General features: G+C 53.1%; 52 protein-coding genes and 2 pseudogenes (1 of these 54 only partly in view). 18 read left to right on the top strand and 36 right to left on the bottom strand.

The window, feature by feature from the left end; translation table 11 throughout:
- Window positions 1-224 precede the first annotated feature (224 nt).
- From MK323_02415 to MK323_02385, 7 genes are all read right to left on the bottom strand, one after another.
- A complete protein-coding gene (locus MK323_02415; protein MCH2481012.1) occupies window positions 225-611 on the bottom strand; it encodes a pilin in 387 nt (128 codons plus the stop codon).
- 231 nt (window positions 612-842) lie between these two features.
- Window positions 843-1,880, bottom strand: a complete 1,038-nt coding sequence (moaA, locus tag MK323_02410; GenBank protein ID MCH2481011.1) for a GTP 3',8-cyclase MoaA — start codon at window positions 1,878-1,880, stop codon at window positions 843-845.
- A 15-nt stretch (window positions 1,881-1,895) separates the two neighbouring features.
- Window positions 1,896-2,198, bottom strand: coding sequence for a hypothetical protein (locus tag MK323_02405; protein MCH2481010.1), 303 nt, complete (start codon window positions 2,196-2,198; stop codon window positions 1,896-1,898).
- Between the two features lie 10 nt (window positions 2,199-2,208).
- Complete coding sequence (locus MK323_02400) at window positions 2,209-2,460, bottom strand: MoaD/ThiS family protein (protein ID MCH2481009.1); 252 nt, start codon at window positions 2,458-2,460, stop codon at window positions 2,209-2,211.
- A 30-nt stretch (window positions 2,461-2,490) separates the two neighbouring features.
- A complete protein-coding gene (locus tag MK323_02395; GenBank protein ID MCH2481008.1) occupies window positions 2,491-3,765 on the bottom strand; it encodes an FAD-dependent oxidoreductase in 1,275 nt (424 codons plus the stop codon).
- 69 nt (window positions 3,766-3,834) lie between these two features.
- Window positions 3,835-5,691 (bottom strand): aldehyde ferredoxin oxidoreductase family protein, encoded by a 1,857-nt coding sequence (locus tag MK323_02390; protein ID MCH2481007.1) that lies wholly within the window; start codon window positions 5,689-5,691, stop codon window positions 3,835-3,837.
- 20 nt (window positions 5,692-5,711) lie between these two features.
- The gene (locus MK323_02385; GenBank protein ID MCH2481006.1) at window positions 5,712-6,191 is read right to left on the bottom strand and encodes a 4Fe-4S dicluster domain-containing protein; all 480 of its coding nucleotides are present in this window, start codon (window positions 6,189-6,191) and stop codon (window positions 5,712-5,714) included.
- A gap of 255 nt (window positions 6,192-6,446) precedes the next feature.
- Here MK323_02385 and MK323_02380 point away from each other — a divergent pair, with 255 nt between their 5' ends.
- Window positions 6,447-7,655, top strand: a complete 1,209-nt coding sequence (locus MK323_02380; protein MCH2481005.1) for a flippase-like domain-containing protein — start codon at window positions 6,447-6,449, stop codon at window positions 7,653-7,655.
- Window positions 7,652-8,230 (top strand): GNAT family N-acetyltransferase, encoded by a 579-nt coding sequence (locus MK323_02375; GenBank protein MCH2481004.1) that lies wholly within the window; start codon window positions 7,652-7,654, stop codon window positions 8,228-8,230. Before MK323_02380 ends, MK323_02375 begins: the two co-directional genes overlap by 4 nt.
- A 77-nt stretch (window positions 8,231-8,307) precedes the next feature.
- On the opposite strand, the gene parE is transcribed toward MK323_02375, so the two are convergent.
- Both parE and MK323_02365 read right to left on the bottom strand, forming a co-directional pair.
- On the bottom strand, window positions 8,308-10,200 hold the full coding sequence (gene parE / locus MK323_02370) for a DNA topoisomerase IV subunit B (protein ID MCH2481003.1): 1,893 nt from the start codon (window positions 10,198-10,200) through the stop codon (window positions 8,308-8,310).
- Window positions 10,201-10,361: 161 nt separating this feature from the next.
- Window positions 10,362-10,780: pseudogene (locus MK323_02365) on the bottom strand (rubrerythrin family protein).
- Between the two features lie 113 nt (window positions 10,781-10,893).
- On the opposite strand from MK323_02365, the gene MK323_02360 reads away from it, so the two are divergent.
- From MK323_02360 to MK323_02340, 5 genes are all read left to right on the top strand, one after another.
- Window positions 10,894-11,136, top strand: a complete 243-nt coding sequence (locus tag MK323_02360; protein MCH2481002.1) for an exodeoxyribonuclease VII small subunit — start codon at window positions 10,894-10,896, stop codon at window positions 11,134-11,136.
- A complete protein-coding gene (locus MK323_02355) occupies window positions 11,136-12,035 on the top strand; it encodes a polyprenyl synthetase family protein (GenBank protein MCH2481001.1) in 900 nt (299 codons plus the stop codon). Before MK323_02360 ends, MK323_02355 begins: the two co-directional genes overlap by 1 nt.
- Window positions 12,036-12,086: 51 nt before the next feature.
- Window positions 12,087-13,973 (top strand): 1-deoxy-D-xylulose-5-phosphate synthase, encoded by a 1,887-nt coding sequence (gene dxs / locus MK323_02350; protein ID MCH2481000.1) that lies wholly within the window; start codon window positions 12,087-12,089, stop codon window positions 13,971-13,973.
- A gap of 45 nt (window positions 13,974-14,018) precedes the next feature.
- On the top strand, window positions 14,019-14,834 hold the full coding sequence (gene folE2, locus MK323_02345) for a GTP cyclohydrolase FolE2 (GenBank protein ID MCH2480999.1): 816 nt from the start codon (window positions 14,019-14,021) through the stop codon (window positions 14,832-14,834).
- A 111-nt stretch (window positions 14,835-14,945) separates the two neighbouring features.
- The gene (locus MK323_02340; GenBank protein MCH2480998.1) at window positions 14,946-15,827 is read left to right on the top strand and encodes an ROK family protein; all 882 of its coding nucleotides are present in this window, start codon (window positions 14,946-14,948) and stop codon (window positions 15,825-15,827) included.
- Between the two features lie 22 nt (window positions 15,828-15,849).
- On the opposite strand, the gene MK323_02335 is transcribed toward MK323_02340, so the two are convergent.
- From MK323_02335 to MK323_02325, 3 genes are read right to left on the bottom strand one after another with little or no spacing between them, the layout of a single operon-like run.
- Window positions 15,850-16,242, bottom strand: coding sequence for an MGMT family protein (locus MK323_02335; protein ID MCH2480997.1), 393 nt, complete (start codon window positions 16,240-16,242; stop codon window positions 15,850-15,852).
- A gap of 29 nt (window positions 16,243-16,271) precedes the next feature.
- Complete coding sequence (gene xpt / locus MK323_02330) at window positions 16,272-16,877, bottom strand: xanthine phosphoribosyltransferase (protein MCH2480996.1); 606 nt, start codon at window positions 16,875-16,877, stop codon at window positions 16,272-16,274.
- 19 nt (window positions 16,878-16,896) lie between these two features.
- Window positions 16,897-17,679 (bottom strand): alpha/beta hydrolase, encoded by a 783-nt coding sequence (locus MK323_02325; protein ID MCH2480995.1) that lies wholly within the window; start codon window positions 17,677-17,679, stop codon window positions 16,897-16,899.
- A 217-nt stretch (window positions 17,680-17,896) separates the two neighbouring features.
- Here MK323_02325 and MK323_02320 point away from each other — a divergent pair, with 217 nt between their 5' ends.
- Genes MK323_02320 through MK323_02300 form a run of 5 tightly spaced genes read left to right on the top strand, consistent with a single transcriptional unit; the run spans window position 17,897 to window position 24,702 of the window.
- Window positions 17,897-19,063: an isovaleryl-CoA dehydrogenase gene (locus MK323_02320; GenBank protein ID MCH2480994.1), complete on the top strand. Its 1,167-nt coding sequence runs from the start codon at window positions 17,897-17,899 to the stop codon at window positions 19,061-19,063.
- Window positions 19,064-19,080: 17 nt separating this feature from the next.
- Window positions 19,081-20,268 carry an acetyl-CoA C-acyltransferase gene (locus tag MK323_02315; protein ID MCH2480993.1) on the top strand — a complete coding sequence of 396 codons (1,188 nt, stop codon included), beginning with the start codon at window positions 19,081-19,083 and terminating at the stop codon, window positions 20,266-20,268.
- Window positions 20,269-20,294: 26 nt separating this feature from the next.
- Window positions 20,295-21,902: a methylcrotonoyl-CoA carboxylase gene (locus MK323_02310; GenBank protein MCH2480992.1), complete on the top strand. Its 1,608-nt coding sequence runs from the start codon at window positions 20,295-20,297 to the stop codon at window positions 21,900-21,902.
- 5 nt (window positions 21,903-21,907) lie between these two features.
- Entirely contained in the window at window positions 21,908-22,696 is a 789-nt protein-coding gene (locus tag MK323_02305; protein MCH2480991.1) for an enoyl-CoA hydratase-related protein, read from the top strand.
- The gene (locus MK323_02300; protein MCH2480990.1) at window positions 22,696-24,702 is read left to right on the top strand and encodes a 3-methylcrotonyl-CoA carboxylase; all 2,007 of its coding nucleotides are present in this window, start codon (window positions 22,696-22,698) and stop codon (window positions 24,700-24,702) included. Before MK323_02305 ends, MK323_02300 begins: the two co-directional genes overlap by 1 nt.
- Window positions 24,703-24,715: 13 nt before the next feature.
- On the opposite strand, the gene MK323_02295 is transcribed toward MK323_02300, so the two are convergent.
- Both MK323_02295 and MK323_02290 read right to left on the bottom strand, forming a co-directional pair.
- Window positions 24,716-26,257, bottom strand: coding sequence for an acetolactate synthase large subunit (locus MK323_02295; protein ID MCH2480989.1), 1,542 nt, complete (start codon window positions 26,255-26,257; stop codon window positions 24,716-24,718).
- A gap of 163 nt (window positions 26,258-26,420) precedes the next feature.
- Window positions 26,421-27,476 carry a class I SAM-dependent methyltransferase gene (locus MK323_02290; GenBank protein ID MCH2480988.1) on the bottom strand — a complete coding sequence of 352 codons (1,056 nt, stop codon included), beginning with the start codon at window positions 27,474-27,476 and terminating at the stop codon, window positions 26,421-26,423.
- A gap of 206 nt (window positions 27,477-27,682) precedes the next feature.
- On the opposite strand from MK323_02290, the gene ispG reads away from it, so the two are divergent.
- Window positions 27,683-28,912 (top strand): flavodoxin-dependent (E)-4-hydroxy-3-methylbut-2-enyl-diphosphate synthase, encoded by a 1,230-nt coding sequence (ispG, locus tag MK323_02285; GenBank protein ID MCH2480987.1) that lies wholly within the window; start codon window positions 27,683-27,685, stop codon window positions 28,910-28,912.
- A 33-nt stretch (window positions 28,913-28,945) separates the two neighbouring features.
- Here the strand turns inward: ispG and fabB are convergent, their stop codons facing one another.
- The 5 genes from fabB to MK323_02260 all read right to left on the bottom strand — a co-directional run bounded on the left by fabB (window position 28,946) and on the right by MK323_02260 (window position 33,676).
- Window positions 28,946-30,172 (bottom strand): beta-ketoacyl-ACP synthase I, encoded by a 1,227-nt coding sequence (gene fabB, locus MK323_02280; protein ID MCH2480986.1) that lies wholly within the window; start codon window positions 30,170-30,172, stop codon window positions 28,946-28,948.
- Complete coding sequence (fabA, locus tag MK323_02275) at window positions 30,169-30,699, bottom strand: 3-hydroxyacyl-[acyl-carrier-protein] dehydratase FabA (protein ID MCH2480985.1); 531 nt, start codon at window positions 30,697-30,699, stop codon at window positions 30,169-30,171. The genes fabB and fabA overlap by 4 nt, the downstream gene beginning before the upstream one ends.
- A gap of 114 nt (window positions 30,700-30,813) precedes the next feature.
- Complete coding sequence (locus tag MK323_02270; GenBank protein MCH2480984.1) at window positions 30,814-31,470, bottom strand: LUD domain-containing protein; 657 nt, start codon at window positions 31,468-31,470, stop codon at window positions 30,814-30,816.
- A complete protein-coding gene (locus MK323_02265; GenBank protein ID MCH2480983.1) occupies window positions 31,467-32,900 on the bottom strand; it encodes a LutB/LldF family L-lactate oxidation iron-sulfur protein in 1,434 nt (477 codons plus the stop codon). Before MK323_02265 ends, MK323_02270 begins: the two co-directional genes overlap by 4 nt.
- Window positions 32,897-33,676, bottom strand: coding sequence for a (Fe-S)-binding protein (locus tag MK323_02260; GenBank protein ID MCH2480982.1), 780 nt, complete (start codon window positions 33,674-33,676; stop codon window positions 32,897-32,899). Before MK323_02260 ends, MK323_02265 begins: the two co-directional genes overlap by 4 nt.
- Before the next feature lie 154 nt (window positions 33,677-33,830).
- On the opposite strand from MK323_02260, the gene MK323_02255 reads away from it, so the two are divergent.
- On the top strand, window positions 33,831-35,048 hold the full coding sequence (locus tag MK323_02255) for an MFS transporter (protein ID MCH2480981.1): 1,218 nt from the start codon (window positions 33,831-33,833) through the stop codon (window positions 35,046-35,048).
- A 43-nt stretch (window positions 35,049-35,091) separates the two neighbouring features.
- On the opposite strand, the gene MK323_02250 is transcribed toward MK323_02255, so the two are convergent.
- The 12 genes and pseudogenes from MK323_02250 to MK323_02195 all read right to left on the bottom strand — a co-directional run bounded on the left by MK323_02250 (window position 35,092) and on the right by MK323_02195 (window position 45,735).
- Window positions 35,092-35,913 (bottom strand): DUF2797 domain-containing protein, encoded by an 822-nt coding sequence (locus tag MK323_02250; GenBank protein ID MCH2480980.1) that lies wholly within the window; start codon window positions 35,911-35,913, stop codon window positions 35,092-35,094.
- A gap of 37 nt (window positions 35,914-35,950) precedes the next feature.
- The gene (locus MK323_02245) at window positions 35,951-36,607 is read right to left on the bottom strand and encodes a Crp/Fnr family transcriptional regulator (GenBank protein MCH2480979.1); all 657 of its coding nucleotides are present in this window, start codon (window positions 36,605-36,607) and stop codon (window positions 35,951-35,953) included.
- An 84-nt stretch (window positions 36,608-36,691) separates the two neighbouring features.
- A complete protein-coding gene (locus MK323_02240; GenBank protein MCH2480978.1) occupies window positions 36,692-38,698 on the bottom strand; it encodes an ASKHA domain-containing protein in 2,007 nt (668 codons plus the stop codon).
- Window positions 38,699-38,702: 4 nt separating this feature from the next.
- Entirely contained in the window at window positions 38,703-39,113 is a 411-nt protein-coding gene (locus MK323_02235) for a GFA family protein (protein MCH2480977.1), read from the bottom strand.
- Window positions 39,110-40,021 carry a methyltetrahydrofolate cobalamin methyltransferase gene (locus tag MK323_02230; protein ID MCH2480976.1) on the bottom strand — a complete coding sequence of 304 codons (912 nt, stop codon included), beginning with the start codon at window positions 40,019-40,021 and terminating at the stop codon, window positions 39,110-39,112. Before MK323_02230 ends, MK323_02235 begins: the two co-directional genes overlap by 4 nt.
- Window positions 40,018-40,248 (bottom strand): annotated as a pseudogene (locus tag MK323_02225) (methylenetetrahydrofolate reductase). Before MK323_02225 ends, MK323_02230 begins: the two are co-directional and overlap by 4 nt.
- Before the next feature lie 118 nt (window positions 40,249-40,366).
- The gene (locus MK323_02220; GenBank protein MCH2480975.1) at window positions 40,367-40,672 is read right to left on the bottom strand and encodes a virulence factor; all 306 of its coding nucleotides are present in this window, start codon (window positions 40,670-40,672) and stop codon (window positions 40,367-40,369) included.
- Window positions 40,665-41,294 (bottom strand): DUF1638 domain-containing protein, encoded by a 630-nt coding sequence (locus MK323_02215; GenBank protein ID MCH2480974.1) that lies wholly within the window; start codon window positions 41,292-41,294, stop codon window positions 40,665-40,667. The genes MK323_02220 and MK323_02215 overlap by 8 nt, the downstream gene beginning before the upstream one ends.
- A gap of 106 nt (window positions 41,295-41,400) precedes the next feature.
- Entirely contained in the window at window positions 41,401-42,135 is a 735-nt protein-coding gene (locus tag MK323_02210; GenBank protein MCH2480973.1) for a B12-binding domain-containing protein, read from the bottom strand.
- Between the two features lie 249 nt (window positions 42,136-42,384).
- Window positions 42,385-43,620: a DUF1015 family protein gene (locus tag MK323_02205; GenBank protein ID MCH2480972.1), complete on the bottom strand. Its 1,236-nt coding sequence runs from the start codon at window positions 43,618-43,620 to the stop codon at window positions 42,385-42,387.
- Window positions 43,621-43,648: 28 nt separating this feature from the next.
- Window positions 43,649-44,737 (bottom strand): 3-phosphoserine/phosphohydroxythreonine transaminase, encoded by a 1,089-nt coding sequence (gene serC, locus MK323_02200; protein MCH2480971.1) that lies wholly within the window; start codon window positions 44,735-44,737, stop codon window positions 43,649-43,651.
- A gap of 26 nt (window positions 44,738-44,763) precedes the next feature.
- Window positions 44,764-45,735: an NAD(P)-binding domain-containing protein gene (locus MK323_02195; protein ID MCH2480970.1), complete on the bottom strand. Its 972-nt coding sequence runs from the start codon at window positions 45,733-45,735 to the stop codon at window positions 44,764-44,766.
- Between the two features lie 223 nt (window positions 45,736-45,958).
- Here MK323_02195 and MK323_02190 point away from each other — a divergent pair, with 223 nt between their 5' ends.
- Both MK323_02190 and MK323_02185 read left to right on the top strand, forming a co-directional pair.
- Complete coding sequence (locus MK323_02190; protein ID MCH2480969.1) at window positions 45,959-46,804, top strand: DMT family transporter; 846 nt, start codon at window positions 45,959-45,961, stop codon at window positions 46,802-46,804.
- Window positions 46,805-46,868: 64 nt separating this feature from the next.
- Window positions 46,869-47,975 carry an isocitrate/isopropylmalate family dehydrogenase gene (locus MK323_02185; GenBank protein MCH2480968.1) on the top strand — a complete coding sequence of 369 codons (1,107 nt, stop codon included), beginning with the start codon at window positions 46,869-46,871 and terminating at the stop codon, window positions 47,973-47,975.
- Window positions 47,976-48,047: 72 nt separating this feature from the next.
- Here the strand turns inward: MK323_02185 and MK323_02180 are convergent, their stop codons facing one another.
- Together MK323_02180 and MK323_02175 are read right to left on the bottom strand one after the other, a co-directional pair.
- Window positions 48,048-48,740, bottom strand: a complete 693-nt coding sequence (locus MK323_02180) for an FKBP-type peptidyl-prolyl cis-trans isomerase (GenBank protein MCH2480967.1) — start codon at window positions 48,738-48,740, stop codon at window positions 48,048-48,050.
- 39 nt (window positions 48,741-48,779) lie between these two features.
- Window positions 48,780-49,904, bottom strand: a complete 1,125-nt coding sequence (locus MK323_02175) for a cation diffusion facilitator family transporter (protein MCH2480966.1) — start codon at window positions 49,902-49,904, stop codon at window positions 48,780-48,782.
- 128 nt (window positions 49,905-50,032) lie between these two features.
- Here MK323_02175 and MK323_02170 point away from each other — a divergent pair, with 128 nt between their 5' ends.
- Window positions 50,033-50,299, top strand: coding sequence for a Trm112 family protein (locus tag MK323_02170; GenBank protein ID MCH2480965.1), 267 nt, complete (start codon window positions 50,033-50,035; stop codon window positions 50,297-50,299).
- A gap of 38 nt (window positions 50,300-50,337) precedes the next feature.
- Here MK323_02170 and sat read toward each other — a convergent pair whose 3' ends face one another.
- The 3 genes from sat to fusA form a co-directional block, all read right to left on the bottom strand.
- The gene (gene sat, locus MK323_02165) at window positions 50,338-51,531 is read right to left on the bottom strand and encodes a sulfate adenylyltransferase (GenBank protein ID MCH2480964.1); all 1,194 of its coding nucleotides are present in this window, start codon (window positions 51,529-51,531) and stop codon (window positions 50,338-50,340) included.
- Window positions 51,532-51,732: 201 nt separating this feature from the next.
- Window positions 51,733-52,833, bottom strand: coding sequence for a 3-deoxy-7-phosphoheptulonate synthase (locus MK323_02160; GenBank protein ID MCH2480963.1), 1,101 nt, complete (start codon window positions 52,831-52,833; stop codon window positions 51,733-51,735).
- 180 nt (window positions 52,834-53,013) lie between these two features.
- Window positions 53,014-55,053: an elongation factor G gene (fusA, locus tag MK323_02155; protein ID MCH2480962.1), complete on the bottom strand. Its 2,040-nt coding sequence runs from the start codon at window positions 55,051-55,053 to the stop codon at window positions 53,014-53,016.
- A gap of 347 nt (window positions 55,054-55,400) precedes the next feature.
- Here fusA and MK323_02150 point away from each other — a divergent pair, with 347 nt between their 5' ends.
- Window positions 55,401-56,180, top strand: the 5' end (the start) of a protein-coding gene (locus tag MK323_02150; GenBank protein MCH2480961.1) for a glutamine--tRNA ligase/YqeY domain fusion protein. The gene runs 915 nt beyond the window's last position; 780 of the gene's 1,695 nt are visible here — the first part of the coding sequence; its start codon is at window positions 55,401-55,403; its stop codon lies off the right edge, out of view.

Raw genomic sequence — 56,180 nt, 5'->3', positions numbered from 1 at the left:
AAAGACTTCTCGGTCAACGCTATACCAGAATGTAGCCGGATCATGGGCACCACCCGAAGTACCAATTAGATCAAGGGGCAATTCAATATCCCAAAGTAATGTACTGCCACAGGTTGCACAGAATTGAAAATCCATCTCTTTACCACTTTCATTTATCAACTTATATGATTTCAGAGTTCCTTGTGTGATTTTGACGTTTTCCTTCTGGAAATATACCGAGACTCCTAGAGCGCTACATGTGCCCACACTAAGAAAAGTGTCGAAGCAAGTTCGGTATGTGCGTCTGACTTGAATACCACTACGATTGCTGAGTCTAATGGACTTGCGGCACTCATCCACTCTACACCGGAAACATATGAGCCCTCAAGATCTACAGCTTCTAAACCTGTTATATCTTCGATGTTGGATCCTTCTGGAGGCATTTCGCCATTCGTACTGTAATACTCGGCAACACCGAGCTTAGCGGGAGCAATTAATGCTAGCGCTTCCGCCACTTGCGCCCGTGCGACATAGTTCTGATATTGCGGTATCCCTATAGCCGCCAGTATTCCAATGATCGCCACTACGATCATCAGCTCTATAAGGGTGAAGCCGAAATTAATACGTTTCATCCCGCTTTCTTAAACCCAAACCGCAGTGTTGTAATAATTTGTGGCATATATGTGGCCAATAGAAGACTGAGATGGAAAAGTGGTGCTACATCAGCATCTTACAGGGAGACGGCATTGCCATGGAATGGCAGACCATTACGCTGCCAAGGAATGAAAAGTGTCCCGCCTGTCAGGATCGACCCGCTTACTGACAAGGTACTGGGCTGTCAGAAAATCGGCTTTGCGGACCAATCAGCCGCCAATATGGGACATCTCGACCTTGGGCTGTGAAAAAACGTTGACTGGAATCTGTCCCCGGAGCTCAGAGTAACGATCCTCCCGCTTGCCCCACAGCCTGCGTACGATTTCAAGCAGATCCTGATCGCTGACACCCACGCGAAGCGGATCACGAATGTCGTATCCTTCGGTGGCAAACAGACAGGTGTAGATCTGTCCTAGCGCCGACAACCGTACCCTAGAGCAGTCCCCACAGAAAGACTCGGTGACGGAGGTAATAAATCCGACTTCCCCACCCCCGTCCGCGTAGCGCCAACGCTTTGCGACTTCACCCCGGTAGTTAGGAAACAGCGGTTCGATCGGCATCTCTTGATTAATCGTGGCAACCAGTTCACTGGCTGACACAACCTCATCAAGCTTCCAATTGTTGGTCGAACCCACATCCATATACTCGATAAACCGCAAGATTGAACCAGTACCATGAAAATAGCGAGCCAGCGGCAGAACACTGTGTTCATTAAGCCCACGCTTGATCACAGCATTGACCTTAATATTTTCAAAACCTGCCTGCTGGGCATTGTGGATCCCCTCAAGGACTCGCGAAACCGGGAAGTCAACATCACATACCGTTCTGAAGGTTTCCTCATCAAGCGCGTCCAGACTTACAGTAACACGCTTCAAACCTGCCTCTTTTAACGCGACAGCGCGGCCTTTGGTCATCAGTGACGCGTTGGTGGTCATGCTGATGTCATCGATGCCTTCGATCGATGCAATCATTTCGATCAGATGTTCCAGATTCCGGCGAATCATCGGCTCGCCGCCTGTGATCCGAACCTTCTTCACACCACACGCTGCAAATACCTTTGCAATCCGTGCAATCTCCTCCAATCGCAACAGCTTATCCCTGGGCACAAATTCATAACCCGGACCGAAAACTTCCTTGGGCATGCAGTACACACAACGAAAATTACAGCGGTCCGTAACCGAGATGCGTAGATCGCGGATGGTACGACCCAGTGCATCCTTAGCCGAATAGGGTGCAATTTCCGTCATTGTCCTAATCTCGGATTAACCGCCCCCGCGGCGAAATACCAGATCAAATCTGTATATAAAACGTTCTTGCTGCTCATGATTTAGATTATGAAACTCGAAGATGACTTGGGTTTTAGGCAAAACAATCGATGCAATTTTTCGCTGTCCTTCTGAGCCAAGGCGAATTAACACTCTACCTCCATCATACGTCACGTCAACACCCAGCGTAGAGATATTACACAACCACTGCTTTGCCAGTGGCTCAAAAAACTTGAAAAAATCCTTGTGTGTGTAGCCCATCTCGCGAGACAGCCGTACCACCTCTACCGTCGAACTCACGTCTGGCGACTTAACCACCGGCTACCGGCGGCCATATAGCCAAAGCATCTCCATCCTGTAAGCAGACCTCATCCCGAACAGCAGAATCCTGGTATACCCCATTTACCAGAACCAAGTGAACCAATTCGGGCGGTAGACGGTGCTGCTTTATCAACGCGCTCACAGAAGTCCCTTCTGGTACCTGAAGTATCACAACATTTTTAACCGCGTCTGGTGGTAGAAACTCAGCAAGACCTGCGAATAGTTTGAAAGTGACCCGCAAACCTAAACACCTTAAATCTACGTTCGTTGACTACCCTGAAGCTTTGGCCGTCAGACCAACGCCTTGTGTCGCCGCAACGTACGCCTGTACTAGATTGAGCGGATTACTCATCAAACGCTCTTTCCATACACCCAGGTGTAGGCTACTGCAGATCATTCCTCGGAGGACACCCACTTGAGCGGTTAATCCAAGCGAGTGAGCACCTACCAGAACGTCGTCTTCGAATTGGAGATTCAGGTAACGATATCCGTTGGGCTCAGACAACTCAGCCGAATCACCACCGTCAACACCTTCCCACGCTCCAAAGGATGCCGAGATGAGTCCCATGGTTGACAGCACATTAAGATTCAGACTGCCTTGATGCTTCGATTCGTGTCCATCTGACATATTAATGGCAGCAATTCTGGCATGCTCGACCGCGGTTGGCTGAATCGCTTGAACACTGAATTCACCCGTCGAAAAATCACGACCCTGGGCAACATCACCGGCAGAAAATATGCCTTCAATGCTGGTCTGCAACTGATCGTTTACCAATATGCCGTGATCGACTTCAATACTGGTGCCTTTGACAAACGATGCGTTCGGTGCCACACCCGTTGCAGAAATGACTAAGTCGGACTGTAACGTTTCACCAGTAGAGAGACTGACATCAAGAGAATGAGAACCATTGGAAGTGCTGATTCCTTCCACTCGGGTCGACGTCAGAACCTGCACACCTTTGCTCTCACACCAGCGTTTAATCAATCCCCCAGATGCCTCGTTCATCATGCGCGGCACCATACGGTTCTCTAACTCCACCACGGTGAGGTTGACCTCACGCGCTGCCAACGCTTCCAGGATTATGCAACCGATAAATCCTGCGCCCATGAGCATAACGTTTGACCCCGGCGTTGCACGATCTGCGATGTGTCGGGCGTCTTCTAACGTCCAGCACGAGTGCACACCTGGCAGTTCTATACCCTCAATAGGTGGTGACGTCGGATGGGAACCGGTCGCGATCAGCAGACGGTCATAAGCCTGACTGCCACCTGATGCCAACGTTAGACTCTGCTTGTCCGAGTCGAGGTCAGTAACCTGATCCTGAATGACTTCGACATTAAGTTTATCGTAATGACCTTCAGACTTTCGCAGGTAGGTTCCCTCCTCTTTGATCATGTCGATCAAACAGTAGGGAATCGCCATTCGCGAGTAAGGTGGCTCTGGCTCATCGCCAATCAGGAGGATTTCTGATTGAGAATCTAGGCCACGAAGAGTTTCGGCCGCGACTACGCCCGCAGGACCCGCACCGATAATAACGTGACGCATTGTGACTCCTTGCGAAGAACACCAGGGCGGCTATAACCGCCCTGGTGGTTTACCAATAAATTTTAAGGCTTAGCCGGGCAGAGCGAGACGGGAGCGGGTCTCGTCCGTCACCTGGCCGTCTTTTGTCCAACCACGCATCTCATAGTATTCTGGTAGCATTTCGTCGAGCCCACATACCTTGCCTTCTGCCGGACCGGTCTTAGCAGCCTCCTCCAGTAACCTCTTAGGCAATGTATCGTCCGCTGACGTCAGACCGGCTCTATTGTTGAACTCACGCTCGAGATTCCAAATTCGCTCGCCGGTTTCCATCAGTCGATCCGCCGTCCACTCACCTTCACATGCAGCATCCAATTGTGGTGCGACATTCTCTAGTGACCAGGCAAAACTAGTAAACAGGCAAAGGCCAGTTGAATCCCAAGCCGCCGTAACATCCTGAAATGCTTTGACCAATCCCGCCTTTCCTTCCGTGACCAAGGGATCAGTTTTCTCAGGTATGCCCAAGATCTCTGATGACACTGTATAGCTTCGCAAGTGACACGCGCCCCGATTTGATGTTGCATAGGTCAGACCCATACCCTGAATAGCTCTGGGATCGTATGCGGGGAACTCTTGACCTTTCACAGTCATCGACAGGTCAGGATGGCCATATTTCTCGCACAGTCGTTTCGAACCTAGGCCCAGATCAGCACCAAATCCTTCACCCGTCGCTACCTTTTCAGCACTCCAGGCCAGCGCTTCGGCAGATCCAAATTTGAGTTCCATGCCGCCAGTGTCTTCTTTGGTGATTGCGCCAATATCGTAGAGTTCCATGGCAGCAGCCAACGTCGCGCCAAACGAGATCGGATCAAAACCATCCTCATTGCACACGAAGTTGGCATAGGTCAACGCATCCAGATCGTCTACACCAGTATCGGCTCCCAATGCCCAGGCTGCCTCATATTCCAAGCCACCGGAGTTACCCCAGTATTGGGGCTTGTTTTCAACTGTAAAATGGCCCTGATCAATGGTCGAAATTCGGCCACAGGCAATTGTGCACGCAAAACACGCAGCGTTAGTGGTCAAATTTGGTTTTCCATCTCTCTCACGAGGCTCCAGCATCTGTTCTCCTGAAATATTATTAGCGCCTTCAAACTGGACTTCGCGCATGTTGCGTGTGGGCAATGCGCCCGTCTCGTTGATGACATTCATCAGGACCTGGGTACCCAGTGTAGGCAGGCCTGTGCCTGTTACGGGATGATCAACCAATACCTTCTTTTGCTCTGCGGTAGTCTGCATGAACCGCGCGGGATCTTTAATATTGCCGACACCCTGGGTGCCAATGACAGCGATTGCTTTCAGATTCTTTGAGGCCATCACGGTACCGACACCGGAACGACCGGCCGCTCGATGCAAGTCATTCACGATCCCAGCGTAGAGACAACCTGCCTCAGCAGAACGGCCGCAGGCCGCAATTCGAAGGCGGGTGTCCTGGTGTGTCTTATGTAAGATCTCGTCTGTCTCCCACACAGACTTGCCCCAGATCTCACTGGCCGAAAGTAATTCAGCCGACTCGTTCACAATATACAGATAGACTGGCTCAGCCGATTTACCTTCGAAGATCACCATGTCCCAACCAGCCAACTTGAGTTCTGCACCTAGATAACCGCCTGAATTAGAACAAGCAATTGCACCGGTCAATGGTCCTTTTGTAATCACAGAGTATCGGCCACCCGTTGAAGCCATCGTTCCGGTCAGTGGGCCAGTTGCAAAAATCAGCTTGTTGTCTGAACCTAGCGGATCACAGGTTGGATCGACTTCTTCTACCATGTAGCGCGTCGCGAGACCTCGCTGGCCGATATACTCTTTCGCCCACTCCATATTGAGTGGTTCACTTGAGCAGGTACCTTCATTCAGGTTGACCCGTAATACTTTGTTAGCCCATGCCATGTCTTTTCTCCTGAGTAGACTTACGCAGTTGCCTGTGGCGCATTGTCTGTTTTCGCCGCCCAGGCTCTCATTCTTTCGAGACCTGTCTGATCGGCGTTAATATAGGTAATCGCTTCTGTCGGGCAGGCTTTGGCACATGCGGGATCACCCCCGCAAAGATCACATTTAATGACCTTACCACTGTCCTGATCGTAGTTTATGGTTCCAAAAGGACAAGCTACCGTGCAAACCTTGCACCCGACGCAGCGATCGGCCAGAACATCCTTTGAACCCGTAACCGCATTATTCACAATGGCATCTACAGGACAGGCCTGCATACACCACGCTTCGGCACACTGGGTACAGGTATAGGGTACAAACCGGCCCTCGTGGTGAAAAGTAAAGACTTTAATTCGAGACTTTGCCGGGTTGAACACACCTTCATTCTCAAATGAACAGGCCATCTCACATTGCAGGCAACCGGTACATTTGCCCGGGTCAATATGGAGCGATTTCAGCATCTCACCTTCTCCTCTAGCTGGCTTCAATTCTACAGATTACGCGCCAAAACTGACGCTTACCATCACCACAATTTGACACGTTCATATCACAATTTCAACCCGTGTGACTAATGCCCGAACCGGCCTCCGCACGGAAACCGCTCAACCGTTAGAATTCATCCCGCAATCGTGTGAGCATAGAAGAACCACGTACTCTATACCCTTATCTAGAACTTGCTGCGACCACCTGTAGCAAGTCTATTAAGATTTAGCCCCATGAATAAACGCCTTATCATCTCGTTGAAATTTCTAGTGGTTGCCGTTTTGCTGGGGGTTATCTATGTCGCGATAGACTGGCATGACAGCTACACGATCGTCACCAGTGAAGGCGGCCATGAAGAGACCGTCTTCGGCGAGATTATCGGCCCGTGGGATACCGATCCTGTTCTTTTTCGCGCGGATGGTGAATCTGCTCCGAAACCCCTTCAACTGACCGGTACCGATGGTCAGCCCGCCGTCAACCTCAGTCCGGGTATCCTGACCTATTTCTCTAATCTCAATGTTCCATTGTTTCTGCTTGGTGCTGCTGCATTTTTCAGCTTTGTCGTGATCGTCAATTCACGCTGGTGGTGGCTGATGCGCGCCAATGGACTGGGGGTGGGATTTTTTGAAACCCAGCGATTCGCCTGGATCGGGCTTTTCTGCAGTAACGTGCTGCCCGGCGCGACCGGCGGTGATATTGTCAAAGCCGTCTTCATCGTTCGCCGCTGCAGCGGCGATAAGGTCCGCGCCGTGGTATCGGTGGTGGTCGATCGCATTGTTGGGCTCTTATCTTTGCTCACGGTCTGCAGCCTCTCCGTGCCGTTGGTGTTCAATCGTTTTCCACTTTTTGCTGGAGTCATCTGGCTCTGTGCACTGGGTGTAGTTGCAGTGGCGGCGCTGCTACTGAGCCCAAGACTGCGACGTCTGCTGCGTTTTGAGGCCCTGGTCCAGCGGCTGCCTTTACGAATTGCAACTGTCGCGACTGACATCGACCACGCGCTGCTGCAGTACCGTGCTCACCTAAGCGGTATTGGTGTGTGGATCCTGGTCAGCCCCCTGACCTACAGCTTATTCTGCCTGAGCGTGTTCCTAATGGACCGCGCGCTGGGTGTTGGTCTGTCACTGGCAGACTATTTCGTCATCGTACCGGTCGCTGCTGTGGCACAGGCAATTCCGATTGCACCGGCCGGTTGGGGAATCGGCGAGGCTGCTTACGGCGCGCTGATCGGAAAATTCGGTGCTGCTGCTTTACCCGGAGTTGCCGACGCCGAGCAGATGATGCGTACCCGGGGGGTCGCACTGTCGGTGCTGCACCGCACCCACACTATGATTTGGTCGTTGGCAGGGGGTGTTCTACTGCTCGTGGACCGTCAACGACACCCGGCCGAGCGCCACCTCTCTCTTGATTCAGATGATGCCGGTCAACCTGCAAACAAGCCATGATTCGATCGTCTGCGCTGCCACCGGCGCCACCTTGCCGCTCTGACAAAACACTTAAGGTAACTGTCACTTACCTGAATCTCAGCACACTGGTTCAACCCGCACCGGCGATCCCGTCGCAGATTTCAAACCTCACGCTGCTGCGCGCCAAAAACCCGACGGTTTCTTTTTATCGTTATCTCTACTGCCAGATCGGCGAACCCTGGTTGTGGTATGAACGGCGCGGGATCTCTGACACAGATCTCCATGCCATCATTTCAAACGATGCGGTTGCAATCCACGTGCTCTACGTCGAAGGCACGCCAGCTGGATATGTCGAACTGGACAGCCGTGTCCCCGGCGAGGTCGAAATCGCGTATTTCGGACTACTGCCGGAATATATCGGCTGCAAGCTCGGCCCCTGGTTCCTGTATTGGGCCGTAGGTGAAGCCCAATCACAAAGTCCAGACAGGATCTGGGTCAACACGTGTACGCTGGATCACCCCGCTGCGCTGGCGGTTTATCAGCGTACCGGTTTTGTGATCTATGAGCGGCACACCCTCACTATCCGGGATCCCAGGACGCAGCCGTACTGGTGATCACGACTAGTCCGGTGCGGGCCACAGACCAAACCCGAACAGCGGCGCAGCCGGGACTGTACAATTTTCTTGGTCAGCTAGTCGATGTCCGCCTGGTCGCCCTTTTGACCCAGCCAGATCTTGCGGTCACCTGAGCGCTTGCGCGCGAGCAGTAGATCCAGTGTCTCTTCCGCCTTGGTGTGGCGATCAAATTTCAGTTGAATAAGCCGGCGTGTTGCAGGATTCATTGTCGTTTCGCGCAGTTGTGCCGGATTCATCTCTCCTAATCCCTTAAATCGTTGCACATTCACTGTACCGCGAAGCTTCTCTTTTTCAATGTGACTAAGAATATTGCGCCGTTCTTTTTCATCCAACGCGTAGAAAACGTGCTTGCCGACATCCACTCGAAACAGAGGCGGCATTGCGACGCAGACTCGACCGGCTTCAACCAACGCCCTGAAGTGACGCACAAATAGGGCGCAGAGCAATGTTGCGATGTGCGCACCATCGGAATCGGCATCAGCAAGAATACAGACCTTGCCATACCGCAGACCTGAAAAGTCTGAAGAACCCGGATCAACCCCCAGCGCAATCGCGATATCGTGCACCTCCTGCGACCCCAGCACCTCCGCCGAATCGACCTCCCAGGTGTTCAATATCTTGCCGCGCAGCGGCATGATAGCCTGAAAATCCTTGTCCCTGGCTTGCTTTGCCGATCCTCCAGCTGAATCTCCTTCCACCAGAAACAGTTCGGTCTGTTCAAGGTCCTGACTGGCGCAGTCTGCCAGTTTTCCGGGCAGCGCCGGTCCGGTTGCGACTTTCTTTCGTGCTACCTGACGACCGGCCTTGAGCCGATGCTGCGCGTTTTCAATGGCCAGACTCGCGATCTGCTCCGCCTCTGTAGTATGCTGGTTCAGCCACAAGCTGAAAGCATCGCGAGACATGGCGCTGACGAAGATTCCGGCATCGCGCGAGGACAACCGTTCTTTGGTCTGGCCGCTGAACTGCGGATCCTTCATTCTCACAGATAACACAAAACAACAGCTGTTCCAGACATCTTCCGGCGCCAGTTTGATGCCTCGTGGCAACAGTTCCCTGAATTCACAGAATTCTCTGACCGCATCGGTCAACCCACCGCGAAATCCGCTCACGTGCGAGCCGCCCTGGGCCGTCGGGATAAGATTGACATAGCTTTCTGCGACCGGGTCGCCCCCATTAGCCAGCCAGGACACCACCCAGTCAACTTCCTGTTCTCCGGTCTTGACATGTCCCACAAACGGGGCCGCCGGAACAATCTCAAAATCCCCGATTTCACTCAACAGATAATCTTCCAGCCCATCCTCGTATTCCCAGCTTTCGCTGTTCTTTGAATTACTCTCGTCCCTGAACTCTATACGCAGTCCAGGACTCAGGACTGCCTTTGCTCTCAACAGCCTTTTAAGTCGACTGACCGAGAAGCCAGGGCTGTCAAAATATTCAGGGTCTGGCCAGAACCGAAGCCGCGTACCTGTATTCCGGGCACCGACCTTGCCAGTCGACTTGAGTCGACCCAGTGCCACACCATCACGAAACGCCATGTGGTATTCCTTACCGCTGCGCTTGACCCAGACCTCCAGTCTGGATGACAGCGCATTCACAACGGACACGCCAACACCATGCAGACCACCGGCATAACTGTAGCTTTTGTCGGAGAACTTACCCCCTGCGTGAAGCCGGGTGAGAATCACCTCAACACCGCTGATTTTCTCGCCCTTGTGCTTATCTACGGGCATACCGCGACCGTCGTCTGTTACCGTCATTGACTGATCTTTGTGTAACGTAACCTCAATACGGCGAGCGTAACCAGCAATTGCCTCGTCGACACTGTTGTCGATCACTTCCTGCGCCAGATGATCTGGTCGCTCGGTCTCCGTATACATCCCCGGTCGCTTTCTGACCGGTTGCAGACCTGTCAGAACTTCAATTGCACTTGCGTCGTAGCTGGCGGTCATCGAGTCTATATTTGAAGTTGCTGGTGGGGGCGGCGCGAATAATACACGACTCCCGCAGACCCTGATTCTGTACGGGTGTTTGGCCCCTTCTTGTGCCGGATTTAGAAAAAAGGACCAGTTACAACCGGCCTTGTATGCGAATAATTCTGACCGATCTGTAGTCAGCCATCAAGATTATCGAGAGCCTTCTGGAACCGGTTGGCGTGCGACCGTTCGGCTTTGGCCAAAGTTTCAAACCAGTCTGCAATCTCATCAAAACCTACTTCTCTTGCGGTTTTCGACATCCCTGGATACATGTCTGTATATTCATGGGTTTCACCCGCTATGGCTGCCTGCAGGTTCTGGCTGGTCGCACCAATAGGGTACCCGTAGCAGGGTCACCCGTTTGCTCCAGATACTCCAGATGACCGTGGGCGTGGCCAGTTTCCCCTTCCGCAGTTGACCTGAACACAGCCGCAACATCGTTATACCCCTCGACGTCGGCCTTCGCTGCGACATACAGATAACGCCGGTTTGCCTGCGAGTCTCCCGCGAACGCACCTTTGAGATGCTGTTCTGTTTGACTCCCCTTGAATGCCATGTTAGCGCCTCTATAACCGAATTGTTGAAGAAATTCAGCCTGCGATAAAATAGTCTGTACGTGACCCTGAGTCAAAATCGGGGCTTCAATCAAGGTCAACGAGGCAACTTACTATGGCCAGACAAGCCAAGTCGAGAATTGGGGATTTCGAGAAATCCCTAAAGGAACTTGAAACCATTGTTGTGAGGATGGAGGAAGGTGATCAGTCGCTGGAGGCTTCCCTGAAAGATTTTGAGCGAGGTATGGCATTGGCTCAGATCTGCAGATCCAGCCTGGATGCTGCGGAACAGAAGGTACAGACGCTGATTGAGAAAAACGGCGAGCTACAAACCGAACCCTTCGAGCCACAAGACTAGTGGCCGGCAAAGACTTTCTTGATCCCCTCTGGACGGTATGGCGAGAACGTGTCGTTGATCATCTGGATCGAATACTGCCCGCAACAGCAAATCAGCCAGGTCTGCTGCACAGTGCCATGCGCTACAGTACGCTGGCTGTAGGCAAACGTTTCCGGGCGGCATTGGTTTATGCCGCTGGCAGATGTACCGGTGCGGCGGACAGCGCTCTGGATGTTCCAGCGTGTGCGGTCGAACTGGTGCACGCTTTCTCACTGATTCACGATGATCTACCTGCAATGGACGATGACGATCTACGGCGCGGACAACCCACGTGCCACAAAGCCTTTGATGAGGCAACAGCAATTCTGGCAGGTGATGCCTTACAGACATTGGCTTTTGAGCTGCTCACATCCGACAGCGCCCTAACCGTTGACGCAGCGCGGCGCCTTGAGATGTGTCAGATACTTGCCAGCGCAGTGGGGGCACGAGGCCTCGCCGGCGGCCAGGCAATGGATCTGGCAGAATCATGCGGTGACATCAGAATGGAATCATTGGCGACAATGCACGCGCTTAAAACCGGCAGTCTGATACGGGCATCGGTTGCTCTAGGTGCGCTGACCGGTTCAGCCGATAAAATGACATTAGATCAATTGGATAAATTTGCCGATGCAATTGGCCTGGCCTACCAGATCATTGATGATGTACTCGACGGTACCGTCAGTACAGACATTCTCGGCAAAGACAGCGGTTCCGACCGCAACTCTGATAAATCCACGTACCTCAGTGAACTCGGGGAACAGAACGCGCGCGAGTTTGCACGGGACCTGCACGAACGTGCGATCAGGTCACTGGATTGCTTATCGATAAACACCGGTTTGCTCAGGGAACTCGCTGCATTTACTATCTACAGAACGCACTGACACCGCTAACCCGAACCCAGACCCAATGTCAGCGATAATTCGGTTTCCCATATGAGTAAAGCATCACAAAAGAACCTTCTGGGCCGCATAGATTCTCCATCTGATCTGCGGCAACTCGAGCAAGCACAGCTGCCCCAACTGGCCCAGGAGATCCGCGACTACCTGATCAACACAATCTCGGCCACCGGCGGGCACCTGGCGCCCGGTCTGGGTGCAGTTGAACTCACCCTGGCGCTGCATTATGTGTTTGACACACCCCATGATCGCCTGGTCTGGGATATCGGCCATCAGGCGTATCCACACAAAATATTGACGGGCCGGAAAGATCGGCTCCATACAATCCGCCAGCGCTCTGGACTTTCAGGATTTCTGAGCCGCACTGAAAGCGAATATGACGTTTTTGGCGCTGGCCATTCCAGCACGTCGATCAGCGCTGCACTTGGCATGGCTGTGGCATCAAGGCTCGAAAACCAGCAGCGAGAAGTCGTTGCCATCATTGGAGACGGTGGACTGACCGCCGGCCTTGCGATGGAAGCCCTGAACAATGCCGGTGCCAATGACAATGACATTCTTGTCGTCCTGAATGACAACGAAATGTCGATCTCACGTAACGTGGGCGCCATATCCAACTATCTTGCCAGAATCCTATCAGGGAAAGCCTATACCACGGTCAGGGAAGGCAGTAAAACTGTCCTGGGCACCATACCGCCCATACAGGCACTGGCAAAGCGCTGGGAAGAGCACATGAAAGGCATGGTCATGCCGAGTACGCTTTTCGAAGAACTTGGGTTCTACTATATCGGCCCGATCAACGGGCACGACACACACACCCTGATCTCCACTCTGAAGAACCTCAAGTCCATGCGCGGCCCGCGTTTTCTGCATGTAGTGACCCAGAAAGGGCGTGGTTACGAACCGGCTGAAGGAGATCCCAGCGTCTTTCATGGTGTCGGCCCGTTCGATCCGTCCACGGGCAAAGTCGAAAAGAAAAGCGGCAGTCGAACCTACAGTCACGTTTTTGGTGATTGGCTGTGTGACATGGCCGAAAAAGATGAAAAACTCATCGGAATTACACCTGCCATGCGTGAAGGTTCGGGGCTAGTGAGATTTTCTGAGAAATTTCCCGAACGCTACTTTGATGTCGGCATTGCAGAACAGCACGCAATGACATTTGCGGCAGGTGCCGCCTGCGGAGGTCTGAAACCAGTCGTCGCCATCTATTCAACCTTCTTACAGCGAGCGTACGATCAGTTGATACATGATGTCAGCGTTCAGGGATTGGATGTCACGTTGGCCATAGACCGTGCCGGCATTGTCGGTGCAGATGGGCCAACCCATCAGGGCGCTTTCGACCTCACTTTTCTTCGCTGTCTACCCAATATGGTTGTAATGGCGCCGGCCGACGAAGCTGAGTGCCGAGACATGCTGTATACCGCCTACCGCCATCAGGGTCCTGCAGCCGTGCGCTATCCCCGCGGCGCTGGTCCGGGCAAGCCCGAAAACAAGATCATGAATCAACTGCCGCTTGGCTGTGCACAAACCATAAGGACCGGAAAGAGAATCGCAATACTTGCCTTCGGCACTATGGTCTTACCCGCACTGGAGGCGGCAGATTCTCTCGATGCAACCGTAGTTAATATGCGTTTTGTGAAACCGTTAGATGAATCTCTTATTCTGGACGTAGCCAGGAGCCACGACATGTTGATCACCATTGAAGAGAATACTGTGCTTGGCGGTGCGGGCTCAGGCGTCGCGGAAATCTTACGCAGCAAGCAATTCACCATACCGATGCTGAGTCTGGGCCTGCCTGATCACCATGTCGAACACGGTTCGCCAAACGATATGCTCGCCGACTGTGGCCTTGATTCTGCCGGGATACTCCGGGCAATCAAGCAAGCAGTGCAATCCCAGCTTGCCCCTATTCTTGAATCTGCTTAGACTTACGCGTACGTTGTGCGCTCTAACTCACGAAGTGCTTTTCTTATGAACAAACCCCTACCCGAACCCATCGTCGACTCAACGATTGCGGATGTTCAAGGGAGCCCGGATAACCGGAATCTGACCATTGACAAAGTCGGGGTGAAAGATGTCCGTCATCCAATTATCGTCAAAGATCGCAGTGGCTGGGAACAACACACCGTTGCCAACTTCAACATGTTTGTTGAGCTGCCCCATAATTTCAAGGGCACGCACATGTCCCGTTTCATCGAGATCCTAAACGAGCATGAGCGGGAAACCACTGTTCGGTCTTTCCGGGCCATGCTGCACGAGATGACCGAGCACTTGGATGCCCACACCGGGCATATCGAGATGAGTTTTCCGTTTTTTCTGCAAAAGAAAGCTCCGGTAACGCGGGTTGAGAGTTTGCTCGATTACCAGGTGACACTGACCGGTGAGATCAATCAGGCTAAGGTCATCACGGAAATTCGTGTTGTCGTACCCGTGACCAGCCTGTGCCCCTGCTCCAAGGAGATTTCTAACTATGGAGCCCACAACCAGCGTTCTCACGTCACCGTGAGCGTCCGCTCTAGTGCGTTTATCTGGATCGAGGAGTTGATCGAAACCGTTGAAGCACAGGCGAGTTGTGAATTGTATGGTCTACTCAAACGACCTGACGAAAAATATGTCACCGAAAAAGCGTACGACAATCCAAAGTTCGTTGAAGACCTTGTTCGCGATATCGCCGGTCAGCTTAATCAGGACAAAAGAATCAGCGGCTATACAGTTGAAGCCGAAAATTTCGAATCGATCCACAATCATTCCGCTTACGCGCAGATCCACTGCGAACATTCGGACTGAACAACACCTGGCGGAATTTTTGGTCAAATTCCCGATGGGCTGGCTGAGTGATGTTTCTCCGGCGTAAGGTAACCCCCGCAAATAACCCCAGCTGATCGGGTCAGTCTACGTGTGCGTATAGGGATTGATCTGGGCGGAACCAAGACCGAGGGTGTCATACTCGGCCCGGGCGGTGAAGAAATCATCCGTCGTCGCTACCCTACCCCCCAGACCGAAGGCTACGAGGCCATCCTAAACACCATCGGATCGATGGTTGCAGAACTTGAGCATATGGCCGGGCGTCAATGCACAGTTGGTGTCTGCACACCCGGCGCAGTGTCACAACTAAACGGGTGCCTGAAGAATTCCAATACAGTCTGTATGAATGGTCGACCAGTCGCTCGCGATCTGGAAACCCTTCTCGACAGGCCGGTTCGCCTGGAAAATGATGCCAACTGTTTTGCCCTTGCTGAAGCCATCGATGGTGCCGGCAAGAATGCTGGCAGTGTTTTCGGAATCATTCTAGGCACCGGGGTGGGTGCGGGTATTGTCATCAACAGAACTCTGATCAAAGGTCTGCATCACATTGCCGGTGAGTGGGGCCACAATGTACTTGAAGTCGATGGTCCGCAATGTTATTGCGGCAATCACGGCTGTGTGGAAACGTTTCTCTCTGGGCCGGGCCTGGTGGCTGAGTATGTCAGACAGGGCGGCGACACCGGCGTGGACGCCGCCACGGTAGCCGCACGATCCGTACACGACCGTACAGCCAGGGAAGCACTGGATGTGTTCTTAGATCGATTTGGTCGGGCCCTGGCAACGGTGATCAATATTCTGGACCCCGATCTGGTCGTTCTTGGGGGCGGCCTTTCCAATATCGAACACCTGTACATCGAGGGGCGCCAGCGCACCGCACCTTATGTATTCAACGAAGACTTCCGTACACCGATCGTGTCGAATAGCCATGGAGACAGCGGCGGTGTCCGCGGTGCCGCCCTACTCTGGCCTGCGTAATCTGGCTGAACCTCTGGTGGAATCAGCCCCGCGCCACAGAGTCACGCCATGGGGGTGGCTGCAGACCCCTCTCGTAGAGCCAGTCCCAATCCGGACCGTTCCATCCAAACCTCTTAAGATTCACTGTCCCTTTACGGTCAAACACAATACCCTCACGGATTAATGCCTGGCGCTGACGCGGATCCGGTGCACCATCGCTGCGGACACTGATCTTTCCTTGGCTGTTGATTACCCGCTGCCAGGGCACATCCAACCCAGCCGGCAGCGACGCCAGAGCATAGCCGACAAGTCTTGGGCTACACCCCACGATGGCAGCAACCTGACCATAGGTCGCAACAACACCCGCTGGGATCGTCTTCACAACCTCGTAAATCACCCGATGGCGTGCTGATGGAGATTCTGTAGCGCTGCGCATGCTGGTCAAGCCCGCGTTTAACCGCCCTGTCAGTACACCTTCATGTGGTCACCCACAAACTCGATGGTCGCCAACGTCAGGATGGGTGCATCGACATCCGACAACACTTCTCGGCCACCTTCAGCGGGTTTTTCGATCACACAACCGATACCGGCAAGATCGGCCTGGCTTTCACACACGAGACGAACGAGTGCACTGAGCGTCGATCCTGTAGCCAGAAAATCATCAATAATCAGCACACAGTCATCCGGCCCTAGAAAACGGCGATCTACCATGAGGTCTGTGTGGGTGCCTTGGGTTCGGCTGATTGCCTCGGCGACATAATAAGTGCCTGTCATCAGAGCAGAACGACTTTTCCGGGCATAAATCAAATCCGCACCAAATGTTGATGCCACACCCAGCGCGACAGGAATACCACTGACTTCCGCCGTGACGACTTTAGTCACCAGACCCACGCCACACGACTGGAACCGTGAGCAGAGTTCTACTGCCATACGCAAAGTGAGTCCAGGCTCGACCTGGTGGTTTAGAAAACTATCCAGCTTGACAATCCCGCCACCCACGTGAACACCTTCGTTGATAACCTTGTCGATCAGTTCCTGCATATCCTTAACTCCACCGACTCTGTACGGCATCGTGGGAGATCGTAACACGTCACTGGCGTATTCCCAGGTCTGCACACTGATTCAGGTTCTCGAGTACATCTTCTAGCGTGCTGCCCAGCAGCTGAAGCTGGACATCGTCTGATAGACGATGATCACCGTTCTTCACCAGGCATACACGAACATTGGACGTAATCAGTGCTTGACTCAATCGAATAGCAGTTTCCCAGGGTACCTCCGTGTCCAGCATCCCCTGGATCAGACGCACGGGACAGTTGATGTCTATGGAATTTTCCAGCACCAAGTTTCTTTCTCCGTCTTCGATAAACGCTTTGGTTACCGGATAGCCGTCAGGGTCATACTCTGAATCAAGCAGGACGACACCGTCACGGTTCAGTGTATCTCGCTGCTCGGCAGTAAAGTCCCGCCACATCAGGTCGCGGGTGAAATCAGGGGCGGCGGCAATGCCGATCATGCCACTGACCTGCGGCCCCAGCGCGAGGGCGACATGCAGCATGATCCAGCCACCCATGCTGGAACCGATCAGGATCAGTGGCCCATCGACGGCGGCCTTGATCACTGTCAGGGTGTCGTGGGTCCATGCGCTGATACTGCCGTTTTCAAATTGGCCACTGGAGAGCCCGTGCCCAGAATAATCAAATCGCAGCATCGCATATCCCTGCGCCCGGCAAAGATCAGCAAGATACTGTGCTTTGGTGCCGGACATATCTGAGCGGTAACCGCTCAGGAATACGACACAGGGTGCCCGCCCGGGCTCAAACACATAAGCGAGCTTCTCCGCGGCTGCATTCAGTATAAATTCGGTTTTAGCCATCACATGGAGTCAGCACAGAACCTGTCACCTGCCGCTGTGCAGTAGGTTTGATCGTACAAACCCGCAGTTTCACACCTTCTGTAACCACCTGACAAGCAACGGCCGATCGAGGCGGGGCAGCTCAAAATGATTGACGTTTACGTAAACGTCAATCTACAATCCGCCTTGTACGACAACAGCGCCGTACAACACCGGTTTTGGCCACTGGAAACAACCCATGGAATCCGCATCTGTACTCAATTTTGCTCTCGGGGAAACGACCGATATGCTGCGTGATTCAATCCGTGAATTTGCCCGTGCCGAGATCGCGCCCCAGGCATCGGAAATTGACAGCAATAACCACTTCCCCCGGGAATTATGGGAAAAAATGGGCGCCTTGGGTCTGCTCGGCATCACTGTAGAGGAAGCCTTTGGCGGTGCCGGGATGGGCTACCTGCAGCACACCGTGGCCATGGAGGAAATCAGCCGTGCGTCAGCGGCTGTCGCTTTGTCCTATGGAGCTCACTCGAATCTTTGTGTTAACCAGATCCGCCGTAACGGGACTGACAAGCAGAAACAAACATACCTCCCAAAGCTGATCAGTGGCGAGCACATCGGTGCATTGGCTATGAGTGAATCCGGCAGTGGTTCAGACGTTGTCAGCATGCAGCTTCACGCTGACCGAGTTGACGACGGTTATCTGCTCAACGGCAACAAAATGTGGATTACCAACGGGCCCGATGCCGATGTGCTAGTCATCTATGCCAAAACAGAGCCCAAAGCCGGCTCTAGAGGAATCAGCGCATTTCTGATAGAAAAAACGTTCACCGGATTTTCCACCGGGAAAAAACTCGACAAACTCGGCATGCGCGGTTCCAACACCAGTGAGCTGACATTTAAAGACTGTGCAGTGCCGGAAGAAAACCTGCTGGGTGAACTGAATGCCGGCGTTCAGGTGCTGATGAGCGGCCTTGACTACGAGCGCGTTGTGCTTTCGGGCGGTCCCCTAGGAATCATGCAGGCCTGTATGGACGTGGTACTCCCCTACGTGCACGAACGGACACAGTTTGGTCAACCCATCGGCCAGTTTCAGCTGATGCAAGGCAAGCTGGCAGACATGTATACGACCCTGAATGCCTCACGAGCTTATGTTTATACAGTCGCTGCAGCGTGCGACAGAGGAGAAACGACAAGAAAGGATGCAGCTGGCGCCATTCTCTATGCTGCAGAAAAAGCCACTTGGATGGCGCTGGAATCCATCCAGGCACTCGGTGGCAACGGTTACATCAACGACTATCCCACAGGCCGACTGCTCCGAGACGCAAAACTTTACGAAATCGGTGCCGGCACCAGCGAAATCCGACGTCTGCTGATCGGTAGAGAACTTTTTGACGACACACAATGACATAAAACGGAGAGCTTATGAGTGAAGACCCGATCGTAATTACTGGCGCAGCACGGACTCCGCTCGGAGGGTTTCAGGGTGAACTGGCCCCGGTTACGGCTCCGGAACTTGGCGCCATAGCCATAGACGCCGCTGTAGAACGATCCCGTATCGGTCCCGCAACCGTCGACGAAGTGCTGATGGGGTGTGTATTGCCCGCAGGCCAGGGCCAGGCACCGGCACGGCAGGCTGCTCTAGGTGCTGGCCTGCCGCTGGACGTCGGCTGTACCACGGTCAACAAAATGTGTGGTTCCGGTATGAAGGCAGTGATGCTTGCAAACGACCTGATCGCATCGGGGAGTGCGGATACAGTTATCGGCGGTGGTCAGGAAAGCATGAGCAATGCGCCATTTCTCCTACCAAAAGCCAGAGCCGGATACCGGTTGGGTCACGGAGATGTGGTTGATCACATGTTTCTGGACGGTCTCGAGGACGCCTATGAACCCGGTCGACTGATGGGTACGTTTGCCGAAGACTGTGCTGATCGATATGCGTTTTCGAGAGAAGATCAGGACGATTTCGCGATCGAATCCCTGACCCGGGCGAAAGAAGCCATCGAAAGTGGCGCTTTCCAGAATGAAGTTGTTCCCGTTACCGTTTCTGATCGCGCAGGCGACCACCTGATCGATACTGACGAGCAACCGCTTAAAGGAAACGTCGAAAAAATACCGCACCTCAAACCGGCATTTCGCAAAGGGGGTACTGTGACTCCCGCAAATTCAAGCTCAATTTCAGACGGTGCCGCCGCGCTGGTTCTGATGCGTCTATCCGCCGCCGAAAAAGGTGGTCACGTCCCACTGGCCAAGATTGTCGGGCATGCCAGTCACGCTCAAGAACCCAGCCTTTTTACAACTGCTCCCGTGTTTGCGATCAGAAAACTGCTTGAAAAGCTCAACTGGAAAGCAGCAGACGTTGATCTCTATGAGATCAATGAGGCGTTTGCAGTGGTCACAATGGCGGCGATGCGTGATCTTGAACTGGATCACCAACGAGTCAACCGGCACGGTGGCGCCTGCGCTCTGGGTCACCCTATCGGTGCATCAGGCGCAAGAATAATCGTGACCCTACTCTCGGCGCTTCAGAGATACGACATGCACAAAGGCATTGCAGCGCTGTGCATCGGTGGAGGTGAAGCAACTGCCATGGCCTTTGAGCGACTGAACTGATCGACAGTCAGCCAGTACACGCAGCCATGGCCATCTTTAACAGTGCAGTCGAGATCAATGGCAGTGATTTTCAGCACAACCGCAGCGCCATGCGGGATAAGGTTGAAGATCTTCGCCAGGCTGTGTCCATCGCCGCGATCGGTGGCTCACAGATCGCCCGGCAAAAACATCTTGATCGAGGCAAATTGCCGGTACGCGAACGGGTCAGCAGACTTGTTGATCCGGCAACACCGTTTCTTGAACTTTCCCAGCTTGCCGCGTGGGACATGTACGGTGGCAAAGTACCGGCCGCCGGCATCATCACCGGAATTGGCAGGATCAGTGGCCGGGAATGCGTTGTTGTTGCCAATGACGCAACCGTCAAGGGTGGCACGTATTTCCCACTTACCGTCAAAAAACACCTGCGCGCCCAGGCCATTGCGTTAGAGAACAGGCTGCCTTGTATCTACCTGGTTGATTCGGGCGGAGCTTTTTTGCCCAAACAGGACGAAGTGTTTCCGGATCGGGAACATTTCGGTCGAATATTTTTCAATCAGGCAAATATGTCTGCGGCCGGTATTCCGCAGATCGCTGTTGTGATGGGGTCATGCACTGCTGGCGGCGCCTATGTCCCTGCCATGTCGGACCAGACGATCATCGTACGTGATCAGGGTACCATTTTCCTCGGCGGGCCACCGCTTGTAAAAGCCGCAATCGGCGAGGAAGTCACTGCCGAAGACCTTGGTGGTGCCGACGTACACACCCGTATATCCGGTGTCGCCGACTATCTGGCTGACAACGATCACCATGCACTTGAACTCACTCGTACTCTGGTTGCGAACTTGAACTCACCTTCAAATACACCAGTTGAGCGTATTGAACCCAGGGAACCCGTCTACGACCCGCAAGAACTCTATGGCGTGATTCCATCTGATGCCAGAAAAGCCTACGATGTTCGCGAGGTTATCTGTCGAATCGTTGACGCCAGTGAATTTACGGAATTCAAGGCCCGGTACGGAACCACGCTGGTCTGCGCATTTGCCCACATTCACGGATACCCCGTTGGGATTGTCGCGAATAACGGTGTTCTTTTTTCAGAATCTGCTCTCAAAGGCACACATTTTATTGAGTTGTGCAGCCAGAGAAATATCCCGTTGTTGTTTCTTCAGAATATTACCGGTTTCATGGTAGGTAGACGTTACGAAAACCAGGGAATTGCCCGGGATGGTGCGAAGATGGTTACAGCAGTTGCGTGTAGCCGCGTACCCCGATTTACGGTGATCATCGGCGGCAGCTTTGGTGCAGGTAATTATGGAATGTGTGGTCGTGCCTACGACCCAAGATTTCTGTGGATGTGGCCTAACGGCAGGATTTCAGTAATGGGCGGTGAACAAGCCGCATCCGTGCTGACGGAAGTGCGCCGGGACAATGCCCAGCATCAGGGTAAGTCCTGGACTGATGATGAAGAAACGACCTTCAAAAACAATATACGCGACCAGTACGAAACACAAGGACATCCCTTTTATGCCAGTGCCAGGCTGTGGGACGATGGTGTGATAGACCCGGTTGATACCCGTCAGGTCGTCGCGCTGGGGATTTCCGCTGCGTTCAATGCACCTATCGAACAGACCCGCTACGGCGTCTTCCGTATGTGAGTGCCATGAAGACCTTGACCTCGAAAATTGACGATAGTGGTGTTGTTCACCTGACTTTAAACCGTCCGGCAGTACACAATGCTTTCGACGATGAGTTGATCATGGAGTTAACAAGCACATTGGAACAGGCGGCTGGCGAGGCTGAGATAAGAGTGCTCGTACTGAGGGGAAAAGGAAAGAGTTTTTCCGCGGGGGCCGATCTAAACTGGATGCATCGCGCCGCGGATTACAGCCCTGAAGAAAATCGTGCAGATGCTGACAGACTGGCAGCCATGCTGCATACCCTGGACAGCTTTCCGGCACCGACAGTCGCCGCGGTTAACGGTGCTGCATTCGGCGGAGGCGTCGGACTTGTTGCATCCTGTGATATCGCACTGGCTTCAGACCGAGCCATATTCTCCCTGTCGGAAGTCCGGTTAGGGCTGATACCCGCTGTTATCAGCCCTTTCGTCGTCAACGCCATTGGCCAGCGCGCAGCGCGCCGATATTTCTTGACGGGTGAGCGATTTGACGCAGCAACAGCGGCCCGAATCGGTCTGATCCACGATGTTGTTCCAGATTCAAATCTCGCTGAGTCGACTAACGCCGTTGTTAGGCAACTTCTGGCCGGTGGGCCTGGGTCTCAGATTGCAGCCAAAGCACTGCTGTCACGCCTGCGTGACAAAACCGATGCAGAAGACCCTGCAATCTGGACCGCTAGGCTGATTGCAGATATTCGGACTACCGAAGAAGCCAGAAGCGGGATCAGCGCATTCCTTGAGAAAACTTCCCCACCCTGGCACACCAAACCCTGATGCTACGCACTGTTCTGGTCGCCAATCGGGGCGAAATCGCCTGCCGAATCATCCGAACTGCGAAACGCGTCGGACTTCGGACGGTCGCCGTCTATTCCGAGGCTGACATTTGTGCCCAACACGTGGAGATGGCTGACGAGGCGATCAGCATCGGCCCGGCAGCGGCTGCGGAGAGCTACCTGAACCCTGACCGTATACTCGATGCGGCCAGGTCCTCGGCCAGCGATGCGATTCATCCTGGCTATGGATTTCTTTCAGAAAATGCCGCCTTCGCCCGCGCCTGTAAAACTGCCGGCGTGACCTTCGTCGGCCCCCAGGTTCACACCATTGAAACCATGGGCGACAAGGCCCAAGCCAAACAGGTCGCTGAGCAGGCTGGTGTACCGGTACTCAGTGGCTTCCTCAGTGAAGATCAGTCGGTCACGGGTCTTGTCTCAACTGGGACCACACTGGGTTTTCCGCTGATCATCAAACCAGTATCCGGTGGCGGGGGCAAAGGTATGCATATTGCACGCACACCTACCGAACTCCAAGAGCTTGTCCCGACCAGTCAGCGGGAAGCAAAAGCAGCTTTCGGCGACAACCGTCTCCTGCTTGAACGATATCTAGATCAGCCACGCCATATCGAAGTCCAAATATTCGGTGATCGGCATGGCAACATTGTTCATATGTTCGAGCGCGACTGCTCTCTTCAACGGCGGCACCAGAAAGTCATTGAAGAGGCCCCAGCCCAGAACCTGCGACCACGACTTCGCGCGCAATTAACCGAGGCTGCTGTGGCTATTGCAAAAACGATCAGTTACTGCAGTGCAGGTACTGTGGAATTTCTGGTCAGTGGTGATGAATTTTTCTTCATGGAAATGAACACCCGTCTCCAGGTCGAACATCCGGTAACCGAGATGATCACCGGAATCGATCTCGTCGAATGGCAATTCAAGGTCGCTGCAGGTGACCCTCTGCCCTGCAAACAAAATCAGATTCAGTGCTCGGGGCATTCAGTGGAGGCAAGACTGTATGCCGAAGATACCCAGAACGAGTTTCTGCCCAGTGTTGGTGATTTGTTGTGGCTGCGCTTTCCGCCAAACAACAAGCATGTACGGGTCGATATTGGTGTCAAAACGGGCGATACCATCGGTATTCATTACGATCCCTTGATCGCCAAAATCATTGTTCACGACTGTGAACCCCGGCAAAGTTGGCAAAGGCTGACGCGCGCGCTGAGACACAGCAGTGTTGCAGGCCTGGGGACCAATCTGCCTTTACTGCGTGAGCTTTCCAGCCGCACGGCGGTTCAGTGCGCGGACACCGATACCGGATTTATTGAACGTAATGTCAACGAACTCGTGCATGCCAACCCCACCGATACTGGTGCGGCAACCGCGCTCGCTGCATTTTATCTGTGGCGACATGATCCATACTGCCGAAGACACCACCGGCGTGGCGGCGCCGATTCCCCCTGGTCCAGTGCCAATGGCTGGCGGCTGAATTTGCCGCCAGAGCTGCGATTCAACTTTGAGATGGACGGCGTTGCCTGCGAAGTGATTGCAAAGGCCAGCGGCAATACACTTGAAACCCAGATTGACGGCCGTTGCTGTCGAGTGTTCGAGTCGATGACGCCAGATGAGGACCTGTTTATCGTGCACGATGGGCAGATGTTGCGGGGCACCTTGTTGATGTCCGGCGAGAATCTTTTCGTCGGTGTCAACGGCCTGTTCTTCACTGTGTCTGATTCTCGGAGTGCCCAATCAAGTCAGATTGACCAGAATTCCGGAACTGTTCAGGCAACAATGACCGGCCGAGTCATCCAGATCCTGGTAAAACCGGGAGATCAGGTGACCAAGGGGGATCCTGTAGTCGTTCTGGAAGCCATGAAAATGGAGCACAGCCTGACAGCGCCCGTGACCGGTCAGGTGCGCACCGTGGACACGGACCTGGACCAGCTCGTCGAACAAGGAAACATCCTGGCCACGATCGATACGGCGCATACATCGCTGACCGAAAATTAAATTTCACTCTCCTTCAGACCATGGCCTCGATCAGCATCGGCCCGCTGCTGTGAAGGCCCGCGGCCAATGCTGTGTTGAACTGCTCGGCCGTATCTACCCTCACTGCTTCAACGCCCATACCGCCCGCCATAGCGACCCAGTCCAGATCTGGTCTATCGAGATCGAAGATATCATGCGCGGTCGGTCCAGGCACAGCACCTACATTTCTGAGTTCACCGTGCAGAACAGCATACGATCGATTGTTGAATATGACCGTTGTGACGTTAAGATTTTCTCGCGCCTGCGTCCACAACGCCTGTACCGTGTACATCGCGCTGCCATCACCGGAAAGACACAGCACTGGCCGATCAGGACAGGCCACAGCTGCACCGGTCGCTTCCGGCAAGGCGCGTCCGATCGCTCCACCTGTACCGGCCAACCAGTCGTGTGGCGGACAGCCTCGAGTAAATGAATGAAGCCCACGCCCCGATGTGATCGACTCATCGGAGACGATTGCATCTTCGGGAAGCAAATGGCCAACCGCCGCCCAGAGCGCCTCGAGCGTCAGTTCACCGGAAGACAGATCAGGACGCTTTGCTAATTCTAGATTAGGCGACGTCGACTGTGCCCCGATCGAATCACACAGGCGCTCGAGACCGTCCGCAATATCCTCTTCGGCCGTTGCCAGAACATGGATTTCACAGTTCTGTGGGATGAGCAGACTGGGCTTGTTTGGATAAGCAAAAAATGCGACCGGCGCCTTGGCACCGACCAGAATCAGATGACGGATACCCTCCAGAACCTTTACCGCCTGGTCGACCACATAGGGAATACGTTCAACGGTGACACGGCCCGCCCCCCGCTCGGTTCTGGCTGACATCAATTCAGACCGTATTGCTGCGTTACTGTGCGCGGCAATCCGACCCGCAATCTCGAGTGTTGGTGCGCGCAGTGCTCTCCCACCCAGCAGCAACATGGCGGGTTCACCAGTACACAGGGCCGCAGCACAGTTTTCTACAGCAGCCTCACCGACTGCCCCCGGACCCGCTTGGACAGGAACTTCGGCTACACCGGCCCCGTCGGTCCAGGCAGTGTCGGCCGGTAGAATCAAAGTTGATATAGCTCCAGGGAATGTCCGGGCAGCAGCAATTGCCTCCGCAGCATCAGAAGCAACGGACTTTGAATCGACAGAGGTTCTAACCCAGTCAGAGACAGGGCGTGCGATGCCTTCGACATCGGCTGTCAGCGGTGCGTCGTAGGCTATGTGGTAAGTCGCGTGTTCGCCGACAATATTGACAATCGGCGTTCTGGCTTTTTTGGCGTTGTGGAGGTTCGACAGACCGTTGCCGAGCCCGGGGCCCAGGTGCAGCAACGTCCCTGCGGGTTTATCAGACATTCGGCCATAACCATCCGCCGCACCGGTCACAACACCTTCGAACAAACACAAAATGCAGCGCATCCCGTTAATCTTGTCCAAAGCAGCGCAGAAGTGCATCTCTGACGTACCTGGATTGGTAAAACACACGTCCACGTCACCGGCCAACAGTGTTCGAACCAGACTTTCAGCACCGTTCATCGCGGGTCCTTTCGTTTTTGTTGTGTAACACTACAGTTTAAATCTGAGGCCATACCACTTCAGAACCTATGTCAGGCAACTTACCTTGTAGACTGATTCAAGAACTAAGCGTCCAGACAAAGCCCCCGAACAACCCGCTCCAGATAATAACCTGGAGTCTTTATCAGTGACGAACCGCGTAGAACAACGTCATCTGACTCTTCAGTTCAAGCACTTCAAAACTGTTAAAGCCAGCCTGTTTCACCAGCGACTCCATTCCCGACGGGCCAAGACACGTTCCAAGGCCAGGGCCACCAGCAGCCAGCGACTGCGTCATACAGTGGAACACACTCATGCCGTAGTACAACGCACCAATAGGGTTAATGTTCTCTTCGAGGTTGTCCGCGACCTTCGGTTCAATGATGAACAGTGTCCCGTCAGAACTGAGCAATTCGCATAGCTTCTTCAACACCCCCACAGGCTCTGTCAGATCATGAATACAGTCACAAGTGGTGATCAAATCAAATTGCTGACCGGGCTCGAGATCTGCAAACGTACCCTGAACAAAATTAAGATTACCGGTAAGCCCTGCACCCTGAGCATATTTGCAGGCCTGCTCGATGGACGCTTGGTCGATGTCCAGGCCGATGAACTGCGATTCAGAAAATGCGCCGGCCATCGTGAGTACTGCGTGTCCGGTACCACAGCCAAAGTCAAGCACCCGCCCTCCGGCGGTTAGCTTTTCGTACACCGTCGGCATCGATTTCAGCCAGTAGCTGACAAAACGCTGCTCGTAAAGCCCCCGGTTCATCAGGTCTATAGCCAGTATCCCGTCCTGCCCATAATCTTCGAACGGAACACCGCCGCCATTAATAAAAGCATCCGACACTCTGGGCGCCACGCTCAACATCATTGGCAATGAGTGGAGTAATCCCCCCATATAGTGATCGGTTCCTTCAGAGGCCAGAAGAAAACCGAGCTCATCAGGCAGTTCAAACGTTTCATTATCCACGTCGTATTGGAGATATTCCGCACATACCATCCCTTTCAGCCACTCTTCAACATAGCGCGGCTGCAAACCGCTTTTTTCAACTACGTGCTCCATCGTCATTGGTCCTTGCCCGGAAAGTGTCTGAAACAGACCTGTCTGAGCGCCTACATACGCCAAGCCGGCTGCCATACCGCCGGACAAGTCGCTCATTACCTTGCCTGCGTATTCTTTGATTCTCTCTTTTTCCATCGGCAATCTCCTTGCTACCAGAAACTTCATCGATCAGGTTTACACCCCTGATAGGGTAGATGATACCTGACTGATTCTACGTGGGAGAAGCAAATTCCTGCTGTTTAACCCCTTCGATAAACAGGTTGAATGGTCGGACGTTGTAACACTATTCCGCCAGGCAGCGCGGTACAATATTATTTTGTCCTCCAACTTAAGGCGAAAAAGTGCTGGAAGCCAATCGCATTGTACGCCGAACTACCCGGCAGGTTCGTGTAGATGGTATCCCCATCGGGGGGGACGCACCCATTGTCGTACAGTCGATGACCAATACCGACACCACCGACAGTGCGGCGACCGCTGAGCAGGTCATTGAACTGGCCGAAGCAGGATCGGAGCTCGTCAGAATAACGGTCAACACCGAACAGGCTGCAGCAGCTGTTGAAGATGTTCGTAAACGGCTTGATGCGGCGGGCTGTACAGTACCGCTGGTGGGCGACTTCCACTACAACGGTCACAAGCTTCTGGCCAAATTCCCGCCGTGTGCAGAAATTCTTGCCAAGTACCGCATCAATCCCGGCAACGTGGGCCGGGGTGATCGTCACGACAGCCAGTTCAGACAAATGATCGAAATTGCCTGCCGCTACGAAAAACCGATCCGGATCGGCGTTAATTGGGGATCACTGGACCAGAATCTTCTTGCACAGCAGCTAGACGAAAATGCTGCCCAGCCAACCCCGAAATCGCTCGCGGAAGTCACTCGAGATGCACTGGTGGAATCTGCCGTACAAAGCGCTGAGTTCGCCGTCCACGAGGGACTGACGCACGATGCCATCATCCTCTCATGCAAAGTCAGTCGGGTGCAGGATCTCATTTCAGTGTACCGAGACCTCTCCAAGCGAAGCGACATGCCGTTGCATTTAGGGCTGACTGAAGCAGGTATGGGCGATAAAGGCATCATCTCCTCTTCAGCTGCACTGTCCATCCTGCTCCAAGAAGGTATCGGTGACACCATCCGGATATCACTGACACCAGAACCGGGCGGTGATCGCACACGCGAAGTGCACGTCGCACAAGATCTGCTACAGAGTATGGGTTTTCGTTCCTTTACCCCGCAGGTCACGGCATGTCCAGGATGCGGCAGGACAGGCAGCGACTTCTTTCAGCACCTGGCAGATCAGGTGCAATCTCACCTAAAACAGCAGATGCCCCTGTGGCGCCTACAGTATCCCGGTGTAGAGTCGCTCTCTGTGGCCGTCATGGGCTGTGTGGTCAATGGTCCTGGCGAAAGCCGTCATGCCGATATCGGAATCAGTCTTCCAGGGGGTGGGGAACATCCGGTCGCGCCGGTTTACGAAGACGGGGAGAAAACAGTCACCCTCCGTGGCGACGACATCGCCGCTCAATTCCTGGCGCGAGTGGAAAACTACATTCAAAACCGGTTTGCAAACAACTGAACCTAGCGTGTACGGCTCCTCCGATTCGGATACTTACATGCTATCCCGGTTCATTGCCCGGAATACCAACGTCGAGTTGGTGCCACCAAATCCGAAACTGTTTGACATCACCACACTCAAGCCTGCATTGTCCTGGCAGGTCAGCACAATTGGAAACCCCTCGGCCTCTGGATCGAGCGTGGAAATATTGGCAGACGCTGCTATAAAGTCACCGTCGAGCATCAGCAGCGAATAAACCGCTTCGTTAACACCCGCTGCGCCAAGCGCATGCCCTGTGAGAGACTTTGTCGCACTGATTGGAGGAATCTGGTCGCCGAACACTTCTGCAATAGCATTGAGTTCCCGAATATCGCCAACCGGTGTACTGGTTCCGTGGGTATTCACATAATCAACAGGGTCTTCAAAACCCTCTAGTGCCTGACGCATACAACGAATCGCACCTTCTCCCGAGGGTTGTACCATATCGAAACCATCAGAAGTTGCACCATATCCCACCAACTCGGCATAGATCTTTGCCCCGCGCTTTACTGCATGTTCGAGTTCTTCCATGACCAGTACACCGCCACCACCGGAAATCACGAAGCCGTCCCTGTCGGCATCATAGGTTCGCGAGGCACTCTGTGGGCGGTCGTTGTACTTTGATGAGAGGGCACCCATGGCATCAAAAAGTACCGTAGTTGACCAATGAAGTTCCTCACCACCACCGGCAAATACTATGTCCTGCTTGTCGAGTTGGATCAATTCCGCCGCATTCCCAATACAGTGGGCGCTGGTTGCACAGGCTGAACTGATCGAGTAAGACACACCTTTGATCTTGAACGCCGTTCCTAAACACGCTGCGGTACTGCTGGCCATGGTTCGCGTCACCATATAGGGACCCACACGCTTTACGCCCTTCGCCCGAAGCGAGTCCACGGCATCGACAACATTCTCAGGTGACCCGCCGCCAGAACCCACGACCAATCCTGTTCGTGGATTCGAAACCATCTCCTCGTCCAGACCCGAATCTTCCAGGGCTTCACGCATGGCCAGATAATTGTAGGCCGCGGCATCACCCATAAATCTCTTGACCTTTCGGTCTATTTCTGCTGTCAGGTCAATATCAATACTGCCGCAGACCCTCGACCGGAAACCCAACTCCTCATATTTCTCACTGTAGACAATTCCGGAACTGCCGTGTCGAAGAGCAGCTGCCACTGCCTGGCGACTGGTTCCAATACTCGAAACGATACCTATGCCCGTCACAACCACCCGTCTCATATCTCACCTCCGACTTCGGGGCCGGCGAACAAACCAACACGGAGATCTTTCCCGGTATAGATTACCTTTCCGTCGGCCTCGACCTGGCCATCTGCAATACCCATGACAAGCTTTCTCATCACAACCCTTTTCAGTGACAGCTGGAAACGTACTAATTTGCAGTCCGGTGTCACCTGCCCGGTAAAGCGAATTTCTCCTGACCCCAGTGCGCGCCCGTGTCCCAGACCCCCCTTCCAGCCGAGGAAAAAGCCCATCAGCTGCCAGAGGGCATCGACACCCAGACAACCTGGCATCACAGGGTCACCTTTAAAGTGACACGTGAAGAACCACTGTTGCGGTTCAATGTCTAGTTCCGCGATCACCTCACCCCTGCCATAAGCACCTCCCTTGTCAGAGATATGTGTGATGCGATCAAACATCAACATCGGCGGCAAAGGCAACTGCGCATTGCCATCACCGAACATCTGGCCGCGGCCGCAAGCCAGCAACTCGGCTCGCTCATAGGAATTCTGTCGCTCGCTATTCATTGGTCGACCCGTTGGTTAATCACTCAACCACACTCCGCATATCGAGAAGATTCGGAATCTCCGATAAGTTGATGGAGATTATATCGTGGTCCACTACCACGCTGGCCGCGCAGATTAACCCTCGACCACGATAAGATGAAGCCTGCGGGGCCCGTGAGCACCGTACTGTACCGTCTGTTCGACATCTGCTGTCTTTGACGGCCCGGTGATCAGGTTCACTACGCGGGGCAATCCGTCTGGCAACCCACGCAGTCTCGCCCAAATATCTTCCTGGTGCCTGACAATCAGGGTCGAGTTCAAAACAATGATATGGTCATCAGGCAAGAAATTATGAGAAGTCCAACGCTGCTCTCCGCTGAGGAGCACCAGAGTGCCTGTCTCGGCAATTCCGGCGTAAGCTTCGCTTATCGCCACCGAATCTTCGACTGTTGCAGGGCGTTTCTCTATGGAAATATCATCGGGCCACAATACCAAATCCAGCAGTTCACCCTGCCCGACCAGGAGTTGTTTAGGATTTTCTATGGCCGTCAGGTGACGCAGTACCGCAGCCGGCACTTCGGCCAGGCCCGCTACACGTTCGTAGGTACCGTGGACCGCAGCATGCTTGTCACAAAATCGCTGTATCAGTGGATCTTCTACGTGGGGCTGAATGTGGGCCTCGGACGCCGAGATCCACTTTTCTACCAATTCGACGCGACCAGGAGAATGCTGTTCTCTGGTAGCCAGAGAGGACCGCACAGCCTGAAGAATGTTATTCCTTGAGCCAGTCACGCGTCACTGTCTCTTTTAGCTTGCCATTGAACCTGAAAAGTACGCTTTTCCGGCACTGCCAAATCGCGACCTCCTGTCCATCCACCCGCCCCCGGCAATCTACGTAAGACACCCCGTCCTCTGCCAAAACGATTCATCGCCCAGACAGGTAGTGCGACGACACCCTGGTAGAGCCTCGGTCGACGTGCAAACCAGGCCCACAGCGACAGCAGACGTCTGCCCAGCCACGGGTTGAGATTTCGACGGTACTGCTCAAATCTGTGTCTTCGGAGCATGTCCGACAATGGAATTCGTACCGGACACACATCATTGCAGCGACCATTCAAGGTACAGGCGTTGGGCAGATCGAACGACCGCTCAAACCCCTGCATGAGTGGCGTCAGCACTGACCCCATGGGGCCTGAATAGACCCAGCCGTAAGCATGACCCCCCACTGCTGAATACACCGGACAGTGATTCAAACAAGCGCCGCAACGTATACAACGCAACATTGAACGATAACTGCCGCCCAGCATAGCGGATCGACCATTGTCCAACAGCACAACATGGTATTCCGTTGGGCCTTCGACCTCCCCCTGGCGACGGGGTCCTGCATACAAAGTCGTGTACGCAGACATCTCCTGGCCAGTGGCACTGCGACTCAGGATACGGAGGAATGTCGAAAGATCATCCAGCGAAGGGATGACCTTCTCGATGCCTGCTGTGATGATCTGAACGCGAGGCAAGGTGCTGGCGAGATCCCCATTTCCTTCGTTCGTGACAATGACGTTTGCACCGGTCTCAGCGACCAGAAAATTAGCACCGGTTATACCGACATCGGCGCGGGCAAATACATTACGCAGTACACTGCGTGCTTCATTTACGATGTCTTCCCGGCGAGTGACCCGTTCAGAAAATCCATGACCCTTGTGATTTTCGTAAAACAGTTCCGTGATCTGCTCTCGGGTCTTATGGATCGCCGGGGCAATGATGTGACTGGGTGACTCACCGGCAAGCTGGATAATATATTCACCAAGATCAGTTTCGGCGACTTCAATACCGGCTTCCTCAAGCACTCTGTTGAGTCCCATCTCCTCGGATACCATCGACTTACCTTTCGCGACGAGTCGGGCATCAGCATCGAGACATATCTTCTTGACAATTTCGCAGGCTTCTTCAGCAGTCTGTGCCCAGTGAACATGACCACCATTCTCGATCGTCTTGCGCTCGTAGCGTTCAAGATACAGATCGAGATGATTGAGCACATGATCTTTGATATCCTGTGCTGCATCGCGTAGGGACTCAAACTCCGCCAGTTCCTCTATAGCAATCCGCCTTGCACCAACAAAACCACCTTTAGCCCGCTCCATCGCCTGTAGTAATGCGGGATCAGACAGCGCCTCCCGTGCCTTGCTCTTAAAGACCGCTGCTGAAGGTGCCGCCTGCGTCATGCCTCGTCCCCGGGCTCAGCGATTCCAGGTCCATCCGCCATACCAGCAAGCACTTCTGCGATGTGGAACACCTTGGTTGCTTTTCCTTCTCGGCGCAGGCGACCGGCGATATTCAACAAACATCCCAGATCCCCACCCAGCAGGGTGTCTGCCGCGGTCTGTTCTAGATCAGAAACCTTATTTGACACCAGCCGAGTAGAGATTTCCGGATATTTGACACTGAACGTCCCCCCAAATCCGCAACAGACGTCTCGCTCGTCAAGTTCTGCCAATGAAAGATCCTTGACCAAAGACAATAACTGCCGTGGCTGCTCCTGAATGCCCAGTTCACGCAGACCTGAACACGAGTCGTGATAGGCACACTTTGCCGGATAACACGAACCCAACGAATTCACCTGCATAACCTCAACCAGAAAGCGGGTCAGCTCCCACGTTCTGGCTGCCATTCGCTGAGATCGATAAAGCCAAGATGATTCGTATCTGAACAGTCTCGGGAAATGTTCACTGAACATCCCTGCGCACGATCCTGAAGGAACAACGATGTAGTCAAACTGATCAAAGACGTTGATGACCTGCTTTGCAATCGCACGACTGTTGGCCTCATCCCCATTGTTGTAGGCGGGCTGACCACAACAACTCTGACTGCGTGGCACCTCCACCTCACAACCGGCCTGCTCCAGTAGCTTAACGGCTGCAAACCCGACCCTTGGCCTCATGATATCTACGAGGCAGGTCACAAAGAATCCCACTCTTGGTTTTTTCAGGGTATCACTCATCCGGTGGCCACTCACTCAAATGGCAAGATATACTACCGTACGACTCTAACATCGTTTAGCGACCGGGTATGATCGGCCAATATCCGACCCATAAACCGACGGCCTGATGCACTGATTCACGGGTGCATTTGATGGACTGACCAATCGATTCGATATGTATTTGTCCAAATTTCGGGACCGGCCAGAATTTCTCCTTTTGCTCACGGCGGCTGCTGTGCCCCTGAGCTTTGCGACCTGGCAGGCACTGCTCAATAACTTTGCGATTGAGCGCGCTGCCTTCAGCGGTGCAGAGATGGGTATTCTGCAAAGCCTTCGTGAAGTTCCAGGATTTCTCGCGTTTTTGGTGGTGTTTCTTCTATTTCTATGTCGAGAGCAGACCATAGCCTATGTGTCGTTACTGTTGCTGGGAGTGGGCACACTCGTGACTGGGTGGTTTCCGAGTGTTATCGGACTCTATGTCACTACCGTGGTGATGTCGCTTGGATTTCACTACTTTGAGACTGTTCACTCCTCATTGTGTCTACAGTGGGTCGACAAGGACAAGGCACCTGAATTACTTGGAAGGGTGATCGCAGTGGGAGCATTTACCTCTATCGTGGTCTATGGCTTTATCTGGATTACGTTTGAGGTTCTAGCTATTGATTTCTCGCTTGTCTACCTTTTGGGCGGTGGTGCAACTGTGGTGATCGGTTTTGTTTGTTGGCTACTGTTTCAACAGTTCCCAGTCACAGTCAAACAGAACCGTCAGATGGTGCTGCGTCGACGGTACTGGCTGTATTACGCTCTCACATTTCTCTCGGGCGCAAGGCGACAGATATTCATCGTGTTTGCCGGATTTTTGATGGTCGAGAAATTTGGTTTCGACGTGGCAACGATTTCAATACTGTTTCTGGTGAATGCTGTGCTTAACATGCTGTTCGCCGCCCGTTTGGGACGATTGATCGGTAATATAGGTGAGCGGAGAATTCTAATATTCGAGTATGTCGGGCTTACGATTGTGTTTACAGCCTACGCGTTCGTGAACAACGCCGGTATAGCCGCTGGTCTTTACATCATCGACCATTTTTTCTTTGCACTCGCGATAGCAATTCGAACCTATTTCCAGAAGATTGCCGATCCGGCCGATATTGCAGCCACTGCTGGCGTTGGTTTTACCATCAATCACATCGCAGCGGTGGTATTGCCCGCGGTGTTGGGTTTCCTGTGGCTTATCTCACCGTCAGCTGTTTTCCTGGTGGGCAGTGCGCTGGCGGTACTGTCGATGCTGCTTTCATTCAACGTGCCAGAAAACCCTTGCCCGGGAAACGAAGTAGTCCATGGCCGCTGGGGATCGGCCAAGGATCCGACTCTGAATACCGTTCGTCAGAACTGATCCCTCTGTCGGTTGTACCTTGATAAGTCGGCTATCCGCAGCACTAGCACACTGTGAATGAAATTTCGTATCCAGCAAACTTTCGAATGTTCAAAACACCCAGGTCGAGAATCAGGTATTGGCCTTTGATCCCCTCAAGGGTGCCCTTTACAACCCTTTCTTTATCAAAATTGTACGTCTTTATCTTGTCCGGGTAGTGTAAGACCGGGTAAGAGATCCGTGTCACTTGTTCCTGCCCCTTCAGGCGGACAGCCGCCGAGCCGAACTTTGACTGGCAGTCTGTGAGCAAAGCTTCGCTGGTCTTGCGCAGTTGATCCCATTCGGACTTGAGATCGATCTCGGTTTGTCCTCCTTTCAGCATTCGACGCCAGTCAGTTCTGTCATTGACTGTGCCTTTTAGCACGGTCTCTATCAGACCCGACTGCAGTCGGGTATCCACTTCAACGATCGGTAATGCCTGTATCGCACCCTGGTCTATCCATCGCGTTGGCACTTGTGTTTTGCGTGTGATCCCCACTTTCAGGCCCGAAGAATTGGCAAGATAAACCACGTGAGGTTGCATACAATGCGTCTCCCCCCACTGCGGTTCCCTGCAGGTTCCTTCATGGTAATGACACAGTTCGGGCTTGACGATACACGTATCGCATGCAGCCAGGCGACGTAAGCAGGGAAAACAGTACCCTTGATTAAAGCTCTTATTCGTTTTTCGACCGCATTCAATACAAAATATTCTTCCCGAATAAACGAGGGAAATCTCCTGTCCAAGCAGGGGATTCAAATCGATCAGCTCTTCTCCCACCGGCAGCCGGTAATGAACCGGGTCTACCAGCTCGGCAGGCATTTTTCGAAGCGTTCCTTCTGTCATCTGAATTAATCCGGAATGTCTCGGTCTTTACGTCCGGTCACCAGCCGGATGGAAGGCGCCTGTTAATGCGAATCTGTTCCGATGTAACGCTAATATAGTCTCCTTTGACCAGATCACTCATGATCCGACTCACCATCTCCCTGAATGCACCGATCATGTCGGCGATAAGCTGGTGCGTGAGGCGCTCGTTGACAACATGAACATCGTCTTCGACCACCGACCTGCGCTCGAGTACTTCCACAATCCGACAATAAACATCCTTCAGTGCAAGGTTCTCCACGTTCTTCGTTAATCGCCTCACCATATAGGCCAGTGAGCGAATAAGTGACCGGGCGAGTTCAGGATGATTGTCCAGTAGATCCATAAAGTGATCTCTATAGATTATCAACAGTTCCGTTTTTTCCAGCGCGGCGACCGATGCCGATCTGGGTTCTTCATCCAGCAGGGCGATCTCACCAAAACATGCTCCTCGAGATTCGACAGTCAGTACCACTTCTTTCCCTTCATTGTCGCTCAAAAGGACCTTAATTCGTCCGCTGACCACGACATAAAGTCCGTCGGCTGGATCTCCTTCCGTAACGATAACACTGCCTCGCTTGAACCACCTGCGGGTCGAACAGTGAGTAAGTTGATCAAGGTCTGACTGTTTCAGGCCCGCAAAAATAGGCACTTCGGCCAGTATCGAGGAATTCATTCACTGCTCCGGCAGGTATTGATGAGCTCGTGTCGGTACAACACAGAGTATCCAGGCAGGTATGTCAACGCAACCGACAGTAGTTCAACTGCGCCGACGGTGTTTGCGACCCGTGCTCCTGCCTTTATCCTGCGATTTATCTTGCCGGCTTGGAAGGGTCACTACCTTTGCCAGCTGCGGGAATTCTGCAGTCTGATGGGGTATTGCCATCGCCGCGACAAAATGCTCCTGGAATCGCGGTTCCACAGCTGTCTCGATTTTCTCTATCCGACGGACTTCTTTTTCTATTTCCTGCCGTGCATTCTGATCAACCAGTGCAATATGCGCACCGGTCCCCGCAGCATTTCCCGCGGATGTGACATTGTCGAGATCGCAATCCGGGATTAAGCCCAATACCATGGCGTACATCACGTCGATGTGAGAACCAAACGCACCAGCAAGCCGGATCCGATCAACATACTGGATGCCAAGACCGTCCATCAACAATCGAATTCCGGCGTACAGCGCTGCCTTAGCCAGCTGAATGGCCCGGACGTCATTTTGTGTGATCTGTAGGGTCACACTCTGGTCATACAGCACATAGGAGAAAGTCCGCCCATCAGCGATGATCCGACGAGATCGGCTTACCTGGGCACCATCGATCACACCGTCGCTGGAGCAGATTCCCGAAAGCACCATTTCCGCAATGACCTCGATTATCCCGGAACCGCAAATACCCGTTACGCCGTGATCGGCAATACTCTGATCAAATCCGCCTTCATTAGACCAAAGATCTGAACCAATCACCTTGAATCGAGGTTCAAGCGTATCCCGATCAACGCGAACTCGCTCTATTGCGCCCGGTGCAGCCCTCTGCCCGCAGCTGATCTGAGCACCCTCGAAAGCGGGTCCGGTTGGGCTGCTTGCCGCAAGCATCCGATGTCGATTTCCCAGCACTATCTCCGCATTGGTGCCAACATCAACCAGCAGCGTTATTTCCTCACGTAAATAGGGTGCTTCAGACAGCACCATCGCGGCTGCGTCCGCACCGACATGACCGGCAATGCAAGGTAAAACGTAAGACCTCGCCCCGGGGTGCAGATCCAGATCCAGTTCACTGGCTTTGAGCTCGATCGCCTGATCAGTTGTCAAAGCAAAGGGAGCACCACCGAGTTCTATCGGGCTGATACCCAGCAGCAGATGGTGCATAACGGGATTACCAACAAAGGTCGCGTCCAGGACGTCGGTGGTGTCATAGCCCGCCTGCCGACAGACTTCTTGCGCCAGCTGGGCGATCGCAGCCCGCACCACCTGTGTCATTTCCTTGTCGCCGCCAGGGTGCATCATGACATAGGACACCCGACTCATCAGGTCCTCACCGAAGCGGATCTGCGGGTTCATCATGCCCGAAGAAGCCAGAACTTCACCGGAGGAAAGATCACAAAGATGCACTGCTATCGTGGTTGATCCTACATCGACTGCAATACCCAAAGCGCGATCTCTGAATCCAGCCCAGACTGCTATGATCTGCTTCTGTCGATAGACAGCCACGGTGGCTTTTCGTTCGCCTGATTTCAGACTGCCCTGCAGCGTCTCAAGTACGTGCCGATCACAGCCAAGGCCGGTAAGACCCCATTCAAACTCCAGCTCCTCGAACAACCGCTGCAGGTCGCCAGCCGGGTCATGCATATTGGGTTCGGGCACGTCCAGGTAATGCAGGCGCACCAGGGGATCCACATCGATATCGTGTACTTCAATCCTTTTTCGTACAACCTGCTTGTGGACCTGGCTGTCGGCCGGCACGTCTATGACCACATCGCCCAGAATTCGGGTCGAACAACTCAGGCGGCGACCTTGGGTAAGAGATTGCTGTCGGTCGTATTCCACTTCACTGTCGCTACGCGCTGATAGATTGTCCAGATTCGACTCAATTCCGTGTTTGGGGAAAGAACCTTCGCTGAGAAGCACCTGACAGCGACCACAGATTGCTCGACCCCCGCAAACCGAATCGATGTCGACACCGAGTTCTTGTGCTGCCTGCAACACCGTAGTGCCCACCTGGAAACGACCGCGTCGGCCCGAAGGTGTAAATACGACCATTGCTTCTGTCATTGTTCTACTCAAATACTGTCTCAGTACCCGTTCGAATCTGTTCGTCTGGATGTACTGTGTAGTAATCCGATGCATCGTCAAAGTAGATATGTTCTTGTGTGCTAAGGCCCGTGGGCACGTCCAATGATCCAGCTGCTATAGACAATGATGTTGACCCGTCCAATTGCCAGAACAGGCTGGAACCACAGCGACTGCAGAACCCGCGCTTGGCCTTTGACGACGAGCGATACCACGACAGTGTTTTCTGACTGTGGATCTCGACGGCATCTACTGGCGCTGCGGTTGCTGCCCAGAGGTGACCACTGCTCCGCCGACACTGTGAACAATGGCAAACCAGCACGCTACGCAGTTCACCTGTGATCTTGAAGGTGACGGCGCCGCACAGGCAGTGACCATGATGTTTGGAACCTGTCATCTTGCTGAACGGCGGCGTCGATTCCGCCCTCGCTCTCGGCCCCCGCCTGTCTCAGTATCTTGCACCGGCTCCCTGTATTTTTTGATCCAGCGTCGACAATCGGGGTCGTGACCCGTCATCACATCGGCCCCTGAAACGGCCTGCATCACTTCTCCGTGTAACGGATTTGTAATGGCCGATGTCATACCCGCACCTATAGCCATGGCAAGAAATGCCGAGTTCAGCCCATTCCGATTGGGGAGACCAAAACTGATGTTGGAGGCACCACAAGTGGAATTCACTTTCAATTCTTCACGCAATCGACGGACGATACTCATCACCTGCCGACCCGCGTCATTCAATGCGCCAATAGGCATAACGAGCGGGTCTACAACAACATCCTCCCGCGGTATTCCATGATCTTCGGCACGCTCTACAATCTTTCTGGCTACTTCAAACCGGACATCCGGATCCTCTGAGATACCGGTCTCATCATTCGATATCGCAACCACAGCGGCATTGAATTTTCTAACCAGCGGGAGAACAGTTTCAAGACGTTCTTCCTCACCCGTAACTGAATTCACCAGCGCTTTACCCTGATAAACCGAAAGACCCGATGCCAGGGCCGCAACGATCGATGAATCAATAGACAACGGTACATCAGTCAACGACTGAACGAGTTGTATGCACTCGGCGAGAATGGCAGGTTCATCAGCCAGCGGTATACCGGCGTTTATGTCCAACATATGCGCGCCAGCCGCCACCTGTGCCAGCGCGTCGGCCTCAACCCGACTGTAATCTCCGTTTTTCATTTCTTCTGAAAGAACCTTGCGCCCAGTAGGATTGATCCTCTCCCCGATAATGCAAAACGGCTGATCAAACCCTATTCGAAGCTCCCGATTTGCCGAACTGACTAGCGTAATGGTCACTGCATACTCCTGGAGTCGTAAAGATTCTCCAGTTGTGGCGGCATCGATGGGGATCGCCCGTTCAATACACCGGATTTCTGGATGATTTCCGCTACCATCTCTTCCTGCCTATAGGCCATCACATGTACACCTGCAATTCCATCGATCTCCCTGATCTGTTGCATCAATTCGATGCAGTTCTCTATGCCTTCTTGCTGTTGATCCACAGCACCCTCGAGTCGAGCTAAATTCCACAGTGGATGTAGCTTATTCAATACGGCCTCCAAAACTTGGTAGGCCGTTTCAAGCAGGCGTGAGTGGCGTACTGACCATCTTCGGACAACGTACATCTGGGCTCAGGCTTGGTTAGGCAGAATCAGTTTTAACGCCCTTGGCCCGAATTAACGCCAGCAGGTCGTCATCGCTATAATGCTGTTCAAGTAGATCTGCTAATTGTTTAGCAGCCATTTCAAGATCTTCACCACAGGTAGAGGCTTCCCGTCGCCACTCACTCAAGTAAGCATCACTACTGCCTTTACCCGCCCGCATCGCGGCACGGTCAATGGCCTCTTGAAATCGTTGACTGAGCTTTGCCTTGCTCGTCAATCGCCCTTTTTTCGCAATAACCTGTGACGGAATATCCCGCCAATAGACAGTAATCAGTTTAGCCATCGGGTGTAGTCTCAGTCAGCGGCACAGACACCATGAACCGGTTCAAGCCGGTTTCCAGCTGACCGAATCCGGTAGGGCGATGTTCAAACTTAAGCCCGAGTCGATCCGCTGCACGTCGCGCCTTGGTGACTAGCTCCGGTGTTTCGGCCTGTGACAGGTACAACAATCGACTGTAGTTCCTGAAAAAAGTCTCTCTGAGTTCGGGATGCCGGTCCAATCCCAACTCATCGATGATCAGCCTGTCAAAATGACGAACCAGGAAGTCAGTCAGGTAAAAGGTGCCAGGCTCAGCGTCGTGCAACTGTTCAAAGACCTCCGATCCGGCATAAAACTGGTAGCAATGGGCACCTTCCAGTCTCTCCACCCCGAGCGCCTCGAGCGCGCTGTCCAATAGGCCGCCTGTCCCGCAATCTGCATACGCCACAAATATGTGCGCATATCGATCGCGGTTGCTCTGAACCTTATCCAGCACACGGTCTGGAATCTGATCCGGACGGTTATGAAGGTTAGCGGGCAGGCACTGGACGTCTACATCAGTCCAACTATTGATATCAATCAGTTGCTGGATCTCTCTTGCGAGTGCACCGCAAGCAATGATCAGTTTTGCAGATTGTTGGCCCACTGCTTTACTCTCATGTCGTTTCGTAAACTACTCTGTGCCGTCCACTGCCTGCTCTGCTTCCTCAAATACCAATACAGTTCAGTGTCCAATCTTCGCCTGTCAGGTCTTACGCTGGTATCGACTCCCCTCGGCGCTCTGCGATCAACTGCTTAGCTGTCTCTACTGCCACGGCCGCGTCCCGGCAGTAAGCATCTGCACCAATCGCTTTCCCGAATTCGTCGTTTAACGGTGCGCCACCCACCAGCACGATGTGGTCATCCCGAATACCGCGTTCGATCATGGTATCAATAACCACTTTCATATACGGCATCGTCGTGGTGAGTAGCGCAGACATGCCCACGATGTCCGGCTTATGTTCTTCAATTGCCTCTAGGAAATTCTCGACCGGGTTATTTACACCGATGTTATAGACCTCAAAACCCGCCCCCTCCAGCATCATACTCACGAGATTCTTGCCGATATCGTGGATATCGCCTTTTACCGTGCCAATCACCACTGTACCAATACTTGCCGCACCAGTTTCCGCCAGTAGTGGACGCAGAATCGCCATACCGCCTTTCATTGCGTTGGCTGACATCAGGACTTCAGGCACAAACAGAATACCATCGCGAAAATCGATACCGACTATGCGCATCCCCTCTACCAAGGCATTCGCAAGAAGTTTATCCGGAGCCCAGCCTCGCTCTAGCAGTATGTTCGTCCCCTCTTCAATTTCTTCTCTCAGACCGTCATAAAGATCATCGTGCATCTGCTCAACGAGTTCCTCGTCAGACAGTGTACTCAGATCCAGTTCTTCTTCAGCATCTGCAACTTCAGTATCTGCAACTTCAGTCTCAGTCATCGTCTCCGCACCTTATGGTTGATGTTCTACGACACGAGTTAAACGTTCAGATGGTTGACCCCACTACTACAGCGGCATTCTAAGATTAATACTCGGGTCTGTTGATTTGCGCGCGACATGTGAGATCTGTTTTGCGACACCGAGAACTACAAACCAACTGACTAATTGTCAGCTTAATTGATTGCACTGAACAAAACCTGTAAATAACAAGTGTTAATTGCTTTGAAACTAGAAACCGTAATGCCCCGTTCAGGAGAACCTCAGAAATATGCCTGAACGGGCTTTAGGATCGAAACAAGTTGATTTGGGCGGCATGACCAAGCCACGATCTGCGATGCTCATCAAGTCTTTCATGGAAGTTGGATAGCAGGCAATACCAATGCGCCACCCCTCCTCAGCCCTTTGTCTCAAACCATTCAGTCCACTGTCACCTGTGACAAAATTAAGTCGAGGATCAGATCGGTCATCCCCAATACCCAACACAGGTCCAAGAAATAGATTTTGCAGTAGCGATACATCCAGACAACCGACCGGATCGTTGGGTATTCGCGCCGAGCGCACCTGCAGCCGAAACACCCGATTTTCTGCCAGCAGGGTGAACTCACCTGGCTTGGACGGCAGTACCATCGTGTTGTCATCGGAAAACTGATCGACAGTAAAGTTTAACGAGAGCTGGTTAATCAGTTGCTCCACAGAAAACCCGTTTAAATCACGAACACACCGGTTAAAAGGGAGTATCCTCAACTGGGTCGCCGGGAACAGCGCCGCCAGAAAATAACTCCAGGGACCACTGCTTGATTTTTCACTGTGTGATCGACTGACCGCATGTCGAGCGCTAGCTGCCATCCTATGGTGCCCATCGGTGAGGTAGACGGCCTCAACGCTCAAAAACTGGGTTCGCAAAATATCGATCTGCTCGGTCTCAACAACTTTCCAGATCGTCTGTTGCACCCCGTCTTCCAACGCAAAATCAAGCATCGATTTACCCTGGGTAATGATTTCTACAGTCTTATCAATTCGAGCATCGTCCTGATAAGCCAGGCAAACAGGGCTGGAACTCACGCCGACATACTGCAGGTATTGCGTGAGTCTATCTTCATGTTCAGAACGCGTATGCTCATGCCTGTGAATGAGACCTTGCTGATACTCAGCCACCGGTACTTCTGCTATGACAGCCGTCTGCACATGGTTTCCGGCATGCAGTCGGTAAATGTACAGCGCCTGCTGAGGTTGACGCTCGAATGTCGAATCCTCCAACATTTTTTGAACCGCGTTCAGATTGTGATCGAGAACCATCTCCAGAGACGTGTTTTCCGACTCGGTGTATTCCTCTGGCGTTCTCATCGTTTTGATGAAGTTCGACGGGTTTGCCTTGATGTAGGCAGCGCGTTCGGCAGGCGCCATTGAATCGTAAGCAGGTGCAACCACGCGCTCCGCTCGATCACGGCAAACGACATAGGGCATGAAGGTGTGGATCTGTGTCACGCAGATTTACCTGTAAATGACACGGGCCTTAGCCTGGGTTATTTTCCCGAAAGGCAAGCATAAACTCTGCCAGTGCCGCGACGCCAGTACGTGGCATAGCGTTGTAGATACTCGCTCGACATCCACCAACACTCCGGTGCCCCTTGAGATTGAACAGATCGGCAGCGTCCGACTGCTTGAGGAACCCTGCTTCGAGATCACTGTTTGGCAATCGGAAAACCACGTTCATGACCGAGCGGCACCTGCTTTCAACAGGACAACTGTAATACCCGTCACTGCTGTCGATCACCGAATACAGCAGGTTGGCTTTCTCCTGCGCTTCCCGCTCGATAACATCGAGCCCACCCTTCTCATCCATCCACTTAAGGATCTTTCCCAGCATGTAAATTGGAAACACCGGTGGGGTATTGAACATAGAATCTTTCTCGGCATGGACGGCATAGCGCATATAGCGCCCGATTTCAGTGTTGCAATCCTCCAGTATTGACTCTCTCACAAACACCAGCGCCATTCCGGATGGACCCAGGTTTTTCTGGAGCCCACCGTATACCAAGTCAAACTTCTCCCAGGGTATCGCCCTTGACATGTAGTCTGAAGACATGTCACAGACCAGGGGTACTTCAACGTCAGGCCAGTGGGTAAATTGCACGCCGCCGATCGTCTCATTGGATGTGATATGTAGATAGCGGGTACCCGACTGAATTTTCAACTCATCGTCCTGTGGCATCCTGGTGTAGTCGCAATCCTTACCTTCCCACGCGGCATAGATATCGCCGTAGAATCTGGCATCTGTTATTGCCCCGGTGGCCCAACTGCCGGAATTCACGTAGCCGGCGCGCTCACCTGACCGCAACAGGTTCATTGGGACCATAGAAAACTGAAACGTTGCGCCACCCTGGAGGAACAGCACCTTGAAACTGTCCGGAACACTGAATATTTTCCGAGTCATTGCCATCGCTTCCCGATGAACTTCAACAAAATATTTCCCGCGATGACTCATTTCAATCAGTGACATCCCTGAACCCTGGTATTCCAAAAATTCTGCCTGAGCTTCCTCAAGTACCTGCTGAGGCAGAGTTGACGGACCCGCACTGAAGTTGTTGACTCGCCGACTCATCACTTGTCTCCTAGTACATTAAATAATCACGTGTCCATATTGACACAGTGTTGGATATTGCCCCGACTGAACGCATCCAGGATTTCTATCACACCGCTGGCAACTGCTGCCTGTGCCTGATCCGTAGAAGCGCCGATATGATGTGTACCGTAAACATTGGGATGTCTGGCAAGAGCTGATTGAAATTCAACCTCATCGCCACTTGGCTCCCCGCGAAATACATCCAGTCCTGCCCGAATCCCCTTCTCATCCATCGCCTTAATCAGGGCTTCCTCGTCGACAATATCGCCACGAGAGGTATTGATAACAATGGCCCCCACCGGCATACGTGCCAACAGTTCGGCATCGACCATTTTTTTCGTGGCAACTGCGGATGGCACATGAAAACTGAGGATTTCACAGCGTTCCGCCAGTTCTTTAAGGCCGGAGACACGCTTTATACCGCCTATACGAACGAGGCGGTCGTGCGTTTCCCGCCACCGGTTTGGACGTTCAATGACATACAACTCCAGCCCGAACGCATGCGCCCGTTCAAGCACTTCCAAGCCTATTGCGCCAAGACCAACCACACCCATACGCCGACCTTTTAGACCCACGGCGACACTGAATCGTTTCTTGTTCCATTTTCCTTGGCGCAACGCTTTAACATTGTCCGGAATATTTCTGTCGATGGCGATCAGAAGACCGATGGCCAATTCAGCCACTGCTGCAGCATTTCGACCGGGTACATTACAGACATAAATACCACGAGCAGCCGCGGCATCTTTGTCGATCGTGTTCGTTCCGGTTCCAGCTCGAATGATCATCTTCAGCGATTTTCCGGCCTCTATTGCCTTTTTCGTTACCTGAGTGCTTCGCACCACCAGCACATCATATTCCGCAAGCACAGAGTCAAGCTCATCAATATTAAGATCTGGTTGCAGCACACAGTTGTGCCCTTTGTGTTTGAGTTCAGCTACAGCTGTCTCTGGGAACTTGTCAGCAAAAAGTATTCTCATCAGTCATAGTCTCGTGATCAGGATACGTGAGGCCGCAATCTATGCGGTGCGGATCACAGCGTTGTCGGGGATTTTCAATGAGCACCGGGGCAAAGGAAAGTCTAGGCACCGGGGAGTTGCGTTACCGGACTGCCGAGAGTCGCTTTAGGATAAATCATGGGTCCCCGCTAATCTACGACTATTCGTACGGTCGGCGGGCGCAACAGATCTCCGGTCCGACATCTTGACGCTCTCAACAATCATTCTCGTGCTGGCGGCTGCATTTCTACATGCCGCCTGGAACGCCTTTATTAAGGCTGGTGATGACAAGTTACTCAGCCTCGCTCTGATGCATGGATGTTCCGGGATTATCTGCCTGTGCCTGCTGCCATTTGTCCCGATTCCCAGCCCAGCAGCGTGGCCGTATCTTGGGCTTTCGCTGGTTCTGCACTGGGGTTACTACGGCTTTTTGATCAGCGGTTATCGTGTTGGAGACCTCGGCCTGGTTTATCCACTTGCGCGGGGTAGCGCCCCACTGTTGATCGCCGGATTTGGGGTGCTTCTTGCCGGAGAAACTTTATCGCTGGCGGTTCTGGCTGGCATTGCGCTTGCCTGCGTCGGAATTATCAGCCTCAGTTTCGAGAACGGTCTGCCCTGGCGTGGCAATCTGAAGCCCGTGCTGTTCGCGCTAGGCACTGCAATCTGGATTAGCGGATATACGCTAGCCGATGGGCTAGGTGTAAGGGAGGCCCAGTCAAAGCTGGGCTACATCATCTGGCTGTTTGTTCTTGAGGCTGCCACATTCGGCACCTTCGTCTCACTGATTCGTCGGCATACATTCAAGGATTATTACCTTACGCACTGGCGCGGGCTATGGACAAGCGGTATGGTTGCAGCCCTGGCCTATGGTCTGGTTATCTACGCAATGAGTACCAACACCATGGCCATGATCTCTGCCCTACGGGAAACAAGCGTAATCATTGCTGTACTGATTGGGGGACTCATGCTCAAGGAACGGCATATGTTGCACAGGGTGTGCGCGGCCGTAACGGTTGTGGTCGGCATTACAATTATGAATTTAGCACCGTAATGATCCGGTCGGCCTTCACCCAGCGGCGCAAGCGTATCCACGATACTCTCCCTTCGGCCACGACATGAGTCAGTCAACCTATCAGGTGGCCGTGTTCAGGGGAGATGGAATAGGCCCCGATGTAACGGATGCGACGATCGCTGTCCTTGAGGCCGTGCAAAAACGCATTGGCGGCTTTTGCTTAGACTTTAACAGCTACCATGCCGGTGCGGCTTACTTCAGAGAGTCTGGCAGAGACATTGAACACGGATCTGAACAAGCCGCTGAACAGGCCGACGCTATTTTATTGGGTGCCATTGGATTGCCAGAGATCCGATATCGCGATGGCACAGAGATAGCTCCCCATCTGCGCCTGCGGGAACAGCTACAACTCTACGCTGGTGTGAGACCGGCCCGAGCCTATCCGAATTCACCCCTGCCCCTGGCAGATCCCCGCGCCTCGACTATCGATCTGGTGATCGTACGGGAATCGACCGAAGGTCTTTTCTATTCGGCTGCCGTACATGGGCGAACACAAATCGCCAATGAAAATGAGGTACGTGAGACACTGCGCATCACGAGAAACACCACCGAAAAACTTCACGATTTCGCATTTCGACTGGCAAGGCAGCGAAAAAATCGCGGCAGGCCCGGCCGGGTGACCTGTGTCGATAAGGCCAATGTGTTTAGGTCCATGGCATTTTTCCGAAAAATCTTCGACGAACGAGCCGAGGAATACCCCGACATTTTTGCCGATCACAATTACATCGATACCCAGGCTCTGGACCTTATCCGCAAACCCTGGTCATTCGATGTCATGGTGATGGAAAATATGTATGGCGACATACTGTCTGATCTCGCTGGTGGTCTTGTCGGGGGCATGGGCATGGCAGCCTGTGCTGAGATTGGAGATCACCACGGATTGTTTCAACCCGCCCACGGCAGCGCACCAGACATCATGGGGCGAGATGCCGCAAACCCTTTGGCCTGCATTCTCAGCGGTTCACTGTTGCTGGGATACCTGGCCGAGAAATCGGGACAAGATCAACTAGATTGCGCAGCCGAGATGATTGAAACTGCTGTTTACACAGGCTTCTCATCCGGTCGTCTGCGTCCACTAGAACTCGGTGGCAATCAGGGCACCCGCGCTGTGGCCCGGGAAGTGATCAATATCCTCCCGGCAGTCGACTGAAGCGCATTGTGGAGAACAAATAGATCGCCACAGCCAAACGACAGCAGTGCCTTGATCACACAGCCGGAAGGGCTACTTAACTTCAATCAGTTCTATTTCGAAGACCAGGGTCTGATTTGCGCCGATCAGGCCACTGGCACCGACGTTGCCGTAGCCCAGTTCCGGCGGAATCACAACCTCCCATTTCGCCCCTTCTGGCATTAACTGAAGTACCTCTTTCCATCCTGCTATGATGCCGCCTAGACTGAAGGTCGCCGGCTGGCCGCGCTTGTAGGAACTATCAAATTCCTGACCATCCGGTAGGGTGCCCCTATAGTGCACAACCACGGTGTCATCTGGACCAGGTTTTGCGCCAGAACCGGCTGTCAGAACCCGGTATAAAATACCGCTGTCGGTGCGCAAGACAGCCGCCTGTTTGCCGTATTCTGCTCGAAATGCCTCACCGCTTGATTTGTTCGAGTCCCCAACTTCTTTCATCTTTTGCGCCTCCAGCTGCCCTTTGGTTTCGATCGCAAGCATGATCTCTTCTTGACTGAGCGCAAGTGCTCGTCCCGAGAGCACGTCCGCAATTCCACGGGCAAAGGCATCAGCATCCAGTTTAACGCCCTCTGAATCCAGTTGCCTTTGTATTTGAGAGCCGATCTGATAGCCCAGCGCATAACTGTATTTCTGCTCATCAGAGTCGAGCATAGCCTGCGCAACTATCGACGATGTCGGAATCATCAGCCCGACAGCTATTACACAACCTGTAACCAATTTATTCATACCAGCATCCGTAAACGTTTCATCATTTTTCAAGCGTGTCTACACCACCACGGTATTGCCCATCTGACTCGTCCACTGGGTGGTTTGCAACAATACCTTCAACTTCAATCGTAACATGCGATACACGGGGCATCGTTCACGCAGACGCAATTCTAGCTCGTCTATGATTTGTTCGGTACGTTCAAGTGTGGCCTGAACCAGCACTCGGTCAGACAGAAACTCTACCCGCCCAGGCTCACCATTGTCCAGATCGGTTACCCCAACGCTACTGTCAGCACGATGCTGTGTCATCCTCTCCCGCAGAGTAGATACGATACTCTCCTCTTTCAGTTCAATTTCGGCCACGAGAACTGTATTGCGGTCATCAATGACAATACTGCGCAGGTCATGATAACGCTCAATATCTTTGTGGGCGTCGGCAATCAACCTAAAGGTTTCCTCGGCTTCCTGATCCCGAACATCGGTAAGAAACCGCATATTGATCATGCCTAGAAATGCTGCAGTGATACCCAGCATCACCGCAATCACCACCGAGAACCCGATATCCCAGAGCGCAATACCGGTTGCGTGCGTTAGCGCAATGCCAATTGCAGCAAGTAATACACCAATGACCGCAACCGCATCCTCAAGCAGAACGGCGACCAATGTTGGATCATCTGATTGGCTGAGGTAGGACAGCGCATTCTGATGACCGTTCATCCGAGCGCGCTGCGCGAATTCACGCCAGGCCACACGTAATACCCAGGACTCAACCAAGAGCGCAATCAGCAAGACACTCATCGCCAATGCCAGAGGATCGATCGATCCGAATAGAGTCGGTTCAACAGCAACCTGTTCGGCGATGTTATGGCTCTCCTGCCAGGCATGCCAGGCATGTGAAAGCCCCAGCCCACAGCCGATTGAGAAAAGACCAATCGCGCTCCACAAGTTCCACAGATATTTCTTCTGGCCATGACCGAAAGCGTACCGACGGTCGGCCGGCCTGCTACCGCTTTTCAGTCCCATCAGCAGAAATAACTGGTTAAGCGTGTCCATCAGACTATGGATCGCCTCATTCATCATCGCTGCCGAATGCGTCGGAACGGCGACCGTGAACTTCAGGATAGTCAGCACTGCATTACCACAGATCGCGATCAGCACTACATTCTTGGAATTTGTACTCATAGAGCACCACCTACCGAGTAGTGTTCACCAACATTTGCCGTGCCTAGAGATGCGCTTACACAGGTGCAACAGTATACTCAGAGAACTCTGCGTACCTGTCACAATCGAAACGACCAACATTACCATCCATGCCGATCGATCCCAAACTTCTGGAGATTCTGTGCTGCCCGGTCAGTAAACAACCGGTGTTCCCGCTCAGTGAGGAGAAACTCGCTGCGGTCAATGCTGCAATTGCCGCGGGACACGTCACGCAGGCCAACGACACCGTTGTTGAAACACCCCTCAGTGAGGGCCTGATCACCAAAAACAAACTACGGATCTACCGAATTGATGACGGAATTCCAGTGATGCTTGAAGAGGAGAGTATTGCGGTTGACCAGATCGAGGGGCTTTAACAGTTTCCCATTAGCGCTAGAAACCTGAATCGATCCGTTTAACGGCCTGCCTGCTGTTCCTGGTAGTGCTGCATCAGAATCTGGGCGACTTCAGGCCGGGCAAATTCGGGTGGCAGTGCTTCACCTGCCGACAGCATTTCTCGAACCCGGGTCCCGGACAGCAGCACGAAATCTTCCGGCTCATGATCAGGTACGTCTCGCATCATGACCACCCGGTCGAGCTTCCTCGAATACGCGGTATGGTCCGCCTCGAATATCTGAATGTCCAGGGCGCCGTCAGGAACCTGATCGTGGAAAATTGTCTGCGCATCGAACGCGCCATAGTAATCAGCAACACCCGCGTGATCACGACCGACTATGAGATGTGTACATCCTGTATTTTGGCGAAAAACAGCGTGTAGTACCGCTTCCCGCGGCCCTGCATACAGCATGTCAAACCCATAGCCAGCGACTATCACGCTGTTGGTTGGGAAATACAGTTCAACCATCGTCCGGATTGCGGCGTCCCGCACATCTGCCGGTATGTCGCCAGGCTTGAGTTGCCCCAGGAGCATGTGAATCAGAATTCCATCGGCACCGACCGCGGCCTGCGCCATCTTGCATAACTCCTCGTGGGCGCGGTGCATCGGGTTACGAGTCTGGAACGCGACCACCTGACTCCATCCGCGGTCACTGATATCGGCCCGGATCTGCTCTGCAGTACGAAAAGTCGCTGGATAGACCTGAGCAAAATAACTGTAATTCAGGACGGTGATCGGTCCAGAGACCAGCACCCTGCCCTGGGTGGAAAACACATTCACGCCAGGATGATTCCTGTCGAGAGTGCCATAGATTGATTGAATGGCCGACTCAAGATCTTTGTCTGAAAGTTCCTCAACAGAAGCGACGTCCTGCACAGCCAGAACCGGATTGCCCTCAATGTTAGGATCCCTCAATGCGATGCGGTCGCCGGTCCGATAGCTGCACTGCTGAACCAAGTTGACTACTGGGACGGGCCAGAATAGCCCATCAGCCGTGTGCATCGTCGCAGCGACACTGGCCATATCGCGCTGGTCCATAAATCCAGACAGAGGCGTGAAATATCCTGCACCCAGCATGACAGCATTTGCTGCTGACGCCGAACTGATCTTCAGTGATGGCAGACGCTGAGCTTCACTTTCAAGTGAGCGACGCTGCTCGGCGCAGGCGACATAAAGTGGTTTGAGTTCGGTGGCACCATGGGGCTTAATCATGGCTCAATTCAACAACAGTAGCAAAAGCACAGCCGGATTTCTCAGAGTCATTCGGGTAACAGATGCGATTGGGGCCTTAAGACAAGCGTAACACCGAAAGCCCACACTAAAAGCAAAATTTACTGATCAGATCATAAAGCGGGCGGATAGTAGATTCGTGCCCACCAGTCTCACAGGTTGTGGACCAGTCAGTTGATAATCTTAGCGCGACAAACTCCGGCGAGTATCAACTGCTGCGGCCAACTGTTCAATCACCTGAACCGTATCATCCCAGCCGAGGCAGGCATCGGTAATGCTTTGGCCATACACGAGATTACCACCCGTCACAACATCTTGCCGGCCCTCGACGATATGACTTTCGATCATAACACCGACTACCCTATTTTCACCCCCGGCCAACTGACTCGAAACGTTAGCGCCAACAGCAATCTGTCCACGATGCTGTTTTCCGCTGTTCGCATGACTGAAATCAACCATCAATATTGGCGAACGACCGGCCGATTCCAGCATTTGAGCAGCCGCGTTGATGCTCTCGCTATCGTAGTTCGGTGATTGACCACCCCGGAGAATCACATGGCCATCCTCATTACCACTGGTCTCAAAGATTCCCAAATAGCCAGCCTTGGTTACGGTCAGGAAATGATGGGGGTGTGCTGCAGCGCCTACGGCATCGATTGCGATCTTGAGATTTCCATCAGTGCCGTTCTTGAATCCAACAGGACAAGACAATCCGGATGCCAGCTCCCGGTGTAGCTGACTTTCCGTCGTTCGGGCACCAATAGCACCCCAACTGATCAGATCGGCAATATATTGCGGTGTCAGCAGATCCAGGTATTCCGTTCCAGCAGGCACACCGGCCAGGTTAAGATCCAGCAACAATTTACGGGCGAGCCTCAGACCTTTATTGATATTAAATGAGCCATCGAGATCTGGATCATTAATCAACCCTTTCCAGCCGACAGTGGTCCGGGGCTTTTCAAAATAAACCCGCATAATAATCAACAGGTCATTGGAATAATTCTGCCGTAACACTGCTAGGCGGGCCCCGTAGTCCAGTGCCGCAACAGGATCATGAATCGAGCAGGGTCCGACAATTACGACCACACGGTCGTCCTGGCCATGGAGAATCGCGTGAACCTCAGCACGCGTGCGCGTTACGAGTTGCGCAACTGAAGGGGGTACTGGATGCTCTTCAATGACAGTTTTCGGATCGGCTACATCCTGTATACCGGAGATCCGTAGATTGTCTGTAACACCGAGATCATCACTGATGGACGGTTTGTATTGTTCTGTTTGCGTCATGACATCAGTAGAGCCATTAATCATGGATGGCGATTTCTGGCATTTTGGCGCGCGCAAGTATAGCACTGCCCCGAGAACATCGGCGGTCGCCTCTGACGAGTCAGTCTGGGACTGTATATTGCTTTAACTACCAGCCCAGCAACTTATTCAGATTGAACATCCTGCCGGGCTGTTACCCGGTCAATCCTCTTCCGGGTGCTCGAAGGCTCCTGAGAGCTTTTTCTGTACATCTCCTGGTGCGGGGTCATAGGCCGAAAACTCCATTGTGTAGCTGCCCTCACCGCCGGTCATTGATTTAAGCCTCGACTGGTAGTGATCCATCTCTGCAAGCGGCACTCGACCGATGATGCTGATCATGCCGCCAGGCATCGAATCTGTACTGCTGACCCGGCCTCGTCTCGAAGACAGATCACCCGTGATATCTCCCATATTATCAGCAGGCACCGTAACCTCCAGATCCACGATCGGTTCAAGAACAACCGGACCGGCCTTCGACACCGCTTCGAGAAATGCTTTACGCCCGGCAGCCACAAACGCCACCTCTTTCGAATCCACCGCGTGATGCTTGCCGTCGTAAACTGACACCCGGATATCCTGCATCGGAAAACCGGCTACAGCACCCCCCTGCAGGACACTCTGCACACCTTTCTCGATCGCTGGAATGAACTGGGCGGGGATAACACCGCCGACGATTTTATTCACAAAGTCAAAACCCTCACCACGCGCCAGAGGTTCGATCCGAAGATAAACCTCCCCGAACTGACCGGCACCGCCGGTCTGCTTTTTGTGCCGAGAGTGTCCTTCAGCAGACTTACCGATAGTCTCCCGGTAAGGAATTGTAGGCACCCCGGTTACAACCTCTACGGCATATTGGTCGCTCATTCGTTCCACTGCCATCCGCAGGTGCAGGTCTCCCATACCACGGAGCACGGTCTCGTTCGCAGCAGGATCACGTTCGACCCGAAAACAAGGGTCTGATTCGGTAAGCTTTGTCAGTACTTCAGCAATTTTCTGTTCGTCGCCGCGGCTCTTGGGCGCAATCGAAATACCCACCATAGGCGTTGGCAATGCGGCAGCCTCTAACTGGATGTGCTCGTCATCATGAGCATCTCGCATCACAGCATCGTAAGCAAACCCTTCGGCTTTTGAAATCAGCATGATGTCGCCCGGTATCGCTGCAGCGGAGTCGGAAAGTTTCTTGCCCAGACAGCTGGACAGGTTACCGATTTTCAGACCTTTTCGACTGTCCCCCAGAAACACCTGCGCATCTTTTTTTATTGTGCCTTGATAGAGACGGAATACCGCTTGTCGTCCTACAAACGGGTCGAAGGAAATCTTGAAGACATGGCCGAGCACCGGTTTCGAACCATCTGGCACCACGTCACAAGTCTCTCCTTCATCTCCGTTACCCTTCACGAATCGTGGTACATTGCCTTCCAAGGGGTTTGGCAGCATTTTGCAGATAAACTCGTTGAGCGCCCGGACCCCGGCGCCTGTTCTGCTGGAAACAAAACAGACCGGCACCACATGCCGTTCGCGCATGGCCTGTTCAAACGGATCATGCAACTGCTCCGGGGCAACTTCTCCCTGGTCGAGGTACGCTGTCATCAAATCATCATCCAACTCTACGGTCTGATCTACGATTGCAGTATGTGCATCTTCGACCGAGAACATGTCTGACTCCCCCTCAGTCCCAAAATAACAATCGACCACATCACTACCGTTCGAAGTCGGTAAATTAACCGCCAGACATTCACTGCCGAACGACTCCTGGATCTGGGCATAAACCGCTTCCAGATCGATGTCTTCGGCGTCAATTCTATTCACAACAATCATCGCGCATAAGTTGCGTTGCTTGACTGCCTCCATCATGCGTCGCGTTGAACTCTCCACACCGTTCTGGGCATTCACAACTATCGCAATGGTCTCCACGGCACCAAGAACACTTAGTGTTGGCCCGATAAAATCCGGGTATCCGGGTGTGTCGATCAGGTTAATATGCGTGCCGTCATGATCATAGGATGCCACTGCAGCTGTCAGCGAGTGGTGGTGTTTTTGTTCAAGTTCATCGAAGTCAGTTACCGTCGAACCTTTTTCAACCACACCGGCTTCATTGATGACGCCAGCATCTAGGAGCAGACTTTCTGCTAATGTAGTTTTCCCACTCCCGGCGTGACCGACGAGCGCAAGGTTCCGGATGCCTTCTGTTGTGTAGGCCATTTAACGTTCTCCTTCCTGCCTCTTTTGGTTTCTTGTTGCACTGGCAAAAGCCCGTTCCGACGACCCATTTGGCCGGTTCCAGCCCGGCCATGCGGTGGCTTTTCCAGTACCTGGGAACATTCAGTAGCACGAAATACGAGATGAATCAACAGCACTTTGTATTTTACGGTCCGCCAGCGGAGACCTTTGCCCAGCTACTTGATCCGGCTTGGGCTGGAATTCGGGGCTGCCAACCTGCGACGCCCCGTCGACGGTAGATCACAAGTTGTCCGCTATGACGAGTAAAATATTGTGCTCACGGGATAGGCAGCGGCCACACATCGCTGAATTGATCGAAACAAATCAACATGAACGATACTTCTAAACCGGTAACGCCAACCAATTTCATCCGCCAGATCATTGAGTCAGATATTACCGACGGGCATCATACAGACGGGATCGTCACCCGGTTCCCACCTGAACCCAATGGTTATCTGCACATCGGCCATGCAAAGTCCATGTGTCTCAATTTCGGTCTGGCCGAAGACTTTGCGGGTCGCTGCTTTTTGCGTTTTGACGATACCAACCCCGATAAGGAAAGCCCGGAGTATGTCGAATCGATCAAAACTGATGTGCGCTGGTTAGGATTCAACTGGGAAGATCGTCTGACCCATGCGTCGGATTACTTCCCACAACTCTATGACTGGGCAGTCGAACTCACTGAGAATGGCAAAGCCTTCATCTGTAGTCTGAGCGCAGAAGAGATCCGCACATCCCGGGGCACTCTGACTGAGCCAGGATCAGACAGCCCTTATCGTAACCGGTCCGTGGCTGAGAACCTGGAACTTTTCGAAAGAATGCGCGCAGGTGATTTCCCGGACGGCTCGCATGTTCTCCGAGCAAAAATCGATATGGCTGCGCCCAACATCCATATGCGAGATCCTACGATATACCGTATCCGGCACAGCGGCCACCACAATACGGGAGACCGCTGGTGTATCTATCCGATGTATGGCTTCACTCACCCGCTTTCAGATACGATCGAAGGCGTTACCCACTCATTGTGTACTCTTGAATTCGAAGATCAGAGGCCGTTTTATGACTGGGTGCTCGATAACGTAACGATTTCTAAACGACCTCGTCAGATC

The sequence above is a fragment of the Gammaproteobacteria bacterium genome (genome assembly GCA_022450155.1).
Classification (GTDB): Bacteria; Pseudomonadota; Gammaproteobacteria; order Arenicellales; family UBA868; genus REDSEA-S09-B13.
Note: the sequence above shows the minus strand (reverse complement) of the source record. Positions and strands in the feature narration are given on the sequence as shown.

Coding starts and splice junctions, on each gene's coding strand:
- sat (MCH2480964.1), bottom strand. CDS start 51,531: ATGATTAAGCCCCATGGTGCCACCGAACTCAAACCACTTTATGTCGCC.
- MK323_02185 (MCH2480968.1), top strand. CDS start 46,869: ATGAGTCAGTCAACCTATCAGGTGGCCGTGTTCAGGGGAGATGGAATA.
- MK323_02175 (MCH2480966.1), bottom strand. CDS start 49,904: ATGAGTACAAATTCCAAGAATGTAGTGCTGATCGCGATCTGTGGTAAT.
- fabA (MCH2480985.1), bottom strand. CDS start 30,699: ATGAATAGCGAGCGACAGAATTCCTATGAGCGAGCCGAGTTGCTGGCT.
- MK323_02305 (MCH2480991.1), top strand. CDS start 21,908: ATGAAGACCTTGACCTCGAAAATTGACGATAGTGGTGTTGTTCACCTG.
- MK323_02160 (MCH2480963.1), bottom strand. CDS start 52,833: ATGACGCAAACAGAACAATACAAACCGTCCATCAGTGATGATCTCGGT.
- MK323_02380 (MCH2481005.1), top strand. CDS start 6,447: ATGAATAAACGCCTTATCATCTCGTTGAAATTTCTAGTGGTTGCCGTT.
- fusA (MCH2480962.1), bottom strand. CDS start 55,053: ATGGCCTACACAACAGAAGGCATCCGGAACCTTGCGCTCGTCGGTCAC.
- MK323_02210 (MCH2480973.1), bottom strand. CDS start 42,135: ATGACTGAGACTGAAGTTGCAGATACTGAAGTTGCAGATGCTGAAGAA.
- MK323_02335 (MCH2480997.1), bottom strand. CDS start 16,242: ATGCGCAGCGCTACAGAATCTCCATCAGCACGCCATCGGGTGATTTAC.
- MK323_02315 (MCH2480993.1), top strand. CDS start 19,081: ATGAGTGAAGACCCGATCGTAATTACTGGCGCAGCACGGACTCCGCTC.
- MK323_02325 (MCH2480995.1), bottom strand. CDS start 17,679: ATGGCTAAAACCGAATTTATACTGAATGCAGCCGCGGAGAAGCTCGCT.
- folE2 (MCH2480999.1), top strand. CDS start 14,019: ATGAACAAACCCCTACCCGAACCCATCGTCGACTCAACGATTGCGGAT.
- MK323_02235 (MCH2480977.1), bottom strand. CDS start 39,113: ATGACAGGTTCCAAACATCATGGTCACTGCCTGTGCGGCGCCGTCACC.
- MK323_02240 (MCH2480978.1), bottom strand. CDS start 38,698: ATGACAGAAGCAATGGTCGTATTTACACCTTCGGGCCGACGCGGTCGT.
- MK323_02170 (MCH2480965.1), top strand. CDS start 50,033: ATGCCGATCGATCCCAAACTTCTGGAGATTCTGTGCTGCCCGGTCAGT.
- MK323_02375 (MCH2481004.1), top strand. CDS start 7,652: ATGATTCGATCGTCTGCGCTGCCACCGGCGCCACCTTGCCGCTCTGAC.
- MK323_02180 (MCH2480967.1), bottom strand. CDS start 48,740: ATGAATAAATTGGTTACAGGTTGTGTAATAGCTGTCGGGCTGATGATT.
- MK323_02220 (MCH2480975.1), bottom strand. CDS start 40,672: ATGGCTAAACTGATTACTGTCTATTGGCGGGATATTCCGTCACAGGTT.
- serC (MCH2480971.1), bottom strand. CDS start 44,737: ATGAGTCGGCGAGTCAACAACTTCAGTGCGGGTCCGTCAACTCTGCCT.
- MK323_02320 (MCH2480994.1), top strand. CDS start 17,897: ATGGAATCCGCATCTGTACTCAATTTTGCTCTCGGGGAAACGACCGAT.
- MK323_02195 (MCH2480970.1), bottom strand. CDS start 45,735: ATGAGAATACTTTTTGCTGACAAGTTCCCAGAGACAGCTGTAGCTGAA.
- moaA (MCH2481011.1), bottom strand. CDS start 1,880: ATGACGGAAATTGCACCCTATTCGGCTAAGGATGCACTGGGTCGTACC.
- MK323_02360 (MCH2481002.1), top strand. CDS start 10,894: ATGGCCAGACAAGCCAAGTCGAGAATTGGGGATTTCGAGAAATCCCTA.
- MK323_02415 (MCH2481012.1), bottom strand. CDS start 611: ATGAAACGTATTAATTTCGGCTTCACCCTTATAGAGCTGATGATCGTA.
- MK323_02300 (MCH2480990.1), top strand. CDS start 22,696: ATGCTACGCACTGTTCTGGTCGCCAATCGGGGCGAAATCGCCTGCCGA.
- MK323_02290 (MCH2480988.1), bottom strand. CDS start 27,476: ATGGAAAAAGAGAGAATCAAAGAATACGCAGGCAAGGTAATGAGCGAC.
- parE (MCH2481003.1), bottom strand. CDS start 10,200: ATGACCGCCAGCTACGACGCAAGTGCAATTGAAGTTCTGACAGGTCTG.
- MK323_02395 (MCH2481008.1), bottom strand. CDS start 3,765: ATGCGTCACGTTATTATCGGTGCGGGTCCTGCGGGCGTAGTCGCGGCC.
- fabB (MCH2480986.1), bottom strand. CDS start 30,172: ATGAGACGGGTGGTTGTGACGGGCATAGGTATCGTTTCGAGTATTGGA.
- MK323_02265 (MCH2480983.1), bottom strand. CDS start 32,900: ATGACGCAGGCGGCACCTTCAGCAGCGGTCTTTAAGAGCAAGGCACGG.
- MK323_02390 (MCH2481007.1), bottom strand. CDS start 5,691: ATGGCATGGGCTAACAAAGTATTACGGGTCAACCTGAATGAAGGTACC.
- MK323_02255 (MCH2480981.1), top strand. CDS start 33,831: ATGTATTTGTCCAAATTTCGGGACCGGCCAGAATTTCTCCTTTTGCTC.
- MK323_02310 (MCH2480992.1), top strand. CDS start 20,295: ATGGCCATCTTTAACAGTGCAGTCGAGATCAATGGCAGTGATTTTCAG.
- MK323_02295 (MCH2480989.1), bottom strand. CDS start 26,257: ATGAACGGTGCTGAAAGTCTGGTTCGAACACTGTTGGCCGGTGACGTG.
- xpt (MCH2480996.1), bottom strand. CDS start 16,877: ATGCCGTACAGAGTCGGTGGAGTTAAGGATATGCAGGAACTGATCGAC.
- MK323_02260 (MCH2480982.1), bottom strand. CDS start 33,676: ATGAGTGATACCCTGAAAAAACCAAGAGTGGGATTCTTTGTGACCTGC.
- MK323_02385 (MCH2481006.1), bottom strand. CDS start 6,191: ATGCTGAAATCGCTCCATATTGACCCGGGCAAATGTACCGGTTGCCTG.
- MK323_02245 (MCH2480979.1), bottom strand. CDS start 36,607: ATGAATTCCTCGATACTGGCCGAAGTGCCTATTTTTGCGGGCCTGAAA.
- MK323_02250 (MCH2480980.1), bottom strand. CDS start 35,913: ATGACAGAAGGAACGCTTCGAAAAATGCCTGCCGAGCTGGTAGACCCG.
- dxs (MCH2481000.1), top strand. CDS start 12,087: ATGAGTAAAGCATCACAAAAGAACCTTCTGGGCCGCATAGATTCTCCA.